Consider the following 42,165-nt stretch of genomic DNA (forward strand, 5'->3'; position numbering starts at 1 on the left):
TTGTCAGGCGCTGATGGCGTTTGGTATCCCCTCTGAACGGCTGATTTGTGTGCCTAAACGAGCGGAATCAACGCGAGAGATTTCGCAGCTCACCACGCATTGCCACGTACTGGAGCAGGCGCAGCAGCAGGGATGGCGCAACGTATTGATTTTGGACGCCGACATTCAGTTCGTGAAAAAAGAGAATACGGTTGCCAACGTCAACGGTTTGCTCCAAGCCTTACGCAACATCGAATGGAACGTGGTGCTGTTGGGGGCGAAGCATTTTGAGATGCACCTGATGGAAAGCCTGCCGTCTGTTGGCCGAGTTTATGACGCACTTTGCGGCTGCGCGTATGCCGTCAATAGCAACTATTTCAATACATTACTGACCCACTACCGTGAATGTTTAACCTCGTTGCAAGCGGGTGCTGAACCCAAAGCCGCACGCATGGATATGCGCTGGAAAGAGCTGATGCAACAACATTGCTGGCTGGCATTTCACCCCAGCTTTGCTTACCTGAACCGTGATTGGGATTACTTGCAGGATAAAGAAATTGACTGCACTCACTGGTTCTTTAGAAAACCTAAGTAAAGAGCTGCGTGCAAAGGCGTTGTTCTGGAGAAGATTGAAATGCAACTGATTGAAAGTTATCAGCCTGAATATGTGGCTCGTTTTGCGGCGCTTCAGGAGACGTGCGTCTGCCCTAAGTGTAAAACCGAGCAGGGCGAATACCCGCGTGTCACTCAACGCTTCAAGAATCAAGAGCGCGAAAGCCTGATGCTGGGCTGTGAGAGCGCGGTGCGCGAGACATTGCTCAACCCTGAGGCTTTTGTGTTACATCCAGTTCAAACACAGGCTATGGCGGAAGACGCTCTCAGCCCGTGGCTAGAGCAGGTGAATCAGCAGTGCATCAATTTAACCATTCAGCGCGCCATGAACCTAGAGTGCAGCCTGTATGCCATCGGCGTGCTGTTGAGCAAAGCGCAAACTTTGTCAGAGCAAGGCGATGAATCCTGCTCGCAGATAGCTTCAATGGGTGAACAGCTGATGTTGTTGGCCGATCAAGGCGTGCTACAACAGCAACTGGGTATGTTACCGCCGATTGTGGATAGCCGACTGGAAGCGCTGCAAGGCATGGGCGCGCTACGCCTGAATCTGAATCTGCCTTTGGCGCAAAAAATGCCGATGATGCTGAAGCTCAGCGAGCTAAGCATTATGCAGCCAGCACGTTTAGCGGAACGCTTGCAGGAGCTGGAGGCTGCTTGGCAGACGCAAACTCTCTTTACCGAACAGCCACATATTTTGCGCAATGCGTTGCTGTACAGCCTATATCACCACGTATTCCCTGGTATTGATGCTAAGAACTATGGCGAGTCATTCTTGGTTCTCGCGCGTCATTTCTTCCGCCTGAAAATGCTGTGCGCGATGTGGTTAACCGATAACGAACAGCTAACCGAAGAAAACGTGGTGACGCTGTTTAGCGCGTATTTTGCCTGGCAGTCCACGGAAACGGTGCCGTTCAATGCCGATCACACCGCGGATTACAGTTTGCTGACGGGGTTGGCGCTGATTTAGCTGAGATATGAATTAACGTATGACCATTAATGTAGATTTTTTATTTCAGTGGGCTCCTGGCTGGACAAACTATGAGTCAGTGATCGCTGTTCTTCAGAGTGATAAGCGATTTTGTTGTCGTTTAATCTTATTACCGTTCCACCATAGTGGAGTGTTAGATCATGAGAACAGAGAAGCTAGAGAGTTTTTAGAGCAGCGCGAAATTGATTATATTTGGCATGAGGACTACGATTTTGCTAACAAAAGGCCAGATTTGGTCTTTATACAAAATCCCTATGACTTCACACGACCAGAGCGTTTTTCTTGTCTTGAGCTCAAACGAGAAAATATAAAATTTGCCTATATTCCCTATGGTCTCGATGTTGGTGATGGCGAGCAGAATCTCTCATACCAATACAATATGGATTGCCATAATCTAGCGAGTTGGATATTTGTAAGGTCGTCCCAGCATAAGCATTTCTTTAAAAAGTATTGCGCGGCGGGTAACAAAAAAGTTCATGTTACTGGGCATCCGAAATTTGATGCTTACCGAAAATATCAGAATGTGAATGTAGAGAGAAAAACGCCTCATACTCCGGTTCTACTTTGGACTCCTCATTTTTATGAAGAGGGGCGCAAAGGGTGGTCAACGTTCAAGGTTTATTGTATGGCTATGCTATTTATGGCCATTAATTATCCGATAAAACTTATTATCAGGCCACATCCTCTATTTATGGGGAGACTTAGGCTTTGTAATGGTGAGGTAGTTGAAATGTTCAAAAACCTCATTAGCTACGCTAAGACGTACGAAAATATAACTTTTGATATGAATCCATCGTATCAGGATTCATTTCTTAACGCTGATGCGCTGCTTGCTGATGCAGGTTCATTCTTGCTTGAATTCTTGCCGTCAAAAAAACCGATACTCTATCTCACTCATTCTGAGTGTCGGGGATTAAATGAAAGCGCAAAGTTTATCCATGAAAGCCATTATGTGGCTAGCGACGAGCAGGATATTGATGATTTTGTGAAAATGCTGCTAGCTAATGATGATCCTAAATATGATTTGCGTATGCAGGCTTTGAAAGAAAATATCTTTATTCCAGAGAAAAGCGTCGGGGATGAAATACGCAAGGTTTTATTAAGTCAGGTGAGAAAATGACTACATCAAGAATTTATGGCGATCGGCAGATTGAGTTAGATAGCCAAAGTATTTATCAGTTTTTTGAAGGTCGAGCAGAAGAAAAAGATAAGCTGAAAATGACAATGTACCAGCCTCATGACATCTCTTCTGCCCGAGATTTACATGAGAAAAATGTCATTTTACCTAAACTACGCCTTTCCAATGATGCCAAGGTTCTCGACGTGGGCTGCGGTAATGGTCGTTGGTATGATTCACTGTCAAATTATGGTGTCAGTTATGTTGGAGTAGATTTTTCTCCCTCATTGATTGCAATCGCCAATGATACCTACGCTGCGGATGAAAATTGCACATTTATCACGCTTAAAGCTGATGATGTTTCATCTCATTTAATGATTAATGGTGATTTTTTTAGCCACGCTATCGTTTCTGGTGTCATGATTTATTTGAGCGATCTTGAAATAACCAGAATGCTTAAAGGCATTGCGAGTTGTACTACCCGGGGTAGCCTAATTTATATTAGAGAGCCTGTGGGTATCGAACGTAGATTGACACTAAATAAACATTGGTCGGATGAGCTTAACTCTCATTACAGTGCGATATATCGCACTAAGCAGGAGTTAATAGACTGTGTTTGCCATCAAGATGAAAGCTCACTGTCGATTAAATTGATAGATTCAGGGTTAATGTATGACTCTACATTAAATAACCGTAGTGATACCCAACAGATGTTTTTCATTTTTGAATGCCTATGAATACACTATTTTGTTTTGATCTGGATGGGACACTCACGCGCAGAGAGCTGCTTCCGCTGATTGCTGCGGAAGTGGGTTTAGAGCACGAGTTTGACGTGTTGACTAAGTTGACTATTGACGGTGTGATTAGTTTTGAAGAGTCTTTGCGTTTACGCTTTGCAATCCTAAAAACAATTTCGATAGACAAAGTACAGAACGTTATTGCAGAAGCAGAGTTATTCAAAAATTTAATCAGCTTCATAAAAGAACGAAAAGACTCATGCTATGTAATAACTGGAAACCTCGATGTTTGGATTCGTCCTCTGATGGAGTCGATTGGCTGTAATTATTTATGTTCAAAAACAAATTCAGAGGGAGATAAACTCATATCCCTCGATTACATCATGCATAAAGGCCAAGCTATATCAAAATTACGCCAGTTATTTCCCAATCGAGTGGTCGTCGCTATTGGCGATGGAAATAACGACTATGAGATGTTCGAAGCGGCAGATAAGTCTATTTCTGTTGGACTAACGCATAACCCTAGTCCGAACCTTATCGCTGTTTCTGATTATATTGTTTATCATGAGGATTCACTATGTCGACTATTAAACACGCTGTAATTGCGGCTGCTGGGTTGGGCAGTCGCCTTGGAATGGGGTGTCCAAAATGCCTAATAAAAATCAACGGAACGCCTTTAATTGCCTATCTTCTCAAGCTATTAGAGGATGTTGAAGATGTAAGAATTGTGGTTGGCTATCAAGAGCAAGAAGTGATGGAGTGTGTTTTACGCTATCGCAAAGATATTACTTTTGTTAGAAATCCAAACTATCGTACAACATCTACATTAACGAGTTATTTTATGGGGGCTGAAGGGATATCTGAGCGTTGCATGTTTATGGATGCTGATATTATCTTCCAACCTGAGTCATTTATAGGCTTCAAACAGTTTTGCGCAGAAAATAATAGGCAGGATATTATCGGCGTGACAGCAGCCAAAACGCGTGATGCTGTTTATGTTTCGCTAGATAATGAAAAGGTATCATCGTTTTCAAGAGAAAATATCACTGAGTTTGAGTGGGCAAATCTTTGCTACATTTCTTCGAGCCTGCTCACGAAACAGGGGGATTCTGTTTTCCAACAGCTATCTCAGTATTTGCCCTTAATGAGCTATCAGATAAAATCGTATGAAATTGATACTAAATGCGATTTATTAACGGCGACTGAGTCTCAGGTTGCTGAGGATGTTTACTACTGTATGTAGTGTATTCGAAAATAAACCGCCTTATATCGATTACCTTGTATTGATTAGCATGTATCGATTAAAAGACGGTTTACTCATGCAAAAAACTCACCCTTCCTGATACAAATAAGCTTCCGGCTGGGCGGCATTAATCAGGTTATTCACAATATCCTGCTGCATGTGCAGCATCACGCCGTTGCGCTCATTGATTTCTTTACAGCGTTTGGCCTGTTGCTCAAGATCAGCCCACAGTGCGTTGACCTTAGGCTGATGCTGTTCGGGCAGGCGAGCAAAAAGATCGGTGATGCCTTTACGTCCTCCGGCAACGCCCAGAGACTGTAAAATGTCATGCCGTTTTTGCGCGCTTTCTGTCAGGCGCTGGTAGTTTTCGACCAGCTCATGGTTGAGCGTGCTGAGATCGTCGGCGTTGCGCGCAATAATGTAGGCGCGCTGCTTTTCGAGTTGGCCGATAAGCTCAATATAGATCTTTCGGTCACTGACGATATCTTGAACTAGCGTATTAACCTTTTGCGCAGGCGTAGTCATATTCCCTTTCTATCCTTTGTAATATTTCTCTATGGCGAGCGTGAGTTCGTCCAGATTGATGTCAATTTTTCCGGCGCTGATGGCGTCTTTCATCGCGTTAACGCGATCCATATCGACTTCCGGCATAGCCGCAAGTTGCCCCTGCGCTTCACCCAGCACGGGATCAACCGATGTGGTGGCCTGAGTACGTAAGGTGGTCGCAGACTCTGCATTGGCACTCTTGGTGTTTGCAGTATTGTTGACGGCCTGAGTCAGGTTGTACTGGGTTGGCGTTACTTTCATTGCATCTCTCCGAAACGGGTATCCCGTTGGTCATTTTCTGTCTGGCTGCGCAAGGTTAACCACTCGTTTTATCGATTTAGAGTATCGACTAGAGGCGGAAGTCTTCCTTCCATACCCAACTATAGCGACCAGCCAACAGCAAAACTTAATTATCCACGCAAAAACTTTACTGGCCCGGTGCGTACAGCATTCGCACGACGCCAATATTGTCGACAACGGCGCTGACCACACGCTGGCTGCTTTCGTTTTTCACTTTGATCATGTCGCCTTTACGGCCTTTTTTCATCGCTTCGCCCATGGTGCGAGCCTCGATGCCGTCTTGTTCGGCAATCATAACGACGCGCTGGCCGCGATCGACCATGATGGGCTGATCGAGCTGGGCAGGGCTAATCGGCTGTAAATCGCGAATGCGGCGTTTCACCGTTAACCCCACAACGTCGTCAGGATTGGTGATGACCCCCGCACGGCTGCTGGAGATATTGCGTTTTTTTAACTCGATATCAGAAGGGGAGATGACCGCACCGCGCTCAAGGGTGTTCTTCGCCACAACCACCGGTAAATAGATATCCGGTTTCACGGTTACGTCGACCTCCCACCCGTTGGCATCTTCACAGCGAATGTCATAACGCAGACGGCTCAAATCGCGTTTATCTCCCGTGGGCAGCGCGGCCTGCAACGGCTGAGAGCAAACCCGATAGCCGCTGACCTCTGACGGAATAAACACGTTCATTTTCGCATTGAAATCTTTCCAATTTTTACGTTTGGCTTCGCGATTGATATCGGCCGTGGCCACTTCCACCGCGAGGGCATAAATCTGCTTGCGCGCGCTAGACGTGCTGGGCTTGGCGGTTTCTTTCATCGCCCAGCCGGAGGCGAGCGGAAGGGTACACAGCCCGAAAACCACAAGGGCTCGGCCAAGGGCATGCTGCGGAAGGAAAGAATGTTTCCTAGTGTGGCTAACTTTAGACGTAACTTGTTTAAAAATCATATTGTTATAACTCTGGCATGGTAATTGCTATATCAGTGGCGGACAGCAGTAAATGACAGAGAAACAACATTTTACAACGACGTGATGAGAGGAAGTTTCAGTGGGCTTAAGTTTTGACAAGGCATTAGGTGTTCATCCACAGGCGGTACAGCTTCGACTTTCCCGAGCAGAGCTGTTATCGGCGAACTTAGCTAACGTCGACACCCCAAACTTTCAGGCTAAAGATATTGATTTTGCCGCTGAGATGCAACGTTCGAGTTTGAACTTTTCGACCAACAACTCGGCAGAACTCAAATATCGCGTGCCTTATCAGCCCGCTAGCGATGGCAACACCGTTGCTCTGGACGTTGAGCAGGCTGAGTTCTCGAAAAACGCGCTGGATTACCAAACCAGCTTAGCGTTTTTAAACATGAAGTTTGTGGGCCTTAAAAAGGCAATTGACGGTAAGTAATTGATTTAGGTAACAACGGACAATGGCATTTACGGATATTTATCGCGTTTCTGGTTCAGCAATGACGGCGCAAACCGTCCGTCTGAACACCATCGCCAGTAATCTGGCGAACGCGGAGTCGCCAGCGGACAACGAGGGGGCCGTGTATAAAGCTCGCCGCCCCGTGTTTGCCGCGGTGTACCAAAACAGCGAGCTGATGGACAACAAAGCCTTGGCCGGCGCGCGTGTGCAAATTATGGACGTGGTTGAAACCGGTGGCGCAGTGCAGCGCTATGAGCCGAATCATCCCATGGCCAACGATCAGGGTTATGTCTTTTATCCCGACGTTAACGTTGTGGAAGAGATGGCCGACATGATGTCGGCATCCCGTAGCTTCGAGACTAACGTCGAAGTTCTTAACAGTGTGAAAAGTATGCAGCAGAGCCTGCTGAGACTTGGAGAAGCCTAAGCATGAACGTAAATGACGCGCAGAGCTATGCGGATACAGCTAGCAATAACAGCCGTGTTGCCAGCAACGATAACAGCGCCGCGAGCATGAACAACCTGTTTATGACGCTATTGGTTGCGCAGATCCAAAATCAGGATCCGCTGAACCCAACCGATGGTACCGAGTACGTTAGCCAGTTGGCGCAGCTGTCTCAGGTGCAGTCGATGGAGTCTATGTCTGCGCTGATGCAAAACAATGCGGTGTTGATGGATAACCTGCAAACCCTGTCTACCGGCAACTTGGTGGGGCAGAAGGTGATGGTTCAGACCGACAAAATTGAAACTGACGGCAGTACGGTGATTGACGGCCGTCTGTCACTGGATCACGCCGCGGGCGTGGTCACGGTGTATGTCAAAGACGAAGCCGGCACTGAGCACAAAATTGAGCTGGGCCAGCAGGAAGCCGGGCAGGTTGATTTCAAAATTGACCCTAAAGAGCTGGGGCTGACTGAAGGCAAGTACACGCTCAGCGTGGTAACGGATACCGGCGAAGAGTCGGTTCCAATTGAGGTGGGTGGCGTGGTTAACAACGTGCGTATTCCATTGGATGGCAGTGCCACCATGTTGAATATCGCTGGGCTGGGTGAGGTTCCTTATAACTACATCAGCCAGTTTGGGATGAATAGTCCATCCAATAATACCGACACGCGCAAAGCGTAATTTCGAAAACGGAACACTTTCGAACACTAATCCAATTTAGATCAGGAAAGATTTTATGAGCTTTAGTATTGCAACCTCAGGCTTGAACGCCATCACTCAGCAGCTTAGCGCTATCAGTAACAACATTGCTAACTCCGGCACCGTAGGGTTTAAGTCTGGCCGTGCGGAGTTTTCTGCGCTGTATGCGCAGTCTCAGCCGCTGGGCGTGGGCGTGAGTGGCGTTACGCAAAGTATTACCCGTGGCGGTAATATCATGGCCTCTTCAAGCGCGCTGGATCTGGCGATTTCTGGCAACGGTTTCTTCGTGGTGCGCGATAGCGCAGGTACAGAGGCCTATACCCGTGCAGGTTATTTCGGTACAGATACCAACGGTAATCTGGTCAATCGACAGGGTATGAATTTGCAAGGTTATCCGGTTGATACCAACGGCGTATTACAGGTGGGTAACGTCGGTAACCTGAATATCAGCAGCGGCGCGATCCCTGCCAAAGCCACCAACGGGCTGGAGTTTACGGCTAACTTGGATGCTAACGCCGAAGTACCTAAGGTCACGCCGTTAGATCCGAAAGACAGCTCTTCATACAACAATACCTACACCACGCAGGTTTATGACTCTTTGGGTCGTGAGCACACGTTGTCGCAGTATTTTGTTAAGAACGCAGATAACACCTGGACCAGCCATTACTACATGGATGGTGAGCCTGTTCCCGATGCGACTGACCCAACCAAAGGGGCTACCCAGATGATTTCCTTTAGCGCTCAGGGCGTGATGGAAGTACCAAATGGGGCCGTCGGCATTTCACTGTCGATACCTGGGGCTGAAGATCTGGATCTCGAGCTGAACTACGCGGGAACGACGCAATTTGGTTCCGACTTCTCAGTGACCAAAAACAAAGGTGATGGCTACGCATCTGGCGAAAAAACGGGTCAGCAGATTGATGAAGAAGGCTTTGTTTATGCCACCTTCTCGAACGGCGAACGTATGCTGCAAGGCCAGCTGATTCTGGCCAACTTTACCAACCCAGATGGACTGGCTTCACAAGATGGTACTACGTGGGCGCAAACTTCCGCATCGGGTACACCGCTGACCGGCGCGCCGGGTTCTGGCCTGTTAGGTTCTATCAAGGCGAGCGCACTGGAGGAATCCAATGTGGACTTAACCGCCGAGCTGGTGGGTTTGATGACCGCACAGCGCAACTATCAGGCCAACACCAAAGTTATCAGCACCAATGACAGCATGATGTCGGCTCTGTTCCAGGCGGTCTAATGGATCACTTAATTTATACCGCCGTTAGCGGCGCTAACCGCAGCCTGTCACAGCAGCAGATTCATTCCAATAATCTGGCGAACGTGAACACCAGCGGATTTCGTGGTGACTTAGAAAGCGCTTTATCCCAGCAGGTGGCGGGGTCGGGCTACGACTCGCGCTATCTGGTGCAGGAGCAAAACAGCGGTGTGGATATGACGCCGGGCGCGGTGAGAGATACCGGGCGTGAGCTGGATATTGCCATCAAAGGCAATGGGCTGATCGCCGTGGGTAGCGGCAATCGCGAAGTTTATACCCGCAACGGTCAGATGGATGTCAGCCCTGATGGTGATTTAACCATTAACGGCCGCCCCGTGATTGGTGAAACCGGTCCGGTGGTATTGCCGCCGTTTTCCGATCTTTCCATTGGCGATGACGGCACCATCACGATTGTTCCGCAAGACGGTGACGTCAACGCGGCCATGGATGTCGATCGTATCAAGCTGGTGGATATTCCTGCGGATCAGCTTTCAAAAGACGCCGACGGCTTATTGATTAGCGCCACGCGGAATAACCCACGCAGCGATGCTGTTGAAATCACCGCCGGACATCTGGAAAGCAGCAATATTTCAGCGATTAGCGAAATGGTTTCCAGTATTGCTCTGAACCGCCAATTTGAAGCCCAAATCAAGATGATGAAAGCCGCAGAAGATTTGGCGACAGCCGGTAATCGACTGATCCGTGGCAGCTAAATTAAGGAATAAATCATGAATCCAGCTTTATGGATCAGTAAAACCGGCCTTGCAGCGCAAGACGCCAAAATGAGCGCCATTTCCAATAACTTGGCAAACGTGAATACCACCGGTTTCAAACGCGACCGCGTGATGTTTGACGATCTGTTCTACCAAACTCAGCGAGCTCCGGGCGCGCAGCTTGATCAGAACAACGTGGCTCCAACCGGTATTCAGTACGGCACCGGCGTGAAAATCGTGGGGACTCAAAAAGAGTTCTCCGTGGGCAGCATGCAGATCACCAAGCAGCAGATGGACGTGGCGATTACGGGCCAAGGTTTCTTCCAGGTAGAAACGCCAGATGGCGATATCGCCTACACGCGTGCAGGCAACCTACAACTCAACGCCGACGGCGTGGTGACCAACGCCGCAGGCTTACCGTTGGTGCCTGCGATTGAGCTTCCGGCCAACACCAAAGAGCTGTCGATTGCCAAAGACGGCACCGTGTCTGCGACCGTGGGTGGCGAAGCCGATCCGGTAGAGCTTGGGCAAATCACGCTGGTGAATTTTGTTAATCCGGCCGGATTAGAAGCGGTTGGCGGCAATCTTTATCGTGAAACGGCGGCCAGCGGCGAAGCCGTGGAAGGTGTGCCGGGTGAAGATGCCCTTGGACAGTTGGAGCAGGGAACACTGGAAGGTTCAAACGTACAGGTTGTTGAAGAGATGGTCGACATGATCACCGTTCAGCGCGCCTACGAAATGAACGCGAAAATGGTTTCGGCTGCAGATGATATGTTGAAGTTTGTCACTCAGTCGCTGTAACGGCGGCTTGGTGAAAGAGTAAAGCGAAGAACGTTATGAAAAAGCAGATGTTGATGTGTGTCCTGTTGATGGCGCTAGCGGGCTGTGAAAGCCCTGCGCTGCTGGTACACAAGGATGATGCGGCCTATGCGCCGCCAGAGGAAATACTGCAGCAGCCGGTTGCAGTGCAGGGTGGCGGGCTATACAACGCCGGTTACAACTGGTCTCTGACCCAAGATCGCCGTGCATACCGCGTGGGCGATATTCTGACGGTACGACTTGATGAGTCTACGCAGTCCAGCAAACAGGCGCGCACCAACTTCGGCAAGAAGAATGATGCGTCTATCGCCGCACCGGAAGCCTTTGGCCACGCAGTGGATAAGCTGAGTGGTTCTATCGGTGCCGATCGCTCCTTTAACGGCAATGCCTCTTCCGCCCAGCAAAATATGCTGCGCGGTTCTATTACCGTGGCAGTACATAAAATCTTGGCTAACGGGGTTTTAGTGGTACGCGGCGAGAAGTGGCTGACCTTAAATCAGGGCGATGAGTATATGCGCGTCACCGGATTGGTTCGAACCGATGATATCGAGCGCGATAACACCATTTCGTCGCAGCGTATTGCGAACGCTCGTATCTCGTATGCAGGTCGTGGTGCGTTAAGTGATTCCAACTCAGCCGGCTGGTTGACGCGGATCTTTAACCATCCGCTGTTCCCTATTTAATTCAGGAGATGTTCAACATGTGCAGATTCCTTACGCTGGTTGTCGCCCTCCTGTGGAGTTCAATGTCATTGGCGCAGCCGCTAGGCTCGCTGGTGGATGTGCAAGGCGTTCGTGGTAACCAACTGATTGGTTACAGTTTGGTGGTGGGTTTGGACGGCACCGGCGACAAAAATCAGGTGAAGTTCACCAGCCAATCGGTCACCAATATGCTGCGTCAGTTTGGCGTACAGCTACCGGCTAAGATTGACCCTAAGGTGAAAAACGTGGCGGCGGTGGCAATTAGCGCCACGCTGCCTCCGATGTATGCGCGCGGGCAGTCCGTTGATATCACCGTTTCCTCTATCGGTGACGCCAAAAGCTTACGCGGTGGTACGTTGCTGCTGACCCAGCTGCGCGGTGCCGACGGTGAAGTTTATGCATTGGCTCAGGGCAACGTGGTGGTCGGCGGTTTTAAAGCCGAAGGCGATAGCGGTTCCAGCATCACCATGAACACGCCAACCGTTGGGCGGGTGCCAAACGGGGCCTCGATTGAACGTGAAATTCCTAGTGATTTTCAGGTAAGCAATTTGGTTACGCTGAATTTGAAACGCCCGAGTTTTAAAACGGCGAACAACGTTGCCGTGGCGCTGAATCAGGCCTTTGGTGCAAATACCGCAACGGCGCAAAGCGCGACCAACGTGGTGGTGAGAGCGCCGCAGGACGCAGGCGCTCGCGTGGCCTTTATGTCGATGCTGGAAGACGTGCAGATTAACGCCGGTAAACAGCCGCCTCGCGTGGTGTTTAACGCACGAACCGGCACGGTAGTGATTGGAGATGGCGTTGTGGTGCGGGCGGCCGCGGTATCTCACGGCAATTTAACCGTCAGCATTCGCGAAAGTCGCAATGTGAGCCAACCTAATGCCTTCAGCAACGGTGAGACGGTCACTACGCCACAAAGCGATATTGATGTGAGCCGAGGCCAAGGCCAGATGGTGACCGTTGCCGCAGGCACCAGCCTGCGTAGCATCGTGAACACCATCAATAGCTTAGGAGCCGCGCCGGATGACACCATGGCGATCTTACAGGCATTACACGAAGCAGGCGCGTTAGACGCTGAACTCGTGGTTATTTAAGGAAAAAAACCATGATTGATGCCATTAATCGCCAAAGTACCGTGCTGCCGGGAGATTTCACCGGCACGCTGAAAGCACAGAATTTAGATCAGGCCGCCGAGCAGTTTGAAGCAATGTTCCTGCGTTCGATGATGCAGCAGATGCGTAAAGCTTCGGATGCGTTAGCGGCAGATGATGATCCGTTCAACAGTAAGCAGCAGCGCATGATGCGTGATTTTTATGATGACAAACTGGCCTCGCAGCTGGCTTCACAGCGCAGCAGTGGAATTGCCACCATGCTGATTAACCAGCTCGATCCTCAGGTTAAGGGAATGGAACGCGCGCTTAAGATTGAGAGCGAAAATGTCGCTTCTGATCCTGTAGAAGCGCAAGAGCCCGTAGAGCTTGAAACGCCCGTTATCCCAGTACTTAGCCGCGGACAGGAATCATTATGAGTTTAATCAGTAACGCTTACAGCGGCCTTCAAGCCGCCAAGTTAGGTATGAATACCGTTGGTATGAACGTTCAGAATGCCTTAACGCCGGGCTATAGCCGCCAAGGTATTTTGCAAAGCGCCGTAGGGCCGATGGGCTCAGTGGGACTGTCGGCGGGTAACGGCGTTCAGGTTGACAGTATTCGCCGTATCTCGGATCAGTATTTGACCAGTCAGGTATGGGGCACCAACAGTAAAGCTAACTATTATGATTCCGGGCAAAAGTACATTGGTGCGTTGGAGTCGGTGATTGGCACGGATACCACCAGTTTGGGCAACGGTATCGATAAGCTTTTTGCCTCGCTTAATGAGCTCACCACGCAGCCTGATTCCCCCGCGCTGCGCCAGCAATTGATCAACGAAGCGCAGTCGATGGCGACGCGTTTTAATAACATTAATAATTTTATTACTAGCCAGAAAACGTCAATCAATAGCCAGCGCAATGCCACGGTAGACAGCGTGAATACGCTGAGCTCGAACATCGCAGGCTACAACCAGAAAATTGCTGAGCTTGAAGCCACCGGCGGTAACACCAACGTGCTGCGCGATCAGCGTGATGAGCTGGTGAAACAGATGAGCAGCATGGTTGACGTGAAAGTCAGCGAGGATGCTAAAGGGAATTACACGGTCGCCTTGCCAAATGGTCAGCCATTGGTCAATGGACGGAGTTCGGGGCAGCTTGCCACGACCACTCAACCCGATGGCAGCCAGCTACTGACCCTGAAATATGCCGGTTCTGAATACACGATTAATCCGGCAACCGGCGGTCAGCTTGGCGCGCTGAATGATTATGAGCAGGGTACGCTCAAAGAAATGCAGGAGTCAGTTCAGGGCATGGCGGAATCTATCGCGACCATGTTCAACGATCAGCTCGGACAAGGTTTCGACCTTAAGGGGCAACCGGGTAAGCCGCTGTTTAATTTCGATTTGAGTAATCCCGCGGGCATGTTGACTATCACCGACATCAAACCCGATGAGCTGGCGCTTTCAGGTAAAGATGATGAAACGGGTAACGGCGATAACCTGAATTTACTGATTGAACTGAAAAACAAGAAAGTGGATATCGGCGGTATGGGCAATATGAGCATCAATGAAGGTGCTGCCGCGATTATTAGCTCTATCGGTATCGCCAGTCGTGAGAACCAGACCGAAGCCGAAGCAGCCATATCTGTCTATGTAGAAGCGCAGAATCAGCGTGATAACCTCAGCGCAGTCGATCAGGACGAAGAAGCGATTAATCTTCAGGTTTACATGAATGCCTACCAGTCAAACATGAAGGTGATTGCTGCGGGTAACCAGATCTTCTCCGATTTACTGAATCTGCTCTGATAAAAATAAGGAATTAACATGCGAGTCAGCGGCCTCTACAACGCCAATATGATGACCTATCAGATGGGAAAAAACGGCACCCAGATGAATAAACTGATGCAGCAGATGTCGACATTGCAGCGCGTCAACGTTCCGTCTGACGATCCCATCGCCAGTTCGCGTATGGTGCAGCTTAACCGCGAGCAGTCAGCGATCACTCAGTATCAGAGCAATATTTCGCGTTTGTCCGGCAACCTATCGATGCAGGAATCGCACGTGACGGCGCTGAGTAATCAGCTGATGTCACTCAATGACAAACTGTTGGCGGCGTCTAACGATACCCATAGCAGCGAAGACATGTCCGGCTTTGGCAAAGAGATTGGCTCTATGCTCGACTCTCTGGTGGCTACTCTGAACTCGAAAAACGAGGACGGTCGCTATCTGTTTTCTGGCACCAAAACCGATCAGAAACCGGTAGTGTGGAACGAAACCACTCAGAGCTATGAATACAATGGTAACGACGGCACGCGTGAAACGGCGGTGGCTAACGGCGTGAGCATCACTGAAAATACCAACCTGAGCGGGGCTTTTTCGAGTAGCGGCAACGATCTGGACTTGTTGAATCAGCTGAAGTCGCTCAGCGATAAAATGCAGGATCCTAATATTCCCGCTTCTGACTATGCGGATGAGCTCAATACGCTGATGGGCGCCGTGAAAGATTCTTCAGACGACGTGGCTGCTATTTTTACCGATCTGGGTGGTCGTCAAAATCGTTTAACGATGCTGGATGATGCACACACCGATGTGAAAACGGCCAATGATATGGTTGCCAAAGATTTGTCTGGTTTAGATATGGCCACGGCGTCGGTCAATTTTCAGCTGTATTACAACTCGATGCAGGTTTCGAATAAAACCTACAGCATGATTAGTCAGCTCTCACTTTTTAGCATGATGTAATTGATATGCAAGTTGGTCTTAGCACTTCCTCGTTACAAACCTCAACCACTTCCCCGCTGACGCGGGGAGGTATTGATGCCCCACAGTCGGTTCGCAATCGTGGCATTACAGATACGACGTCAGCCTCACCGGCCAGCTTTCCTGAATCACCGCTAATCTCAGCGCGCCCGCTGCGCTATAACGTTCAGTTGAACCAGCAATTAACGGCGGTTCAGCAGGCAGACAGTTTTCTATCGCAAACGGAAAGCCAGCTCTTGCAGCTACGCCATTCAGCAACTCATAGCCAAACTCGGCCAGATACCATTCGTCAGCAGGCTAAAGGGTTGCAAAGTTTGCTGGATAATCGCGCGCAGCTTTCCGGCAACACCGTTGATCGACATTTCAACGTGAAGCTGGAAGGCAAAACTCAGGTGAATTTTGCGCTGCCAGACGGAGAGAAACTGTTGCAGGGCGGAGATGCAGAGACGTTGGTTTTCTCTCTCGGTGGCAACAAACGAGAAATGGCTGCGGTATCGCTTACGCAAAATAGCTCTGAGCGTCAGGCCATAATGCGTTTGAATCAAGGACTGGGGCGTTTTGGGGTGCATGCCCGCCAAGATAGCACGGGAGATGTCACATTCAGCGTCGATGAGTCGCGTTGGGAGCGCGTGAGCACGCATTTAAGCGTGCGCGGTGAGGGAAAGCGTTTTAACTCAACGTTTTCTTCACTAACTCCAAAGCCAGAGCCCGCGATTGGCGACGTGCTCAAACAAATTGCGGCGCAGCCAGAGCGCTTGCGTGAGCGGGGAACAGAAGTATTAACTGCGCTGGAGCAAATTACCCATCAGCGTGGGAAATTACGTTTCCAGCAAGAGCGTGTTCGTACGCGTATTGAGGGAATGGCCACGCCGTATGAGCCGCAGCAGGCGCTGGCGGTATCTCAGGCATTAGGCGAACATCTGCAAAACAGCAGCAGCCAGTTTTCTAGCCTCAATCAGGCACTAAGTGCGCAGGCCAACGTACGCTTGGGTACAGTGAAGAATTTGTTGGGATAATGCCCCGATGACCCCACCCTAACCCTCCCCTTGGCAGGGGAGGGAACCGTTCGGTGATGTTGGGAGGGGGTTTTAGCCCTAGCCTTTTTCTTGGCTGGGAGGGGGGGTTATGAAGGGAGATTAAATCACTGCCCCAAAGGATATAAAAATATCATCCCGGTTTGCCCAATCACCAACGGCTGGCCATCAAGCTTCAGCGGTATCATCCACACTTCATTATTCTGCAAGAAATCAATCAGCCCATCGATCATCAGACGTCGCTGAGGCTTACTGTAATAAATCTGCGAGTAGAGGTAGTACACTTTGCCTAGCTCGCGATGAGTTTCAGTAAATTTCCCTTTCACCACAAAGCGGGTGTCGTTTGGGTTAGTGATGGTGTTGAGAATGGTGCCATTCACTGAGGTTAAATGGGAATCATAGAGCTCTTTCTGCTGAGACATCAGATCGTAAAACCCCATTTGTACCGTACCCTGTCTAGGTTTAAGGCTTGGCGTTGCGACTGATAATGCGGTGTATCCTAATATTCCTATTAACAAAATAAGCAGGCTTAGCATCCATATCAGCTTATTGGCTCTGACAGGCTGGGATTTCATTTATTTTTCTCACTGTTTCACGAAAAATCAGGTTGTTAAGCTGACGTGTATCGGTTCGCCAATGGTAGATCGTCATCGCGAGCTGCTGGTTGGCGCAGGTGGTTTCCACTGAAAACGTGTAGTTCAGCACTTGGTCAGAAACCTTGTAGTAAACATCCATATAGGTGTTTTTGGTCTTCAAATGCTGATTGAGTTGGTAGAGCGTGCCTTTCAGCTTGGTATAAAGTGAATCTTTGGATGTCGCTGTGTCGCCGTCTTGCACGATCTGATACAACCGGATGTTGCTGTAGACGTTGTTTTCCTGCTGAGCGGCAGCCAGCGTTATATTATTAAGCGACAGGTATTTATAGCCCATCGCGGCGCTGACCAGCACGGCGACCAAAATGAGAACCATATAGGCTAACCATGAATGCTTTCTGGCTGGCTGAAGCTCGTCTGGCTGGGGCGTTTCCTGAGAATACCCGGAGTCAGGATTGATAGCCGGAGAAACAGGTTCTACGCTAAGGGCATTAGGCGATGCCTCTTCATCATTATAAATGCTTGAATCTGTGGAAATACCTTCATGAGGTATATCAGTAATATTCTCATTCTCATTTAATGCATCTGTTTCAATACAGCGGCAATAAGATGATTCCAGCAAATAACCTTTTTTAGGTATGGTTTTGATTATTTTTTGTTGTTTTCCATCATCTTCTAGAGCAACGCGTAAAGCATGAACCGCATTAGGAAGGCTATTATTTCCTATAACGCGCCTTTCCCAAACCATATTGGTTAGCTCTTCGCGTGAGAGGATTTCTCCTGCATGTTGAGTCAGGATATCTAATAGCTTTAATTGGTATTCACCTAGTCTTTTTCTTTCTCCGGTATTTAAATGCAATATTGAACCGGATGAAATTTCCAGGAGCCAATCATTAACAGAACAGTAGCGTTTATTCATTTAATTACAGAGGTATTAAACCATTAATGTGTAAAATAATTGTATTTTAGAGAGATCAAATGAGCTTCTCTTAACGCAAATTGGGTTAAAAAGTCCGTTTATAATTCGTCAATGAATTGCCGCTCGCTGCGGTGGGGGACTGAAGAACATCGTGTTCTTATGCCCGAAAGCGTTCCAAACAGCGTCTTTTTTAAGGGAAGGTGTCTGGTCAATATCGATCTCATTTAGGAAGATTCTCTTCCGAGAACACTGTTTTACGCGAACAAATACCAACACGCAAGGCCTGTTGCTCTATTTCTACGCTGGAGTTATGACCAAATATGTCTATAGGTAAATGCATAGTACCTTTAAGATACCTTTGTATTCCATTTGTGAAATACGTGATCTTTTTGTATGTGCTTAGCGTGATTAATTGTGGGTTAATTTAACTAATAATATTGTCCGCCGAAATTATAAATAAAGTGAAAATGATGTAAAAATAACAAGATTTTTCGCTTAAGAATTTTCTGATTTGTGTCGCTATTAATAATATTTTAATTTATTAATCCCTGCTTTGTAGTGTGGGTATATAGATGTGGGTTTTAATATAAAGGGCGCATTTATTTATTATTGATGACGATTTTGTCGAAATGATGTGATTGAGGACGTCTGTTTAAATATGATTATCTATATAAGAAAGAAGTTGCTAGTTAATTACTGAAGTGACGATTTTTTTATTTTCTATTTAACTCTCATCGCCAACGTGTCGTTCTCTCTTAGTACAAGAATTGCGGAATCTAAATAGGTGGATTCCCTGAAGGAGACGACACAATGGCTTTATCTATCTTTACCAATGCCTCTTCCATGGCTTCTACGAACGCGCTGAATAAATCTAACAGCCTGTTGTCCACGTCGATGGAACGTCTGGGTACCGGCAAGCGTATCAACTCTGCGGCAGATGACGCAGCAGGCATGCAGATCGCTTCTCGTTTACAGGGCCAGACTAACGGCATGACCGTCGCAAAACGTAACATCGCCGATGCAACCTCTATGCTGCAGACCGCTGAAGGTGCATTCGACGAAGTGAGCAACATCATGTACCGCATGAAAGATCTGGCTACGCAGGCTGCGAACGACACTAACTCAACTGAAGACCGTGCATCCCTGCAGTCAGAGTTCGATCAGCTGAACTCCGAGCTGGGCAACATCATGGGTAACACCAGCTTCGGCGGTACTAAACTGCTGAGTGGCGGAACTGGTTTGGCGAGCACCAGTGGCCTGAACTTCCAGATCGGTTCTAGCAATGCAGAAACGCTGAACGTAAATGTCTCTAGCCAGCTGTCTGGCTTAACCAAAACTATCGGTACAGCAGCAACGACTAACCCAAGCGGTGGTGCAGTTCCAGGCACTGGTCTGGGTGCGTTGACTCTGGATTCTGCGGCTAATGCTTCTGGCGCAATTTCAAGCCTTGAAGGCGCACTGAAAGACGTGGGTTCCCTGCGTTCAACGTTGGGTGCGAACATCAACCGTTTGGGTCACACCTCTGCGAACTTGGCGAACATGCAGGACAATACCGAGCTGGCGCTGGGTAATATCCGTGATGCCGATTTCGCATCAGAAGCATCGACTATGACGCGTCAGCAGATGTTGGCTCAGACCAGCATGTCTATGCTGAAGCAGTCAAACAGCATGTCAGGCATGGTGATGTCTCTGCTGGGCTAATATCCCGCATTACTCTCGTGAAGACACCGCCTAAGGGCGGTGTTTTTGTATCTATCAGGTAACCATTATTAGCCGATGAATATTAGCCAATAAAAATTTTGTTTAATTTTTTTATCATCTGATTTAATTCTCAGAGTCTGTGTGTCGTTTTCTATAAGTACGAGAGATGCGGAATCTAAATAGGTGGATTCCCTGAAGGAGACGACACAATGGCTTTATCTATCTTTACCAATGCCTCTTCCATGGCTTCTACGAACGCGCTGAATAAATCTAACAGCCTGCTGTCTACGTCGATGGAACGACTGGGTACCGGCAAGCGTATCAACTCTGCGGCAGATGACGCAGCAGGCATGCAGATCGCTTCTCGTCTGCAGGGCCAGACTAACGGCATGACCGTTGCAAAACGTAACATCGCCGATGCAACCTCTATGCTGCAGACCGCTGAAGGTGCATTCGATGAAGTGAGCAACATCATGTACCGCATGAAAGACCTAGCAACGCAGGCAGCGAACGATACTAACTCAAGTGAAGACCGTGCATCCCTGCAGTCTGAATTCGATCAGCTGAACTCTGAGTTGGGCAACATCATGAGCAACACCAGCTACGGCGGTACCAAACTGCTGAGCGGCACAACTGGACTGGCGAGCACCAGTGGCTTGAACTTCCAGATCGGTTCTAGCAATGCAGAAACGCTGAACGTGAATGTCTCTAGCCAGTTGTCCGGTTTAACCAAAACTATCGGTACAGCAGCAACGACTAACCCAAGCGGTGCTCCAGTTGCTGGCACTGGTCTGGGAGCGTTGAAACTGGATTCTGCAACTAGCGCTTCAGGTGCTATTGCTGATTTGGAAGGCGCGCTGAAAGACGTGGGTTCCCTGCGTTCATCTCTGGGTGCGAACATCAACCGTTTGGGTCACACCTCTGCGAACTTGGCAAACATGCAGGACAACACCGAGCTGGCGCTGGGTAACATCCGTGACGCTGATTTCGCATCAGAAGCATCGACCATGACGCGTCAGCAGATGTTGGCTCAGACCAGCATGTCTATGCTGAAGCAGTCAAACAGCATGTCAGGCATGGTGATGTCTCTGCTGGGCTAATCAGCGATGACGTCATAATGCAAAAAACACCGCTCTTGGGCGGTGTTTTTATTTCTGCCGGAATATTTCCGCTTTCCGTCAATATCAGGAAAAACACCTTCCGGTAGTCTCCCATCTCATTGATTTAACTTAACTAAAAAGTTGGCACGTACTTTGCTTTACCTGTGGATATATAGGTAATCATTTCTACTCGCCAGCGTGTCCGGAGGATCAGCATGTCAGATTTCACGAGTATTGACCCACAGACCATGGCAACGCAGTTGGCTAGCTACGATGTTATGGCATTGCAGGCTGCACTGAAGAAACAGCAAACGTCGTTAACGGGCCAACAAGATGCGTTGAAAGCGCTGAAAAGTGCCATGACGGATTTCCGCACCGCGCTAACGGCGCTGAATAAATCCAATAATGGCTTGTTGACCAACAAGGTCACGACCAGTTTAGACAACATTGCGAATGTCACCGCGAACTCCAACGCCATGAAAGGCACATACAACCTTTACGTTGAGCAGTTGGCTGGTTCGCATCAGGTGGCGTTCGACGATATGACCGACGATGCCGTTAACAACGCGACGGGCACTTTCACGCTTGAGGTTAATGGTAAGTCTATTGATATCGAGATGGATGGTCTGGAAACCATGTCCGATCTGGCTCGAGCGATCAATAAAACCAACGATGGCTCGGAGAAAAGCCCGGCGATTACCGCATCGCTGATCCGTACCGACGGTGAAGTTAAGTTAATGCTCAGCAGTGATAAAACTGGCGCAGAAAACGAACTCAAGCTGAGTGGAAACATCCCGGCTGAAATGGATACGGGTAAGACCACCACTATTTCTAAAGCGCAGGATGCGGTTGTCTATCTGGGTGGCAAAGACAGCGGACTAAAGATTACTAACAGCACCAATAAGCTGGACGGCGTTATTGACGGTGTGACCGTTGAACTGAATCAGGCACAGAAAGATGGCGATGCGCCGCTGCGTATTAACGTTAACACCGACACCAGTGAAACCGAATCGCAGGTGAAGGCGTTCATTGATGCCTACAACACAATGCGTGATTCGCTCGGCAAATTAACCGCTAGCGGTAGCGGTGGAAAAGATCGCGGAGCCTTTGCGGGTGACGCAGGAATTGCGTCGTTAGAGCGTGAACTGAACAACATGGTTCGTACCAATATTGATGGTCTGGACATGACTAAGTTTGGGATCACCGCCGATAAAGACGGCAAGTTAGAGCTCGATAGCGAAAAGCTCGAGAAAATGCTGACAGATAATCCAACGCAGCTGACCGCGCTGTTTAACGGCGATGACGGCCTTATCAAGAAGATGGATAAGTCGCTGGATAAATACCTGAATAACACCAACGGCGTGATCAAAGGCCGTCAAGAATCATTGGATCGTCAGGAAACGCAGCTGACCGACCGCAGCGACAAAATTAATACCCGTTATGAGAACTCTTATAACCGCTATCTGAAGCAGTTTACCCAGCTGCAGCAGGTGATGTCTCAGATGAATAATACGATGAGTATGTTTGGCTTAGTTTAAGGAACGCAGGTTTTATGTACGGAACTCAACAGGAAGGATACGGCCTCTATCAGGATTCAGATCTGGCGATTCAGGCCGCCGCTGCGACCCCTCATCAGCTGGTTCTTATGCTGTTTGGCGGTCTCATGGATGAACTGGTTCGCGCCAAGAGCCACATTGTTGCTAAACGCTATGAACGTAAAGTTCAAAGCATTAATAAATGCATCGATATTCTCAATGCGCTGACCAGCGCGCTGGATTACGAAAAGGGCGGCGACTTGGCTTTGAGCTTGGCAAACCTGTATGACTACTGCGTTTACCGTTTGTACGACGCCAGCCATAAGCTGTCCGTTGAATACATTGATGAAGTGGAAGCCATCCTCAACAACCTGCGTGAAGGTTGGGAAGAGATGGGTAAACAGAATGGATGATATTCAGCTGATTCAGTTCCTTGCCAACGCGTTGAAGAGTGCCACTCAGCAGCGTGATTGGGTACAGGTGCGGAATGTTGATAAGCAGATCGCTTCATTACTGAGTTCACTCAGTGGGCAGCCGTTGAGTGAACAAAAGCGGCAAGCCTTGATGATGTTGAAGGATACCCATCGTCGCGTGAATGAGATCTGCCGTCAGCAAAGCGCTGAGCTTGAGCACAAGATGGCTTTGCACCGCAATAACCGTGAAGGGGCAGTTGCTTACGCTATTTTTGGCGGCGACGAGGACAGCGAATAATGAGCATGATGGATCTGATTTCTAGCTCAACGCCTACCGCTATGGGGGCATCTTCTACCGTGTCTATCAGTGACTCGACTGGCGCTGCGTCGACGATCGGTGCGGTCGGCGGAATGCCAAATAGTAGTGCATCACCGGAAAACGCCGCGCAGTTCAGTCATGAGCTGCTCAGCATGGTGGGCTCTTTGCTGGCTCAGTCTGGGGTTGCGGGTTTGCGTCCTGCGGCGGGCGGCACGAGTGCGGATACCGCGCTGCCTTCTGATGAGAGTGATGCGGATGTTGACGATCTGGCCAGTTTGCCGCAGGAGGATCAACAGCAGATGTTGAACCTGCTGCTAAACACCTATCAACCACCGACTCAACCGGTGGCTATGCCGCTGGGTGAGCAGCAGCCTTCGGCGGAATTGTTGATGCTAAATCGCCAGATCGCGCCTCAACCAGTGATGCCAAGTGCTTCGCAGCCCGTCAATGCGTCGGTGTTGAACGCCGCGCTAAACACCGCGCCGTCTGATATTGCCATTTCATCGGCGATGACCAAGACCCACGAAGCGTTTAGTCCTGTGATGCAGCAGCATTCCTCTGTGCCCGGCGATCTCCTGAATGCATCGTTAGCGACGTCTGCGCCTTCCAGCGTGGGTAATACCGTGGCTTCGACGGTGCAGAATTTCAATGCGACTACTGCGCCGCTGAAGCTGGAGTCCAGCGAAGAGCGTTGGCCGCAGCAGTTACAAAATTCACTCGGTGAGCGTTTACAGGTTCAGGTGAAAAATCAGGTTCAGCATGCCACGATCCGACTCGATCCGCCGGATATGGGCAAGATCGATATCTCGATTCAATTTGAGTCAGGACGTTTGCAGGTGCATATCAATGCGAGCCAAGGTGAGGTTTATCGCGCCCTGCAGCAGGTCAGTAATGAACTGCGCCAAAGCCTGACCGACCAGAACTTTGTTCAGGTGAACGTTCAGGTTTCCTCGCAAAACTCACAGCAACAATCAGGGCATGGGCATCAAGGCGACGCTCAACAGCCTTTCATTCTCTCGGGTATGCCGCTGGACAGTGAAACCACTGAACCATCAAAGAAAACCCGCGAGGATGAATCTGTCCTCATGACAATTTGAACTACTGAATAAGACATATATGACCGTAAAAACATTTTCATTAGGTTTGGTAATCGCATTAGTCGCCGCCGTGCTGGCGGCGGTTTTAGCCGTAATGGGGAATCATATTTTGGCTCAGCCAGAAAACGGCGTGGGCGACAAGATTTCTAAGATGTTCTCCGCTGATGGCGAAGCCACCATTGAGTTTGTCGAAATTAAGAACGTTGTTATCACCTTGAAAAGTGATAACAAAAAAGAACGCTATCTGCTTTTGGAATTGGCGCTTGCGACTTCTGATAGCAAAGAAACTGCGCGTACTGAGGCGATGATTCCTGCGATCCGCGGGGCGACCGTTAGCCTGTTATCCGACATGGAATATTCACATATTCGTGGCATGAACGTGGTTGAGCTGCGTGAACAGCTGATGGCGGCGTATGTGAAGAAGTTTAAAGCACTAAATACGGGCGTGCCGTTTCACGATGTCATCATTAGCAAGATGGTCTTTCAATAGAAAGCGATAGAAGCACGAGCAATGGAAATAATGGATTTTATGACCAATGAAGCGCTGACTCCGGCGCAAGAAACGCAGTATCTCACCGCGTATCTGCCGTTGGTAAAACGTGTGGTAAGACAGCTGTCTTACCAAACCAGCAGCGTTCTCGACCGCGAGGACATGGAACAGATCGCCCTAATGGGGTTGCTCTCGTCCTTGCGTCGTTACGGACATCCCGATGAGCAGTTCGGTGCTTATGCTATTCATCGAATTCGCGGTGCCGTGTTGGACGAACTGCGCCAGTTAGACTGGCGCCCACGCCGCTTACGACAGAAGACCCACAAGCTTAATGACGCCATCCGTGAGCTGGCGCGAGAGCTAGGCAAAGAACCTAGCTATGAAGAAATTGCGGGCCGGCTAGAGATCACGCCGCAGGAGTATCAGGAATATCTGTTGCTCGACTGCGCTAAATCGCTGGAAAGCCTTGATGATTTACTCTCTAACGACGGTGTGGGTTCCGCGCTCAATAGCCGTCCGTTGGAGGACGAGATGATGGTCAGCAATACCTTGCGTGTTGCTTTGGCCAGCCTCGATAAACGCGAGCAGCTGATCTTGAGCCTCTATTATCAGCATGAAATGAGTCTGAAAGAGATAGCACTGGTGCTGGATCTTACCGAAGCCAGAGTCTGTCAGCTCAATAAGAAAATTACAGAAAAAATTAAAAGCTTTTTCTAGAAGTGGAACCACTATGCAGAAATTATTAGGTCTGATTATTATTTTCGTCTGTGTTCTCGGCGGCTTCATTATGTCGGGTGGGCGTTTGGCTTCTTTTTGGCAACCAGGCGAAATCGTTATTATTCTTGGCGCGGGTTTAGGGGCCATGGTTTTGGCCAACCCAAAACACGTGCTGATCGAAATGTGGCGCCAGTTCCGTGGTGTATTACGCAAAAACGAATACACCGATGAATACCAGCGCCAGCTGTTAATGCTGCTGTATGAGCTGTTAGAACTGGTGCAGGACGGTGGTTTGAAAGTCCTCGATGAGCACATTGAAGTTCCAGAAAGCAGTGCGCTGTTCCAAAAATATCCGCTGATTTTACGCGATAAAGACCTAGTGACGTTTATTTCGGATAACTTCCGTTTGATGGCAATGGGTAAGATCAACGAACACGAGCTGGAAGGTATTCTTGAGCAAGAACTGGGCGCGATGGAAGAGGAGCTTCTGCTGCCTTCACGTTCTTTGCAGCGTACCGCAGAAGCGATGCCGGGTTTTGGTATTTGTGCGGCAGTTCTTGGGATCATCATCACTATGCAGTCTATTGATGGTTCGATTGCGGTTATCGGTATTAAGGTTGCAGCTGCGCTGATTGGTACGTTCTTGGGCGTATTTATCTGTTATTGCCTGATGGATCCGGTGGCAAACGCCATGGAGCAGCGCGCCAAAACGCAGATGGCGGTGCTGGAATGTGTGCGTACCGTGCTGGTTAACCATGTTGCGGGTAAACCCACGTTGCTGGCCGTAGATGCGGGCCGCAAGATGTTGCCAATGGATTCCAAACCTACCTTCGCTACGCTGGATTCTTGGGTGAACCAGATGGTGGGGGATAACTGATGCGCTCCCCAAAAGGTAAAGGTCACACCACGATAATCAAGCGCTCCTCGCGTAAATCGCACGATGCGATTCACGGTGGCGCGTGGAAGGTCGCCTTTGCTGACTTTACGCTCGCGATGATGGCGCTGTTTATGGTGCTGTGGATTATGGGCTCGGTGACTGAAGAAGAGCGTAAAGAAATTGTCTCTACCCTCAATAGCGAATCCATCTTTGATGGCATGTCGATAAACCCCATCACGCAAAAGAGCTCAGGTAGGGGAAGTAACCCTATTCTTGAAGGCAAGCGTAGCGGTGATGAAAACGAAGACGGTAGCGGCTCCGGTTCAGATAACGGTGGCATAAAGAGCGAACAGCCAAAGCAGTCCGTTGCCGATATCGTTAATAAAACGGAATCGCTAGAAGAGGTTAATAAACGCTCTCAGCAAGAAATGGAAGAGCTGGCGCGCATCATCTTGCAGGTCACTTCGGCGTATAACGCACAGACCAATATGAAGATGGAGATTGTGCCGCAGGGGCTGCGTATTTTGGTTCAAGACGACCAAAAGCGTGAGATGTTCCAGCGTAGTAGCGCCATTTTGACGCCGTTCTTTAATCGTCTGCTAAGAGATTTGGCACCGGTGTTTAATAAGCTGGACAACAAAATCATTATTACGGGCCATACCGATTCTTCACGCTACCGCGATCAGGAGTTGTACAACAACTGGAACCTGTCGGGCGATCGTGCGATGGCTGCACGCAAGGCGCTGGCACGCGGCGGTTTGGAGATGGATAAAGTATTGCAGGTGAACGCTATGGCTGACCAAATGCTGTTGGATAACGATCAGCCACTGAGTGCAACCAACCGCCGTATCGAGATTATGGTGCTAACTCACACGGCATCGGACTCTCTGTACCAGTTCTTTGGCAATCACGGCGATAAAGTTGTGAAGCCGATTGCGGATAAGATCAGTAAGCGGTAGTTCGTTGCCGACCCCACCCTAACCCTCCCCTTAGCAGGGGCGGGAACCGTTCAGTGATGTTGGGAGGGGTCACTTCACGAAATACCAGACATGAATTTATTTCACCTCCCCTTGAACATTCATCATGCGAGAAATTCATTTAACTGTTGACTCAGTGACCAACTTACGGCAATTTCATGTTTAGACGTCTAAACGTATAGACGCTTATTAAAAACGATAATAAAAAGTGCGGTTACGCACGAACAGGTCAACAAGAGGAAGATGGGGTATGAGTTTCTTTCACGCAAATCAGCGCGAGGCGTTGAACCAAAGTCTGGCAGAACTGCACGGACAAATTAATGTGTCATTTGAGTTCTTCCCGCCACGCACCAGCGAAATGGAAGATACTCTGTGGCAGTCCATCGACCGCTTGAGCAGCCTAAAACCGAAATTTGTTTCTGTGACCTACGGCGCTAATTCTGGTGAACGTGATCGTACCCACAGCATTATCAAAGGTATTAAAGACCGTACCGGTCTAGAAGCCGCGCCGCATTTGACCTGCGTTGATGCCACTCGTGATGAGTTACGCACCATCGCACAGGATTATTGGAATAACGGTATCCGCCATATTGTGGCTCTGCGTGGCGATTTGCCAGCGGGCGGCGGTAAACCCGATATGTATGCCTGTGATCTGGTCTCGTTACTGAAAGAGGTCGGCGATTTTGATATTTCCGTTGCCGCCTATCCTGAGGTTCATCCCGAAGCCAAAAGCCCACAGGCCGATCTCATTAATTTAAAACGTAAAATTGATGCCGGTGCGAGCCGCGCGATTACTCAGTTTTTCTTCGACGTTGAAAGCTACCTGCGTTTCCGTGACCGTTGTGTTGCTACGGGTATCGACGTGGAAATTGTGCCGGGTATTTTGCCGGTATCGAACTTTAAGCAGCTACAGCGCTTTGCGACCATGACCAATGTGCGCGTGCCGCACTGGATGACCAGCATGTTTGAAGGGCTGGATGACGATGCTGAAACGCGCAAAATGGTGGGCGCGAATATCGCGATGGACATGGTGAAAATTCTCAGTCGTGAAGGCGTGAAAGACTTCCATTTCTACACGCTAAACCGCGCAGAAATGAGTTATGCCATCTGCCATACGCTCGGTGTGCGGCCTGAGGTTCATTCACCGATTATTGCGTGATTTGCCAAGACCCCCTCTCAACCTCCCCCTTGGCAGGGGAGGAGCCGATCGAGGATCTTACAAACATAGCCAAACGGTTCCCTCCTCTATGAAAGGGAGGGTTAGGGTGTGGTCAGTCTCTTAGCCAAAAAAAAACCACGCATTTCAGCGTGGTTTTCTATTTTGCAGAACTGCAAACATTAATATTCCCAAGTGTCTGGGTCGATACCCATCTCTCTCATCAATATTTTTGCCGCTTCTGGGATTTCATCGCTACGCTCTTTACGCAGGTCTGCATCGTTAGGCAGCGGTTGGCCAGTAAACGCATGCAGAAACGCTTCACACAGCAACTCACTGTTGGTTGCGTGACGTAGGTTGTTGACCTGACGGCGCGTGCGCTCGTCGGTTAAGATTTTCAGCACTTTCAGCGGGATAGATACAGTGATTTTTTTCACCTGCTCGCTTTTTTTGCCGTGCTCAGCATAAGGGCTGATGTATTCGCCATTCCATTCAGCAGCCATGGGGGGATACCTTAATTAGACTTAGTTATTTTGAGAAACGGCTAATTATGTCCGATCCTCACGATTTATGCTCACGAAGTGTCTGATTTATCGGTTTATGCCACCGTTTTGTGATTTCAGTACACCTCAAACTGACATAATTTTAGCGGTTATTTCCTCAAGGCTCAATCTATACGCAAAGAAGTTTAGATGTCTAGAAGTATTGACGTCTATATTCGAAGCGATTAATCTTTATTCCACTTTCACCCGACACATCATCCAGCGCGGAGAGAACAACGTGACATATAAGCAGGCAACACTTGCAGTGCGCAGTGGTTTAAATGATGACGAGCAGTATGGTTGCGTCGTTCCGCCCATCCATCTTTCCAGCACTTACAACTTCACCGACTTCAATGAACCACGGGCGCATGACTACTCTCGCCGTGGGAATCCTACGCGTGATGTGGTGCAGCGCGCGCTGGCTGAGTTAGAAGGCGGCGCTGGGGCTGTGATGACCAGCACGGGTATGTCGGCGATTCATTTGGTGTGCACGGTTTTCCTCAAACCAGGCGATCTGCTGGTAGCGCCGCACGACTGCTACGGCGGCAGCTATCGTCTGTTCGATAGTTTGGCCAAGCGCGGCGCGTATAACGTGCTGTTTGTCGATCAGGGTGATGCGCAGGCTCTCGCGGCCGCGTTAGAACAAAAACCTAAGCTGGTGCTGATCGAAACCCCAAGTAATCCGTTGCTACGCGTGGTCGATATTGCTGCTATTTGCACAGCGGCTAAGGCCGTGGGCGCGTTAACGGTGGTTGATAACACCTTCTTAAGCCCGGCGCTGCAACAGCCCTTAAAATTAGGCGCTGATTTGGTTCTGCATTCCTGTACCAAATACTTAAATGGTCACTCCGACGTGGTAGCGGGAACCGTTATTGCCAAAGATCCTGAGCATGTTACCGAGCTAGCATGGTGGGCGAATAATATTGGCGTAACCGGCAGCGCTTTCGACAGCTATCTCCTGCTGCGTGGCCTGAGAACCCTTAGCCCTCGCATTCAGCTACAGCAGCAAAACGCGCTGAAAATTGTGGAGTTTCTCAAGCATCAGCCGTTGGTGAAAAAGCTTTATCATCCTTCGTTGCCAGAAAACCAAGGACATGAAATTGCCTGCCGTCAGCAGTCTGGCTTTGGCGCGATGCTGAGCTTTGAACTGGATGGCGATGAAGCCTTGCTGCGACGATTCCTAAAATCGCTGCAACTGTTTACACTGGCAGAATCTTTAGGCGGCGTGGAGAGTTTAATTTCCCACGCAGGCACGATGACTCACGCGGGGATGGCTCCAGAGGCGCGTAAGGCCGCAGGTATTTCAGAAAGCCTGATGCGTATTTCTGTAGGTATCGAAGACGGTGACGATTTAATTTCCGATCTGGAGCAGGCGTTCCAGAAAGCTAACAGCCAACGCTAATATGCTGTTTCTCAAACGATAATGCTGCATATTAGGCTGGTTTTAAGAGGTAAAGAATGAGCGCACAACCGGTAGCGGGGCAGGCGATAGGACGCCAGCTGCATAAGTTTGGCGGCAGTAGTTTAGCCGATGTGAAATGTTATCTGCGTGTCGCAGGGATTATGGCGGAGTACAGCTTCCCTGGCGATATGATGGTTGTTTCCGCAGCGGGTAGCACCACCAATCAGCTGATTAGCTGGTTGAGGCTAAGCCAGACTGACCGGATCTCTGCGCATCAGGTTCAGCAGGCATTACGTCGCTATCAGAGCGAACTCATCACGGGCCTGTTGCCGGCTGAACTTGCCGAGCCTTTGGTTGCGCTCTTTACTCAGGATTTGGAGCGCTTAGCCGCCTTACTCGACGAGCCGATGTGCGATGCGACCTATGCTGAAGTGGTAGGGCACGGTGAAATATGGTCTGCGCGTTTGATGTCGGCGCTGCTCAACGTAAAAGGCATGGAGTCAGAGTGGCTGGATGCGCGTAGTTTCCTGCGCGCCGAACGTTCTGCCCAGCCACAGGTTGATGAAGGCCGATCTTATCCTCTATTACAGCAAATTCTGGCTCAGCATCCTAACAAACGCCTCGTCGCCACGGGGTTTATTTGCCGTAACGATGCGGGTGAAACCGTGCTGTTAGGGCGTAACGGTTCTGACTATTCCGCCACTCAGATCGGCTCATTAGCGGGCGTTTCTCGCGTGACGATTTGGAGCGACGTGGCTGGTGTGTACAGCGCTGACCCACGCAAGGTTAAAGATGCCTGCCTGTTGCCACTGCTGCGTTTAGACGAAGCTAGCGAACTGGCACGCTTAGCCGCGCCGGTTCTGCATGCGCGCACGTTGCAGCCGGTTTCCGCCAGCGATATTGACTTACAACTGCGCTGTAGCTATCAGCCAGAGCAGGGCTCAACGCGCATTGAGCGTGTTTTGGCATCTGGCACCGGTGCAAAAATTGTCACCAGCCACGATGAAGTTTGCCTGATTGAGCTTAATGTTCCTCAAAGCCATGATTTTGAACACGTGCGTCAGGAAATTGACCGCGTGCTCAAGCGCTCCCAGCTGCGTCCATTAGCGACCGGCGTGCATCGCGACCGTCATATGATCCAGCTGTGCTATACCGCTGAAGTGGTGGAAAGTGCGCTGAAGCTATTGGAAGAATCTGGCGTTCCGGGTTTGCTACAGCTGCGTGAAGGATTGGCGCTGGTGGCGTTAGTCGGCGCAGGCGTATGCAAGAACCCACTGCACAGCCACCGTTTCTATCAGCAACTAAAAGATCAGCCAATTGAGTTCTTCTGCCAGTCAGAAGACAGCATCAGCTTGGTGGCGGTATTGCGCCGTGGCCCAACTGAAGCCCTGATTCAAGGTTTACACACCACGCTGTTCCGCGCCGAAAAACGCGTTGGGTTGGTATTGATGGGCAAGGGCAATATCGGTTCGCGCTGGTTAGAACTGTTTGCGCGTGAGCAGGAGAATATTTCTGCCCGTAGCGGCTTTGAATTTGTGCTGGCTGGCGTGGTAGATAGCAGCCGCAGCTTGCTGAATTATGAAGGATTAGACGCGAGCCGCGCATTGGCATTCTTTGATGATGAATCGCAGGAGATGGATGAAGAAAACCTGTTCCTGTGGATGCGTGCTCACCCTTATGACGATTTAGTGGTGCTGGATGTTACGGCCAGCGAGTCGTTGGCGCAGCAGTATCGTGACTTTGCCAGCTATGGTTTCCACGTTATTAGTGCGAACAAATTGGCTGGTGCGTCGTGCAGTGATGATTATCGCCAAGTTCGTGATGCCTTTGAGAAAACCGGTCGTCACTGGCTGTATAACGCCACCGTCGGCGCGGGTTTACCTGTGAACTATACGGTTCGCGATCTGCGCGATAGCGGCGACTCCATCTTGTCGATCAGCGGGATCTTCTCCGGTACGTTATCTTGGTTATTCCTTCAGTTTGATGGAACAGTTCCGTTTACTGAGCTGGTCGATCAAGCGTGGCAGCAGGGGCTGACCGAGCCCGATCCGCGTGTTGACCTCTCTGGTCAAGACGTGATGCGCAAGCTGGTGATTTTGGCGCGTGAGGCAGGTTATGACATTGAACCGAATCAGGTACGTGTGGAATCGCTGGTGCCGGCTGGCTGCGAAGGGGGATCTATCGATCATTTCTTCGAAAACGGTGAAGACCTGAACGAACAAATGATCCAGCGTTTGGAAGCGGCCAACGAAATGGGGCTGGTGCTGCGTTATGTCGCCCGATTTGATGCCAACGGCAAAGCGCGCGTTGGTGTGGAAGCCGTTCGCCCAGAACACCCACTGGCGGCGTTGTTGCCATGTGACAACGTGTTTGCCATTGAAAGCCGCTGGTATCGTGATAATCCGTTGGTTATCCGTGGACCGGGCGCAGGACGCGATGTGACGGCTGGGGCTATTCAGTCGGATTTGAATCGGTTGGCGGCGTTATTGTGAGTTGGGGTACACCAACGGTTTTCTATCTCTTTGATAGAGCTGTGAAGGGTTTTGTACTAATTGCCTATGCCGAATATTTTAGGCCTTATGCATATTACGTCCGCCTAAAAGACCTAGTTTCATGATAGAGCTGTGAAGGGTTTCGTCCGCCAGTCAGCAAATTTGTTTCCATGAAACCGTCGGTGTAGGCGTCCGAGAAGAGGTTGCCAGCGCGCAACCTCTTCACTCTCGCGCTTTTTACCGTGTTGTTTGGCCGACCGGTCTCGGAGCGCACATCCCTGTGCGCCCTCAACCTGCCACCAGCATCCCTGCTGGCGGCTCTAGAATGCATTTCATTTAACACTGAAAAGATTAAAGATATTTTTATCTTCTTATCTTCTTATCTTCTTATTTTTTAAATTGTTTAAGTCTTGGTAGTGCGAGCCGCCGGTACAGGGATGTACCGGCGGAGTTTGGGGCGCCCTGGCTGGGCGATACCAAACCGGAGCGGAGATGGCATCTCGGATAAAAGCGCGCGGGTGTTGGGTGCGCGCGCTGGCGCACCCGACTCGGACGCCTTCGACGGAATCTATATGTAAATGCCGCGACGGATAGGCGGTCGAAACGTGGCATCTATCTAACATACGAAACCCTACACCTATCCAGCATAAATCTAGCGAACTCCCCCTAAATCACCATCTAGGCACTATTCCTCCCCCACAATTCAAGATAACCTTACCCTGCTAACTTTTTATTAACAGGAGTCACACATGTCTTCTCATGATGAGTATCTACAGCGCGCGTTAGCGCTGGCGGCGGATAGCGTTGAGCAGGGTGGGCGTCCATTTGGCGCAGTGATTGTGCGTCACGATGAGATTGTTGCCGAGGCCGTGAACACCATTCATCTCAATGGCGATCCAACGGCGCATGCCGAGCTGAACGGTATTCGTGAGGTTTCTGCTCATCTGGGGAGCGCAGCGCTGCGTGACTGTACGGTGTATGCGAGCGGACAGCCTTGCCCTATGTGCCTCAGCGCCATGTATCTGACCGGTGTAAAGGCGGTGTATTTCGCCAACGGCAATCAGGATGGGGAAGAGTATAAATTATCGACCGCGGCTATTTATCAGCAACTACAGCTGCCGTTAGAACAACAATCTTTACCGATTCACCATTTGCCACAACCAAATGGCCGCAAGCTATATGAACGTTGGGTGCAAAAGCAGTCATGAGTCAGACACAGAAACAAAGTTTGATGTTGTTAGTTTTGGTGTTAATTGGTCTGAATATGCGGCCACTTCTTACCTCTATCGGGCCATTATTGCCGCAGCTGCGTGAAGCGAGCGGCATGAGCTTTACCGCCGTTTCGTTATTAACCGCCTTGCCGGTGGTAGCGATGGGCGTATTAGCACTGGCGGGAGGCTGGGTCGATCGTCATATCAGTGAACGCAATAGCGTGGCGCTGAGTTTGCTGGCTATTGCCGTCGGTGCGCTGCTGCGCGAGCTCGCGCCACAAAGCCTCGTGTTGCTAAGCAGCGCACTGCTGGGCGGGATTGGTATCGGGATTATTCAGGCCGTGATGCCTGCGGTAATTAAACGTTCCTTCCAGCGCCGTATGCCGCTGGTGATGGGATTGTGGTCGGCGGCGCTGATGGGCGGTGGCGGTTTGGGTGCGGCGCTAACGCCGTGGCTTGCGCAGCACAGCGATGTTTGGCACCGATCTTTGGCTTGGTGGGCATTACCTGCTGTGATTGCGTTAATCGGCTGGTGGCCGCAGAGTAAAACGCTGGCGCAGCCAATAAAACACGCGGTGTCAGCACAGCCGCTGCGCTTACATATCAGCCCGCGTGCGTGGACGCTGGGTCTCTATTTTGGGCTGATCAATGGCGGTTACACCAGCCTGATCGCATGGCTGCCGCCCTACTATATGCAGCTGGGCTCCAGCGCACAGTTTAGCGGGAGTTTGCTGGCGTTGATGACGGTTGGGCAGGCGGTAGGGGCATTAATGTTGCCAATGTTTGCGCGTCGTCAGGATCGACGCATGCTGCTGCTGGCGGCGCTAATGCTACAGCTGATTGGGTTCTGTGGTTTTATCTGGATGCCTTTGCAGATGTCCGTTCTATGGGCGGTGGTGTGCGGCTTTGGGCTCGGCGGCGCGTTCCCTTTGTGCTTGGTGTTGGCGCTCGATCACTCGCCTCAGCCAGCGATTGCGGGGCGTTTGGTGGCCTTCATGCAGGGGATCGGTTTTATTGTGGCAGGCTTGTCGCCATACCTTTCTGGATTGCTGCGTAGCCTCAGCGGTAACTTCCTGATGGATTGGATATTCCACGCGTTCTTGGTGGTTGGCTTGATGCTGCTGACGCTGCGCTTTGTTCCATCGCGCTATCCGCAAGAATGGGCTGTGCCCGCGATTAATCGTCATTAAAAAAACCGCCAGCGTTTAAGGCGCTGGCGGCAGTCTTTTTTTAGCAAAGTGATGTTATTTGAGCGTGATCGTCAGGCTGTTAACCCCATCAGCAGGCGTGATGATAACGCCCATTTCCCCCGCATCTACTGCGCTGTTTTCCTGTGTTATCGCTCGATGAATATTGCGTAAGCATAGGCTCCAACGCTGAGCGGTTCCGGTGCTTGAAACATGCAACTGGTTGCCTTTACGCTGCACGCAAAGCGTAAATTGAGCTTGACCATCAGCGGCTGGAATGACGGCCTTCGCTTGGGTATTTGCTTCTAAGGCAAACAGGTGGAAACAGGGGCTATCGGCGTAGTCATAATCAGGTTTTTGGCTGTTATTACCGATAGCGATCAGGCTGTTAGGGCGTACATATAGCGGCAAACTGTTGAACCCGTGCTGCTCTCGGTGCCAGCCACCGGTGGCTTCTTGGTTGGTATAGAGATGTGTCCAGCGGCCCGCGGGCAAATAGACGCTGACGTCACCGTTCTCGCTAAACACCGGGGCGACCAGCAGCGAATCCCCCAACATGTATTGGCGATCCAGATAATCGCAGCCCGGATCTTCTGGGAATTCCAGCATCATAGCGCGCATCACCGGCGTACCTGTTTTGGCAGCCTGAGCAGAGGCAGCGTAGAGGTACGGCATCAGGCGGCATTTCCACTCGGTGAAAAAACGCACCACGTCGCAGGCTTCATCGTCATACGCCCACGGTACGCGGTAGGATTTACTGCCGTGCAGGCGACTATGGCTAGAGAGCAGGCCAAAGGCGCACCAACGTTTGTAAACGTGCGCCGGTGCCGTATTTTCAAATCCGCCGATGTCGTGGCTCCAGAAGCCAAAACCAGACAATCCAAGAGATAATCCACCGCGCAGGCTTTCCGCCATTGATTCATAGGTGGCGTAGCAGTCGCCGCCCCAGTGAACCGGAAATTGCTGCGCGCCGACCGACGCCGAGCGGGCAAATAGCACCGCTTCGTCTTTACCCAATTCTTGCTGCAAGACTTCATACACCAACTTGTTGTAAATAAAGGCGTAATGGTTATGCATTTTTTGTGGGCATGAACCGTCGTGCCATACCACGTCGGTTGGAATGCGCTCGCCAAAATCGGTTTTAAAGCAGTCAACGCCCATGTGGATTAAGCGTTTGAGATGCCCTGCATACCAGTCGCAGGCAGCAGGATTGGTGAAATCAACGATGCCCTGTCCCGGCTGCCATTTATCCCATTGCCATACGTCGCCGTTTGGACGTTTGAGCAGATATCCCTTCTCCATCCCCTGTTTAAACAGCGGTGACTTTTGCCCAATGTAAGGGTTAATCCACACGCATATTTTTAGCCCGCGCGCTTTCAAACGTTGGAGCATGCCTTCCGGGTCGGGGAAGGTTTCAGGGTCCCATTCGAAATCGCACCACTGAAATGCCTTCATCCAGAAGCAGTCGAAATGAAATACGTGCAGCGGAAGGTTGCGTTCGGCCATGCCGTCGATAAAGCGGTTAACGGTTTTTTCGTCGTAGTTGGTGGTAAATGAAGTGGTAAGCCAGAGGCCAAATGACCACGCCGGTGGCAGCGCAGGGCGACCGGTGAGGCGAGTATAACGGTCTAGAACCTGCTTTGGCGTTGGGCCGTCAAAGACTAAATATTCTAGATGTTCGCCCTCAACGCTGAATTGCACCTTGGAGACTTTTTCCGAACCCACTTCAAATGAGACACATTCGGGATGATTTACCAATACGCCATAGCCGCGATTGGTCAGATAGAACGGGATATTTTTATAGGCCTGTTCGGTGCTGGTGCCGCCGTCGCGGTTCCACGTTTCTACGTTTTGCCCATTTTTGACGAAAGCAGTAAAGCGCTCGCCGAGGCCATATACGGTTTCCCCCACGCCTAAATCGAGGCGTTCATAGAGATACGTTTTGCCATCTTTGGCATTTTGAATGTAGCCATTGGATTTAGCCACGCTGCCGGTGATGCGCTAGCCGTGACGCAGGAAATCCAGCGCCCAGTTTTCTCCTTTGGTCACCCGAACGCTTAAATCTCCACTGTACAGGGCGGCGTAATCATCGGTATTTTCCATCCGAATGGCGTGCTCGGTGGCGTGATATAAAGGGTAGTGCGGCCCACGTTCTATTCGTCCGGTAAAGTGCGCAATGCGTACACCAATGACTCCCTCCTGTGGAGAGAAAAAGCGCAGCGTAAACAGTGGAGTATCCAGCTGTGCTGAGCGCGCGCTGGCTTCACGCGGGGCGGCGTAAATGACCATTTCACGGGCGTGCTGCTCGACTTCAAACACATATAACGGGTGGATGAGGTTGAGTCCTTCATGGATGAGCCAATTGCCGTCACTGATTTTCATGACTTAAATCCTCTGCTGTCTTCATATCTTGAGTAAATTCGTGTTCGTTGCGGCGCACGCCATCGGCCAGCTCTTTTAAAATGCGGTTGATGAACGGCGTACGCAGGGTATACAGGCGAGCGGCGATAAGCGCGCTCAGGAAGTAGCAGACGGCGGGAACCAGCGTGAACAGGGCGATAATGCTCATGATAGTGGCGCTGTTTTGCGTGGCGGCACCCGATTGATATCCCGCGCCAGCTAGCATCCAGCCAATCAGTGCGCCGCCGAGGGCGAGCCCCAGTTTTAAGACGAACAGGGTGCCCGCAAAGCTAATCCCCGTGAGGCGTTTGCCGCCTTTCCATTCGCCGTAGTCAACGGTATCGGACATCATTACCCATTGGATCGGGGTGACGAGCTGATGCAATACGCCGATGATAAAGATGAAGATAAACATAGTGATATTGGCGCCAATGGGCACAAAGAACATGGCGACGCTCAAAACGGCAAGAATGGCGTTGGTCCACCAAAACACGCTGACTTTGCATTTCCAATCGGTCAGCGGTTTAGCCGCAGCGCTGCCAAACAAATTGCCCACGCAATAGGTGGTGAGGAACCAAGTAAACACCAGCGGATTACCGAGGATATAGGTGACGTAGTACATCATGGCGCCGCCGCGGACCGAGACGGCCAAGATATTCAGGATGGTGAGTAGGCCAACGATGCGCCATTGGTCGTTGCGAATGATATCGCGCAGATCTTCACGCATGCTGCCCTGCGTTGTTCCTTCATCGCTGATGCGTTCTTTGGTGGTGGCAAAGCAAATAGCCAGCATGATGACGGCAACTAAAGCGAGTACTGCAATACCGCCTTTAAAGCCGAACGCTTGATCGCCTTTACCAATAAAACTGACCAGCGGCATCATGAGAACGGTGCTTAACATACCGCCCGCGGTGGCCAATACGAAACGGTAGGATTGTAGAGAAATGCGTTGGGTTGGATCGGCCGTAATTACGCCGCCTAACGCACAGTATGGGATGTTGACGACGGTATACATCAGCGTCAGCAAGGTGTAAGTGATAGCGGTATAAACCATTTTACCGGTTAGGCTGAGTTCCGGCGTGCTGTAGGCAAATATGCACACGATGCCAAAGGGGATCGCGGCAAACAGCACATAAGGCCGGAATTTACCCCAGCGGGTACGGGTACGGTCAGCGACTAGCCCCATGATAGGGTCGGAAATCGCATCGAGCGCACGCGCTAGCAGGAACATAGTGCCGACGAAGCCCGCGGGAATACCAAAAATATCCGTATAAAAAAACATCATGTATAACATGACATTATCAAAAACAATATGGCTTGCGGCATCGCCGAGGCCATAGCCGATTTTTTCTTGTTTTGACAGAATGTGGCTGCTCATATGTCCCTCTGAAAGCGTTCGCATCGTGGATTCGATACGCCATTCTTAGGGCAAGGATAAGCTGCTAACCATTGTGTTTTTTTATTCTGAAATTATGTTTTGTGTTTTATGTGATCGGGATAACCCGTTTTAAAATAAAATAATTAGATGGGAGAATATGGCGCAACAAATATATCTGTCACGCCTATTTATTAGGCGTGTGTTCGCCAGAAATCGTAATAGATATGGTCTACCTGAAAATCAATATTGCTTGCGTCACCGGTGAGTTTCCAGCCGAGGTGGAAAGCAAAATCAAAAGCAACACCAAGCCCTTTTCCACTGAGCAGATTGCCATCTTCAACAATTTTTTCGTCCACGTAGATGCCGTCTTTAACATCCTGATGCAGATCGCCTGAGCAAGTATAGCGGCGGCCATTGAGAAGATTATTTCCCCCCAAAACGCGCGCAGCAGCAGAGCAGATAGGGCAAATCCATTTTCCTGCGGCGTCATGACGGCGAATAAACTCCACAACCAGCGGATTAGCAGCCAGATTTACCGTCCCTTCAGGCCCGCCAGGAATAACGACGGCGTCAAAGGTTTCATCCATGCTGCGTTCGAGAAGTGCATCGGCAAACATGCGGATGTTGTGATAGCTGGTGAGCTCCAACATATCCTGACAGGCCAAGGTGGTTACGTGGATGTCCAGACGGCGCAAAACGTCGATGGTCATGATCGCTTCTGCTTCTTCAAACCCTTTCGCCAGTAGTACAGCGACTTTCTTAGACATGGTATCTCCCTGTAAATAAGGTGATGGCTATTTATGCAGCAAAGGGTACCAAACTTGTGTTGATTAAAATAAAACGTTGTTTTATTTATGAAGAAGACATCGCGAAACTGGGATTTTCCGCTTAGCACGTAGGGTTTTTCAGGGTATAATCGCCGACTCTTCAGATCTCCCAATGGAAGATCATCGTCCCCGGTGGGGCGGCTGGACTTCAAATCCAGTTGGGGCCGCCAGCGGTCCCGGGCAGGTTCGACTCCTGTGATCTTCCGCCATTCGAGCTCTTCTGAGGTTTCCAAGCGTCAACTAAACCCCCGTTAACCCCTTTTATATCAAGAGTTCATTGTATTCGGAAGTCAATAGGTGTCTACTGGTATCAATATGCCCCTGGGGGCACTATTGGGCATACCGACCACTGTGGGTAAAACCACATGCCACCAAAACAGCTAAAAACCATTAATAATCAAATAATAGTAGCACTTGATGCCCGTACTAAACCCTACAAGTTTGCTATTGGTAGGGGGCTTTATTTGCTTGTGAAGCCCACAGGCTCAAAATACTGGCGTTTGAAGTACCGCCTAGACGGGAAAGAGAAGAGCATGGCGTTCGGAACATTCCCTTCTGTCACGATTAGTGAAGCCATCATGTTAAGGGAAGAGGCCAAAGCGAAGCTCAAAGATGGTTACGATCCTGCGATTGATAAAACTCTAGAGAGAGAACAACGTCGCCAGGAACGGGCCAAACAAGCTTTCCAGCTTTCACTCACTGAATCTGGTGGGCTGGTTATCAAAACAACTAAGCAAACCCTATCGCTTACGCCGGAACAAACTCAGGCCGTCAAAGCATTCTTGCTTTCAGGAGGAAACAACGATGCCATTAACTGATGCAAAAGTTCGGGCATTAAAGCCCAGAGATAAGCCGTACCGCTTAGGTGATGCGGGGGGGTTATACGTTGAAGTGGCAACGAACGGATCGCGTTACTGGCGCATGAAATACCGAGTTGCCGGTAAAGAGAAGCGTCTTGCCTTTGGTGTTTACCCCGATGTTTCACTGGCAGATGCGCGTGAAAAGCGAGATGCAGCCAAAAAGATCCTAGCGGCAGGCGGTGACCCTAGTGAAACTAAAAAGGCCGAGAAGCTCGCTCAGAAGCTGAATGTGGAAAATACCTTTGAAGCCATTGCTCGCGAGTGGCACCAGGCTAAAGCCGACCGCTGGTCACTGCGCTATCGTGATGAAATCATTGATACCTTCGAGAAAGACATCTTCCCTTATATTGGCAAGCGGCCTATTGCCGATCTCAAGCCTATGGAGTTACTGGAAGCATTGCGTAAAATGGAGAAGCGTGGGGCACTGGAGAAAATGCGTAAGGTTCGCCAACGCTGCGGAGAAGTCTTTCGTTTTGCGATTATCACCGGCAGAGCTAATTACAATCCGGCACCCGATCTCGCTAGTGCTTTGGCAACGCCGAAGAAGGAACACTTTCCCTTCCTGACGGCTCAGGAACTGCCCTATTTCCTTCAAGACCTATCAGGTTACACTGGTAGTGTCATTACCAAAACCGCAACCAAGATCATCATGCTGACTGGCGTAAGAACCCAGGAACTGAGATTTGCGCGTTGGCAGGATATCGACTTTGATAAGGGAGTGTGGAGCATCCCGCCTGAAGTGATGAAAATGAAGCGACCGCATGTCGTTCCATTATCAACGCAGGTTATCGAGCTGTTCAGCTCTCTCAAGCCAATTACTGGCGGCTATCCCTTGGTTTTCATTGGACGAAACGATCAGCGTAAGCCAATCAGCAAGGAAAGCGTGAACCAGGTCATCGAACTGTTGGGTTACAAGGGGCGGCTGACTGGCCACGGTTTCCGCCACACTATGAGCACCATCCTGCATGAGCAAGGCTATAACTCGGCCTGGATTGAAACACAACTGGCCCATGTAGATAAGAACAGCATCCGCGGTACCTACAACCATGCGAAGTATCTGGATGGACGGCGTGAGATGCTGCAGTGGTATGCCGACTATATGGATAACCTGGAGCATGATGGGAATGTGGTGCATGGGGAGTTTGGGTGCCGTGCTTAGGCTGACGTGGTTTTTTATAGGGAGCGGCAGTGCTAGCATTAATGCTGGTGCTGCTGGTTTTCGTGAACACTTATTTTTTTGTTTGGTTTTGATGAGATAGGAGTTTAGTCGAGCTTTATCGACATATCATAATCCTTCGAAACCGATGTCTGCGGGTATGGTGTAGTTCATTGATTGAATCGGGATTGTGGTTGAGGGATGCAGTGGAACGGCAGATGAGTCATCAAGAACGTAATGGCATAAGTGCAGCTTATATTCATAAAGCGGAATTTCTGGATGAACGCAGGTTGATGCTGCAATGGTGGGCGTACTACTTGGATGCGAACCTTGAAGGTTATGTAATG

Annotated in this window: 42 protein-coding genes, 1 tRNA gene and 3 pseudogenes (1 of these 46 cut by a window edge); 37 read left to right on the forward strand and 9 right to left on the reverse strand. The window is 50.0% G+C overall.

Features of this window, described 5'->3' with window-relative positions:
• The 6 genes in view from BN1044_RS17795 to BN1044_RS17820 are tightly spaced (at most 39 nt apart) and all read left to right on the forward strand, a layout consistent with a single transcriptional unit that may run on beyond the window.
• Window positions 1–574, forward strand: the final stretch of a protein-coding gene (locus BN1044_RS17795; protein WP_254663937.1) for a glycosyltransferase family 2 protein. The gene continues 881 nt to the left of window position 1, outside the view; only the last 574 of its 1,455 coding nucleotides appear in the window; its start codon lies off the left edge, out of view; the stop codon is at window positions 572–574.
• Window positions 575–613: 39 nt separating this feature from the next.
• A complete protein-coding gene (fliB, locus tag BN1044_RS17800) occupies window positions 614–1,558 on the forward strand; it encodes a flagellin lysine-N-methylase (protein ID WP_072309800.1) in 945 nt (314 codons plus the stop codon).
• Window positions 1,559–1,577: 19 nt separating this feature from the next.
• On the forward strand, window positions 1,578–2,699 hold the full coding sequence (locus BN1044_RS17805; RefSeq protein ID WP_072309801.1) for a CDP-glycerol glycerophosphotransferase family protein: 1,122 nt from the start codon (window positions 1,578–1,580) through the stop codon (window positions 2,697–2,699).
• A complete protein-coding gene (locus BN1044_RS17810) occupies window positions 2,696–3,433 on the forward strand; it encodes a class I SAM-dependent methyltransferase (protein ID WP_072309802.1) in 738 nt (245 codons plus the stop codon). The genes BN1044_RS17805 and BN1044_RS17810 overlap by 4 nt, the downstream gene beginning before the upstream one ends.
• Window positions 3,430–4,035, forward strand: coding sequence for an HAD-IB family phosphatase (locus BN1044_RS17815; protein ID WP_072309803.1), 606 nt, complete (start codon window positions 3,430–3,432; stop codon window positions 4,033–4,035). The genes BN1044_RS17810 and BN1044_RS17815 overlap by 4 nt, the downstream gene beginning before the upstream one ends.
• Entirely contained in the window at window positions 4,011–4,676 is a 666-nt protein-coding gene (locus BN1044_RS17820; protein ID WP_072309804.1) for an NTP transferase domain-containing protein, read from the forward strand. Before BN1044_RS17815 ends, BN1044_RS17820 begins: the two co-directional genes overlap by 25 nt.
• A gap of 87 nt (window positions 4,677–4,763) precedes the next feature.
• Here BN1044_RS17820 and BN1044_RS17825 read toward each other — a convergent pair whose 3' ends face one another.
• From BN1044_RS17825 to flgA, 3 genes are all read right to left on the reverse strand, one after another.
• Window positions 4,764–5,201, reverse strand: coding sequence for a flagella synthesis protein FlgN (locus BN1044_RS17825; protein ID WP_072309805.1), 438 nt, complete (start codon window positions 5,199–5,201; stop codon window positions 4,764–4,766).
• A 9-nt stretch (window positions 5,202–5,210) separates the two neighbouring features.
• A complete protein-coding gene (gene flgM, locus BN1044_RS17830; protein ID WP_072309806.1) occupies window positions 5,211–5,483 on the reverse strand; it encodes a flagellar biosynthesis anti-sigma factor FlgM in 273 nt (90 codons plus the stop codon).
• Between the two features lie 166 nt (window positions 5,484–5,649).
• Entirely contained in the window at window positions 5,650–6,471 is an 822-nt protein-coding gene (flgA, locus tag BN1044_RS17835) for a flagellar basal body P-ring formation chaperone FlgA (protein WP_081329614.1), read from the reverse strand.
• Window positions 6,472–6,571: 100 nt separating this feature from the next.
• On the opposite strand from flgA, the gene BN1044_RS17840 reads away from it, so the two are divergent.
• From BN1044_RS17840 to BN1044_RS17895, 12 genes and pseudogenes are all read left to right on the forward strand, one after another.
• A complete protein-coding gene (locus tag BN1044_RS17840; protein WP_025799662.1) occupies window positions 6,572–6,922 on the forward strand; it encodes a flagellar basal body protein in 351 nt (116 codons plus the stop codon).
• 22 nt (window positions 6,923–6,944) lie between these two features.
• Window positions 6,945–7,370, forward strand: coding sequence for a flagellar basal body rod protein FlgC (gene flgC / locus BN1044_RS17845; protein ID WP_046360813.1), 426 nt, complete (start codon window positions 6,945–6,947; stop codon window positions 7,368–7,370).
• 2 nt (window positions 7,371–7,372) lie between these two features.
• The gene (flgD, locus tag BN1044_RS17850) at window positions 7,373–8,068 is read left to right on the forward strand and encodes a flagellar hook assembly protein FlgD (protein ID WP_072309808.1); all 696 of its coding nucleotides are present in this window, start codon (window positions 7,373–7,375) and stop codon (window positions 8,066–8,068) included.
• Window positions 8,069–8,123: 55 nt separating this feature from the next.
• Window positions 8,124–9,335 carry a flagellar hook protein FlgE gene (gene flgE, locus BN1044_RS17855; RefSeq protein ID WP_072309809.1) on the forward strand — a complete coding sequence of 404 codons (1,212 nt, stop codon included), beginning with the start codon at window positions 8,124–8,126 and terminating at the stop codon, window positions 9,333–9,335.
• Window positions 9,335–10,066, forward strand: a complete 732-nt coding sequence (flgF, locus tag BN1044_RS17860; RefSeq protein ID WP_072309810.1) for a flagellar basal-body rod protein FlgF — start codon at window positions 9,335–9,337, stop codon at window positions 10,064–10,066. The genes flgE and flgF overlap by 1 nt, the downstream gene beginning before the upstream one ends.
• A 15-nt stretch (window positions 10,067–10,081) precedes the next feature.
• Window positions 10,082–10,867, forward strand: a complete 786-nt coding sequence (gene flgG, locus BN1044_RS17865; protein WP_072309811.1) for a flagellar basal-body rod protein FlgG — start codon at window positions 10,082–10,084, stop codon at window positions 10,865–10,867.
• Window positions 10,868–10,902: 35 nt separating this feature from the next.
• Window positions 10,903–11,568 carry a flagellar basal body L-ring protein FlgH gene (gene flgH, locus BN1044_RS17870; protein WP_025799651.1) on the forward strand — a complete coding sequence of 222 codons (666 nt, stop codon included), beginning with the start codon at window positions 10,903–10,905 and terminating at the stop codon, window positions 11,566–11,568.
• Window positions 11,569–11,585: 17 nt separating this feature from the next.
• On the forward strand, window positions 11,586–12,680 hold the full coding sequence (locus BN1044_RS17875) for a flagellar basal body P-ring protein FlgI (protein ID WP_072309812.1): 1,095 nt from the start codon (window positions 11,586–11,588) through the stop codon (window positions 12,678–12,680).
• Window positions 12,681–12,691: 11 nt separating this feature from the next.
• Window positions 12,692–12,973: pseudogene (locus tag BN1044_RS17880) on the forward strand (rod-binding protein); the annotation flags it as partial.
• Window positions 12,974–13,110: 137 nt separating this feature from the next.
• Window positions 13,111–14,481, forward strand: a complete 1,371-nt coding sequence (gene flgK, locus BN1044_RS17885; RefSeq protein WP_072309814.1) for a flagellar hook-associated protein FlgK — start codon at window positions 13,111–13,113, stop codon at window positions 14,479–14,481.
• A gap of 18 nt (window positions 14,482–14,499) precedes the next feature.
• On the forward strand, window positions 14,500–15,417 hold the full coding sequence (flgL, locus tag BN1044_RS17890) for a flagellar hook-associated protein FlgL (RefSeq protein ID WP_072309815.1): 918 nt from the start codon (window positions 14,500–14,502) through the stop codon (window positions 15,415–15,417).
• A 5-nt stretch (window positions 15,418–15,422) separates the two neighbouring features.
• Window positions 15,423–16,451 carry a hypothetical protein gene (locus BN1044_RS17895; RefSeq protein ID WP_072309816.1) on the forward strand — a complete coding sequence of 343 codons (1,029 nt, stop codon included), beginning with the start codon at window positions 15,423–15,425 and terminating at the stop codon, window positions 16,449–16,451.
• 125 nt (window positions 16,452–16,576) lie between these two features.
• Here the strand turns inward: BN1044_RS17895 and BN1044_RS17900 are convergent, their stop codons facing one another.
• Both BN1044_RS17900 and BN1044_RS17905 read right to left on the reverse strand, forming a co-directional pair.
• Window positions 16,577–17,044 carry a hypothetical protein gene (locus BN1044_RS17900; protein WP_081329615.1) on the reverse strand — a complete coding sequence of 156 codons (468 nt, stop codon included), beginning with the start codon at window positions 17,042–17,044 and terminating at the stop codon, window positions 16,577–16,579.
• Complete coding sequence (locus BN1044_RS17905) at window positions 17,016–17,981, reverse strand: winged helix-turn-helix domain-containing protein (protein WP_072309817.1); 966 nt, start codon at window positions 17,979–17,981, stop codon at window positions 17,016–17,018. The genes BN1044_RS17900 and BN1044_RS17905 overlap by 29 nt, the downstream gene beginning before the upstream one ends.
• A gap of 810 nt (window positions 17,982–18,791) precedes the next feature.
• Here BN1044_RS17905 and BN1044_RS17910 point away from each other — a divergent pair.
• From BN1044_RS17910 to metF, 11 genes are all read left to right on the forward strand, one after another.
• Complete coding sequence (locus tag BN1044_RS17910; protein ID WP_072309818.1) at window positions 18,792–19,682, forward strand: flagellin N-terminal helical domain-containing protein; 891 nt, start codon at window positions 18,792–18,794, stop codon at window positions 19,680–19,682.
• Between the two features lie 209 nt (window positions 19,683–19,891).
• Entirely contained in the window at window positions 19,892–20,782 is an 891-nt protein-coding gene (locus BN1044_RS17915) for a flagellin N-terminal helical domain-containing protein (RefSeq protein WP_072309819.1), read from the forward strand.
• A 215-nt stretch (window positions 20,783–20,997) separates the two neighbouring features.
• On the forward strand, window positions 20,998–22,320 hold the full coding sequence (gene fliD / locus BN1044_RS17920) for a flagellar filament capping protein FliD (RefSeq protein WP_072309820.1): 1,323 nt from the start codon (window positions 20,998–21,000) through the stop codon (window positions 22,318–22,320).
• A 14-nt stretch (window positions 22,321–22,334) separates the two neighbouring features.
• On the forward strand, window positions 22,335–22,730 hold the full coding sequence (gene fliS / locus BN1044_RS17925; RefSeq protein ID WP_072309821.1) for a flagellar export chaperone FliS: 396 nt from the start codon (window positions 22,335–22,337) through the stop codon (window positions 22,728–22,730).
• The gene (locus BN1044_RS17930; RefSeq protein ID WP_072309822.1) at window positions 22,723–23,028 is read left to right on the forward strand and encodes a hypothetical protein; all 306 of its coding nucleotides are present in this window, start codon (window positions 22,723–22,725) and stop codon (window positions 23,026–23,028) included. Before fliS ends, BN1044_RS17930 begins: the two co-directional genes overlap by 8 nt.
• Window positions 23,028–24,146, forward strand: a complete 1,119-nt coding sequence (locus BN1044_RS23440; RefSeq protein WP_168780218.1) for a flagellar hook-length control protein FliK — start codon at window positions 23,028–23,030, stop codon at window positions 24,144–24,146. The genes BN1044_RS17930 and BN1044_RS23440 overlap by 1 nt, the downstream gene beginning before the upstream one ends.
• A 19-nt stretch (window positions 24,147–24,165) precedes the next feature.
• A complete protein-coding gene (locus tag BN1044_RS17940; protein WP_072309823.1) occupies window positions 24,166–24,636 on the forward strand; it encodes a flagellar basal body-associated FliL family protein in 471 nt (156 codons plus the stop codon).
• A 30-nt stretch (window positions 24,637–24,666) separates the two neighbouring features.
• Window positions 24,667–25,353, forward strand: a complete 687-nt coding sequence (locus BN1044_RS17945) for a FliA/WhiG family RNA polymerase sigma factor (RefSeq protein WP_072309824.1) — start codon at window positions 24,667–24,669, stop codon at window positions 25,351–25,353.
• A 13-nt stretch (window positions 25,354–25,366) separates the two neighbouring features.
• Window positions 25,367–26,230 (forward strand): flagellar motor stator protein MotA, encoded by an 864-nt coding sequence (motA, locus tag BN1044_RS17950; RefSeq protein ID WP_072309825.1) that lies wholly within the window; start codon window positions 25,367–25,369, stop codon window positions 26,228–26,230.
• A complete protein-coding gene (gene lafU / locus BN1044_RS17955; protein ID WP_072309826.1) occupies window positions 26,230–27,189 on the forward strand; it encodes a putative lateral flagellar export/assembly protein LafU in 960 nt (319 codons plus the stop codon). Before motA ends, lafU begins: the two co-directional genes overlap by 1 nt.
• Before the next feature lie 268 nt (window positions 27,190–27,457).
• Window positions 27,458–28,366 (forward strand): methylenetetrahydrofolate reductase, encoded by a 909-nt coding sequence (gene metF / locus BN1044_RS17960; protein ID WP_072309827.1) that lies wholly within the window; start codon window positions 27,458–27,460, stop codon window positions 28,364–28,366.
• Between the two features lie 179 nt (window positions 28,367–28,545).
• Here metF and metJ read toward each other — a convergent pair whose 3' ends face one another.
• Window positions 28,546–28,866, reverse strand: a complete 321-nt coding sequence (gene metJ / locus BN1044_RS17965) for a met regulon transcriptional regulator MetJ (protein WP_025799616.1) — start codon at window positions 28,864–28,866, stop codon at window positions 28,546–28,548.
• Between the two features lie 277 nt (window positions 28,867–29,143).
• Here metJ and metB point away from each other — a divergent pair, with 277 nt between their 5' ends.
• The 4 genes from metB (at window position 29,144) to BN1044_RS17990 (ending at window position 35,200) form a co-directional block, all read left to right on the forward strand.
• Window positions 29,144–30,307, forward strand: coding sequence for a cystathionine gamma-synthase (gene metB / locus BN1044_RS17970; protein WP_139130972.1), 1,164 nt, complete (start codon window positions 29,144–29,146; stop codon window positions 30,305–30,307).
• A 56-nt stretch (window positions 30,308–30,363) separates the two neighbouring features.
• A complete protein-coding gene (locus tag BN1044_RS17975; protein WP_072309828.1) occupies window positions 30,364–32,799 on the forward strand; it encodes a bifunctional aspartate kinase/homoserine dehydrogenase II in 2,436 nt (811 codons plus the stop codon).
• A 749-nt stretch (window positions 32,800–33,548) separates the two neighbouring features.
• Window positions 33,549–34,007, forward strand: a complete 459-nt coding sequence (locus BN1044_RS17985; protein ID WP_072309829.1) for a nucleoside deaminase — start codon at window positions 33,549–33,551, stop codon at window positions 34,005–34,007.
• Window positions 34,004–35,200, forward strand: a complete 1,197-nt coding sequence (locus BN1044_RS17990) for a cyanate transporter (RefSeq protein WP_072309830.1) — start codon at window positions 34,004–34,006, stop codon at window positions 35,198–35,200. Before BN1044_RS17985 ends, BN1044_RS17990 begins: the two co-directional genes overlap by 4 nt.
• A gap of 54 nt (window positions 35,201–35,254) precedes the next feature.
• On the opposite strand, the pseudogene yicI reads toward BN1044_RS17990, so the two are convergent.
• The 3 genes and pseudogenes from yicI to BN1044_RS18005 form a co-directional block, all read right to left on the reverse strand.
• Window positions 35,255–37,579: pseudogene (gene yicI, locus BN1044_RS17995) on the reverse strand (alpha-xylosidase).
• A complete protein-coding gene (locus BN1044_RS18000; RefSeq protein WP_072309831.1) occupies window positions 37,566–38,975 on the reverse strand; it encodes a glycoside-pentoside-hexuronide family transporter in 1,410 nt (469 codons plus the stop codon). The pseudogene yicI and the gene BN1044_RS18000 overlap by 14 nt, the downstream one beginning before the upstream one ends.
• 191 nt (window positions 38,976–39,166) lie before the next feature.
• Complete coding sequence (locus tag BN1044_RS18005; RefSeq protein WP_072309832.1) at window positions 39,167–39,742, reverse strand: DJ-1/PfpI family protein; 576 nt, start codon at window positions 39,740–39,742, stop codon at window positions 39,167–39,169.
• Between the two features lie 174 nt (window positions 39,743–39,916).
• Between BN1044_RS18005 and BN1044_RS18010 the strand changes: the two genes are divergently transcribed.
• From BN1044_RS18010 to BN1044_RS23990, 4 genes and pseudogenes are all read left to right on the forward strand, one after another.
• Window positions 39,917–40,011, forward strand: a tRNA-Sec gene (locus tag BN1044_RS18010).
• Between the two features lie 156 nt (window positions 40,012–40,167).
• Window positions 40,168–40,620: an Arm DNA-binding domain-containing protein gene (locus BN1044_RS18015; RefSeq protein WP_072309833.1), complete on the forward strand. Its 453-nt coding sequence runs from the start codon at window positions 40,168–40,170 to the stop codon at window positions 40,618–40,620.
• Window positions 40,607–41,821, forward strand: coding sequence for a tyrosine-type recombinase/integrase (locus tag BN1044_RS18020; RefSeq protein ID WP_072309834.1), 1,215 nt, complete (start codon window positions 40,607–40,609; stop codon window positions 41,819–41,821). The genes BN1044_RS18015 and BN1044_RS18020 overlap by 14 nt, the downstream gene beginning before the upstream one ends.
• 161 nt (window positions 41,822–41,982) lie before the next feature.
• A pseudogene (locus BN1044_RS23990) lies at window positions 41,983–42,165 on the forward strand (tyrosine-type recombinase/integrase); the annotation flags it as partial.

The sequence above is a fragment of the Hafnia alvei genome (assembly GCF_900095695.1).
In the GTDB taxonomy this organism is placed as follows: Bacteria; Pseudomonadota; Gammaproteobacteria; order Enterobacterales; family Enterobacteriaceae; genus Hafnia; species Hafnia alvei_B.

Bases quoted from the DNA above. Each gene is read 5' to 3' on its own strand.
- fliB (WP_072309800.1), top strand. From the start codon at position 614: ATGCAACTGATTGAAAGTTATCAGCCTGAATATGTGGCTCGTTTTGCG.
- BN1044_RS17805 (WP_072309801.1), top strand. From the start codon at position 1,578: ATGACCATTAATGTAGATTTTTTATTTCAGTGGGCTCCTGGCTGGACA.
- BN1044_RS17810 (WP_072309802.1), top strand. From the start codon at position 2,696: ATGACTACATCAAGAATTTATGGCGATCGGCAGATTGAGTTAGATAGC.
- BN1044_RS17815 (WP_072309803.1), top strand. From the start codon at position 3,430: ATGAATACACTATTTTGTTTTGATCTGGATGGGACACTCACGCGCAGA.
- BN1044_RS17820 (WP_072309804.1), top strand. From the start codon at position 4,011: ATGTCGACTATTAAACACGCTGTAATTGCGGCTGCTGGGTTGGGCAGT.
- BN1044_RS17825 (WP_072309805.1), bottom strand. From the start codon at position 5,201: ATGACTACGCCTGCGCAAAAGGTTAATACGCTAGTTCAAGATATCGTC.
- flgM (WP_072309806.1), bottom strand. From the start codon at position 5,483: ATGAAAGTAACGCCAACCCAGTACAACCTGACTCAGGCCGTCAACAAT.
- flgA (WP_081329614.1), bottom strand. From the start codon at position 6,471: ATGATTTTTAAACAAGTTACGTCTAAAGTTAGCCACACTAGGAAACAT.
- flgC (WP_046360813.1), top strand. From the start codon at position 6,945: ATGGCATTTACGGATATTTATCGCGTTTCTGGTTCAGCAATGACGGCG.
- flgD (WP_072309808.1), top strand. From the start codon at position 7,373: ATGAACGTAAATGACGCGCAGAGCTATGCGGATACAGCTAGCAATAAC.
- flgE (WP_072309809.1), top strand. From the start codon at position 8,124: ATGAGCTTTAGTATTGCAACCTCAGGCTTGAACGCCATCACTCAGCAG.
- flgF (WP_072309810.1), top strand. From the start codon at position 9,335: ATGGATCACTTAATTTATACCGCCGTTAGCGGCGCTAACCGCAGCCTG.
- flgG (WP_072309811.1), top strand. From the start codon at position 10,082: ATGAATCCAGCTTTATGGATCAGTAAAACCGGCCTTGCAGCGCAAGAC.
- flgH (WP_025799651.1), top strand. From the start codon at position 10,903: ATGAAAAAGCAGATGTTGATGTGTGTCCTGTTGATGGCGCTAGCGGGC.
- BN1044_RS17875 (WP_072309812.1), top strand. From the start codon at position 11,586: ATGTGCAGATTCCTTACGCTGGTTGTCGCCCTCCTGTGGAGTTCAATG.
- flgK (WP_072309814.1), top strand. From the start codon at position 13,111: ATGAGTTTAATCAGTAACGCTTACAGCGGCCTTCAAGCCGCCAAGTTA.
- flgL (WP_072309815.1), top strand. From the start codon at position 14,500: ATGCGAGTCAGCGGCCTCTACAACGCCAATATGATGACCTATCAGATG.
- BN1044_RS17895 (WP_072309816.1), top strand. From the start codon at position 15,423: ATGCAAGTTGGTCTTAGCACTTCCTCGTTACAAACCTCAACCACTTCC.
- BN1044_RS17900 (WP_081329615.1), bottom strand. From the start codon at position 17,044: ATGAAATCCCAGCCTGTCAGAGCCAATAAGCTGATATGGATGCTAAGC.
- BN1044_RS17905 (WP_072309817.1), bottom strand. From the start codon at position 17,981: ATGAATAAACGCTACTGTTCTGTTAATGATTGGCTCCTGGAAATTTCA.
- BN1044_RS17910 (WP_072309818.1), top strand. From the start codon at position 18,792: ATGGCTTTATCTATCTTTACCAATGCCTCTTCCATGGCTTCTACGAAC.
- BN1044_RS17915 (WP_072309819.1), top strand. From the start codon at position 19,892: ATGGCTTTATCTATCTTTACCAATGCCTCTTCCATGGCTTCTACGAAC.
- fliD (WP_072309820.1), top strand. From the start codon at position 20,998: ATGTCAGATTTCACGAGTATTGACCCACAGACCATGGCAACGCAGTTG.
- fliS (WP_072309821.1), top strand. From the start codon at position 22,335: ATGTACGGAACTCAACAGGAAGGATACGGCCTCTATCAGGATTCAGAT.
- BN1044_RS17930 (WP_072309822.1), top strand. From the start codon at position 22,723: ATGGATGATATTCAGCTGATTCAGTTCCTTGCCAACGCGTTGAAGAGT.
- BN1044_RS23440 (WP_168780218.1), top strand. From the start codon at position 23,028: ATGAGCATGATGGATCTGATTTCTAGCTCAACGCCTACCGCTATGGGG.
- BN1044_RS17940 (WP_072309823.1), top strand. From the start codon at position 24,166: ATGACCGTAAAAACATTTTCATTAGGTTTGGTAATCGCATTAGTCGCC.
- BN1044_RS17945 (WP_072309824.1), top strand. From the start codon at position 24,667: ATGGATTTTATGACCAATGAAGCGCTGACTCCGGCGCAAGAAACGCAG.
- motA (WP_072309825.1), top strand. From the start codon at position 25,367: ATGCAGAAATTATTAGGTCTGATTATTATTTTCGTCTGTGTTCTCGGC.
- lafU (WP_072309826.1), top strand. From the start codon at position 26,230: ATGCGCTCCCCAAAAGGTAAAGGTCACACCACGATAATCAAGCGCTCC.
- metF (WP_072309827.1), top strand. From the start codon at position 27,458: ATGAGTTTCTTTCACGCAAATCAGCGCGAGGCGTTGAACCAAAGTCTG.
- metJ (WP_025799616.1), bottom strand. From the start codon at position 28,866: ATGGCTGCTGAATGGAATGGCGAATACATCAGCCCTTATGCTGAGCAC.
- BN1044_RS17975 (WP_072309828.1), top strand. From the start codon at position 30,364: ATGAGCGCACAACCGGTAGCGGGGCAGGCGATAGGACGCCAGCTGCAT.
- BN1044_RS17985 (WP_072309829.1), top strand. From the start codon at position 33,549: ATGTCTTCTCATGATGAGTATCTACAGCGCGCGTTAGCGCTGGCGGCG.
- BN1044_RS17990 (WP_072309830.1), top strand. From the start codon at position 34,004: ATGAGTCAGACACAGAAACAAAGTTTGATGTTGTTAGTTTTGGTGTTA.
- BN1044_RS18000 (WP_072309831.1), bottom strand. From the start codon at position 38,975: ATGAGCAGCCACATTCTGTCAAAACAAGAAAAAATCGGCTATGGCCTC.
- BN1044_RS18005 (WP_072309832.1), bottom strand. From the start codon at position 39,742: ATGTCTAAGAAAGTCGCTGTACTACTGGCGAAAGGGTTTGAAGAAGCA.
- BN1044_RS18015 (WP_072309833.1), top strand. From the start codon at position 40,168: ATGCCACCAAAACAGCTAAAAACCATTAATAATCAAATAATAGTAGCA.
- BN1044_RS18020 (WP_072309834.1), top strand. From the start codon at position 40,607: ATGCCATTAACTGATGCAAAAGTTCGGGCATTAAAGCCCAGAGATAAG.